Annotated in this window: 63 protein-coding genes; 21 read left to right on the top strand and 42 right to left on the bottom strand. The window is 29.3% G+C overall.

Going from position 1 to position 57,671, the window contains the following annotated elements; translation table 11 throughout:
• Positions 1 to 129 precede the first annotated feature (129 nt).
• On the top strand, positions 130 to 2,751 hold the full coding sequence (locus tag Q0617_RS09690; protein ID WP_298752933.1) for a DUF748 domain-containing protein: 2,622 nt from the start codon (positions 130 to 132) through the stop codon (positions 2,749 to 2,751).
• 8 nt (positions 2,752 to 2,759) lie between these two features.
• Here Q0617_RS09690 and Q0617_RS09685 read toward each other — a convergent pair whose 3' ends face one another.
• The 11 genes from Q0617_RS09685 to Q0617_RS09635 form a co-directional block, all read right to left on the bottom strand.
• Positions 2,760 to 3,578, bottom strand: a complete 819-nt coding sequence (locus tag Q0617_RS09685; RefSeq protein WP_298752930.1) for a mechanosensitive ion channel family protein — start codon at positions 3,576 to 3,578, stop codon at positions 2,760 to 2,762.
• Between the two features lie 14 nt (positions 3,579 to 3,592).
• Complete coding sequence (locus Q0617_RS09680) at positions 3,593 to 5,794, bottom strand: endonuclease MutS2 (protein ID WP_298752927.1); 2,202 nt, start codon at positions 5,792 to 5,794, stop codon at positions 3,593 to 3,595.
• A 3-nt stretch (positions 5,795 to 5,797) separates the two neighbouring features.
• Positions 5,798 to 6,529 carry a DsbC family protein gene (locus Q0617_RS09675; protein ID WP_298752925.1) on the bottom strand — a complete coding sequence of 244 codons (732 nt, stop codon included), beginning with the start codon at positions 6,527 to 6,529 and terminating at the stop codon, positions 5,798 to 5,800.
• Positions 6,530 to 6,581: 52 nt separating this feature from the next.
• On the bottom strand, positions 6,582 to 7,916 hold the full coding sequence (locus tag Q0617_RS09670) for a DASS family sodium-coupled anion symporter (protein WP_298752923.1): 1,335 nt from the start codon (positions 7,914 to 7,916) through the stop codon (positions 6,582 to 6,584).
• 14 nt (positions 7,917 to 7,930) lie between these two features.
• Entirely contained in the window at positions 7,931 to 8,461 is a 531-nt protein-coding gene (gene mog, locus Q0617_RS09665; protein WP_298752921.1) for a molybdopterin adenylyltransferase, read from the bottom strand.
• A gap of 85 nt (positions 8,462 to 8,546) precedes the next feature.
• Complete coding sequence (gene bioV / locus Q0617_RS09660; RefSeq protein ID WP_298752919.1) at positions 8,547 to 9,065, bottom strand: pimelyl-ACP methyl ester esterase BioV; 519 nt, start codon at positions 9,063 to 9,065, stop codon at positions 8,547 to 8,549.
• The gene (locus tag Q0617_RS09655; RefSeq protein ID WP_298752917.1) at positions 9,055 to 10,536 is read right to left on the bottom strand and encodes an AAA family ATPase; all 1,482 of its coding nucleotides are present in this window, start codon (positions 10,534 to 10,536) and stop codon (positions 9,055 to 9,057) included. Before Q0617_RS09655 ends, bioV begins: the two co-directional genes overlap by 11 nt.
• Complete coding sequence (mtaB, locus tag Q0617_RS09650) at positions 10,520 to 11,785, bottom strand: tRNA (N(6)-L-threonylcarbamoyladenosine(37)-C(2))-methylthiotransferase MtaB (RefSeq protein WP_298752915.1); 1,266 nt, start codon at positions 11,783 to 11,785, stop codon at positions 10,520 to 10,522. Before mtaB ends, Q0617_RS09655 begins: the two co-directional genes overlap by 17 nt.
• Before the next feature lie 3 nt (positions 11,786 to 11,788).
• On the bottom strand, positions 11,789 to 13,444 hold the full coding sequence (locus tag Q0617_RS09645) for a mechanosensitive ion channel domain-containing protein (RefSeq protein WP_298752913.1): 1,656 nt from the start codon (positions 13,442 to 13,444) through the stop codon (positions 11,789 to 11,791).
• A complete protein-coding gene (aroB, locus tag Q0617_RS09640) occupies positions 13,445 to 14,479 on the bottom strand; it encodes a 3-dehydroquinate synthase (RefSeq protein WP_298752910.1) in 1,035 nt (344 codons plus the stop codon).
• Positions 14,480 to 14,551: 72 nt separating this feature from the next.
• On the bottom strand, positions 14,552 to 15,190 hold the full coding sequence (locus tag Q0617_RS09635) for a Crp/Fnr family transcriptional regulator (RefSeq protein WP_298752908.1): 639 nt from the start codon (positions 15,188 to 15,190) through the stop codon (positions 14,552 to 14,554).
• Between the two features lie 87 nt (positions 15,191 to 15,277).
• Here Q0617_RS09635 and Q0617_RS09630 point away from each other — a divergent pair, with 87 nt between their 5' ends.
• Genes Q0617_RS09630 through Q0617_RS09620 form a run of 3 tightly spaced genes read left to right on the top strand, consistent with a single transcriptional unit; the run spans position 15,278 to position 17,185 of the window.
• On the top strand, positions 15,278 to 15,721 hold the full coding sequence (locus tag Q0617_RS09630) for a hemerythrin domain-containing protein (RefSeq protein ID WP_298752906.1): 444 nt from the start codon (positions 15,278 to 15,280) through the stop codon (positions 15,719 to 15,721).
• Positions 15,708 to 15,932 carry a hypothetical protein gene (locus Q0617_RS09625; protein WP_298752905.1) on the top strand — a complete coding sequence of 75 codons (225 nt, stop codon included), beginning with the start codon at positions 15,708 to 15,710 and terminating at the stop codon, positions 15,930 to 15,932. Before Q0617_RS09630 ends, Q0617_RS09625 begins: the two co-directional genes overlap by 14 nt.
• 11 nt (positions 15,933 to 15,943) lie before the next feature.
• On the top strand, positions 15,944 to 17,185 hold the full coding sequence (locus Q0617_RS09620; protein ID WP_298752903.1) for a hypothetical protein: 1,242 nt from the start codon (positions 15,944 to 15,946) through the stop codon (positions 17,183 to 17,185).
• Here Q0617_RS09620 and Q0617_RS09615 read toward each other — a convergent pair.
• From Q0617_RS09615 to Q0617_RS09585, 7 genes are all read right to left on the bottom strand, one after another.
• Positions 17,178 to 18,611, bottom strand: a complete 1,434-nt coding sequence (locus Q0617_RS09615) for a mechanosensitive ion channel domain-containing protein (protein WP_298752901.1) — start codon at positions 18,609 to 18,611, stop codon at positions 17,178 to 17,180. The genes Q0617_RS09620 and Q0617_RS09615 overlap by 8 nt on opposite strands.
• Before the next feature lie 38 nt (positions 18,612 to 18,649).
• Complete coding sequence (locus tag Q0617_RS09610; protein ID WP_298752899.1) at positions 18,650 to 19,303, bottom strand: hypothetical protein; 654 nt, start codon at positions 19,301 to 19,303, stop codon at positions 18,650 to 18,652.
• 82 nt (positions 19,304 to 19,385) lie between these two features.
• On the bottom strand, positions 19,386 to 20,330 hold the full coding sequence (gene rlmF / locus Q0617_RS09605) for a 23S rRNA (adenine(1618)-N(6))-methyltransferase RlmF (protein ID WP_298752898.1): 945 nt from the start codon (positions 20,328 to 20,330) through the stop codon (positions 19,386 to 19,388).
• Positions 20,331 to 20,487: 157 nt separating this feature from the next.
• Complete coding sequence (locus Q0617_RS09600) at positions 20,488 to 20,658, bottom strand: DUF1328 family protein (protein ID WP_298752896.1); 171 nt, start codon at positions 20,656 to 20,658, stop codon at positions 20,488 to 20,490.
• A 35-nt stretch (positions 20,659 to 20,693) separates the two neighbouring features.
• Positions 20,694 to 20,948, bottom strand: coding sequence for a hypothetical protein (locus Q0617_RS09595; protein ID WP_298752894.1), 255 nt, complete (start codon positions 20,946 to 20,948; stop codon positions 20,694 to 20,696).
• Complete coding sequence (locus Q0617_RS09590; RefSeq protein ID WP_298752892.1) at positions 20,924 to 21,214, bottom strand: hypothetical protein; 291 nt, start codon at positions 21,212 to 21,214, stop codon at positions 20,924 to 20,926. The genes Q0617_RS09595 and Q0617_RS09590 overlap by 25 nt, the downstream gene beginning before the upstream one ends.
• 1 nt (position 21,215) lies before the next feature.
• Positions 21,216 to 21,518: a DUF883 domain-containing protein gene (locus tag Q0617_RS09585; protein ID WP_298752889.1), complete on the bottom strand. Its 303-nt coding sequence runs from the start codon at positions 21,516 to 21,518 to the stop codon at positions 21,216 to 21,218.
• 465 nt (positions 21,519 to 21,983) lie between these two features.
• Between Q0617_RS09585 and Q0617_RS09580 the strand changes: the two genes are divergently transcribed.
• The 4 genes from Q0617_RS09580 (at position 21,984) to Q0617_RS09565 (ending at position 24,249) form a co-directional block, all read left to right on the top strand.
• Positions 21,984 to 22,271 (top strand): hypothetical protein, encoded by a 288-nt coding sequence (locus tag Q0617_RS09580; protein WP_298752887.1) that lies wholly within the window; start codon positions 21,984 to 21,986, stop codon positions 22,269 to 22,271.
• Between the two features lie 39 nt (positions 22,272 to 22,310).
• Positions 22,311 to 22,769 carry a hypothetical protein gene (locus Q0617_RS09575; protein WP_298752885.1) on the top strand — a complete coding sequence of 153 codons (459 nt, stop codon included), beginning with the start codon at positions 22,311 to 22,313 and terminating at the stop codon, positions 22,767 to 22,769.
• A gap of 109 nt (positions 22,770 to 22,878) precedes the next feature.
• Positions 22,879 to 23,106: a ChaB family protein gene (locus Q0617_RS09570; protein ID WP_298752883.1), complete on the top strand. Its 228-nt coding sequence runs from the start codon at positions 22,879 to 22,881 to the stop codon at positions 23,104 to 23,106.
• A 93-nt stretch (positions 23,107 to 23,199) separates the two neighbouring features.
• On the top strand, positions 23,200 to 24,249 hold the full coding sequence (locus Q0617_RS09565; protein ID WP_298752881.1) for an AI-2E family transporter: 1,050 nt from the start codon (positions 23,200 to 23,202) through the stop codon (positions 24,247 to 24,249).
• A 27-nt stretch (positions 24,250 to 24,276) separates the two neighbouring features.
• Here Q0617_RS09565 and garR read toward each other — a convergent pair whose 3' ends face one another.
• Positions 24,277 to 25,161, bottom strand: coding sequence for a 2-hydroxy-3-oxopropionate reductase (garR, locus tag Q0617_RS09560; protein WP_298752879.1), 885 nt, complete (start codon positions 25,159 to 25,161; stop codon positions 24,277 to 24,279).
• A gap of 195 nt (positions 25,162 to 25,356) precedes the next feature.
• Here garR and Q0617_RS09555 point away from each other — a divergent pair, with 195 nt between their 5' ends.
• From Q0617_RS09555 to Q0617_RS09545, 3 genes are all read left to right on the top strand, one after another.
• Entirely contained in the window at positions 25,357 to 25,797 is a 441-nt protein-coding gene (locus Q0617_RS09555; protein WP_366517902.1) for a tyrosine-type recombinase/integrase, read from the top strand.
• Between the two features lie 170 nt (positions 25,798 to 25,967).
• Positions 25,968 to 27,008: a prephenate dehydratase domain-containing protein gene (locus tag Q0617_RS09550; protein ID WP_298752877.1), complete on the top strand. Its 1,041-nt coding sequence runs from the start codon at positions 25,968 to 25,970 to the stop codon at positions 27,006 to 27,008.
• Positions 27,009 to 27,123: 115 nt separating this feature from the next.
• On the top strand, positions 27,124 to 28,341 hold the full coding sequence (locus Q0617_RS09545) for a hypothetical protein (protein WP_298752875.1): 1,218 nt from the start codon (positions 27,124 to 27,126) through the stop codon (positions 28,339 to 28,341).
• A gap of 294 nt (positions 28,342 to 28,635) precedes the next feature.
• Here the strand turns inward: Q0617_RS09545 and Q0617_RS09540 are convergent, their stop codons facing one another.
• The 14 genes from Q0617_RS09540 to Q0617_RS09475 all read right to left on the bottom strand — a co-directional run bounded on the left by Q0617_RS09540 (position 28,636) and on the right by Q0617_RS09475 (position 40,388).
• Entirely contained in the window at positions 28,636 to 29,466 is an 831-nt protein-coding gene (locus Q0617_RS09540; RefSeq protein WP_298752873.1) for an AEC family transporter, read from the bottom strand.
• Between the two features lie 54 nt (positions 29,467 to 29,520).
• Positions 29,521 to 30,462, bottom strand: coding sequence for a ketopantoate reductase family protein (locus Q0617_RS09535; protein WP_298752871.1), 942 nt, complete (start codon positions 30,460 to 30,462; stop codon positions 29,521 to 29,523).
• Positions 30,463 to 31,287, bottom strand: a complete 825-nt coding sequence (locus Q0617_RS09530) for an alpha/beta hydrolase (protein WP_298752869.1) — start codon at positions 31,285 to 31,287, stop codon at positions 30,463 to 30,465.
• 12 nt (positions 31,288 to 31,299) lie between these two features.
• On the bottom strand, positions 31,300 to 32,313 hold the full coding sequence (locus Q0617_RS09525) for an MsnO8 family LLM class oxidoreductase (protein WP_298752868.1): 1,014 nt from the start codon (positions 32,311 to 32,313) through the stop codon (positions 31,300 to 31,302).
• Positions 32,314 to 32,505 (bottom strand): 2-hydroxymuconate tautomerase, encoded by a 192-nt coding sequence (locus Q0617_RS09520; protein WP_298752866.1) that lies wholly within the window; start codon positions 32,503 to 32,505, stop codon positions 32,314 to 32,316.
• Positions 32,506 to 32,514: 9 nt separating this feature from the next.
• Complete coding sequence (dmpH, locus tag Q0617_RS09515; RefSeq protein WP_298752864.1) at positions 32,515 to 33,303, bottom strand: 2-oxo-3-hexenedioate decarboxylase; 789 nt, start codon at positions 33,301 to 33,303, stop codon at positions 32,515 to 32,517.
• Positions 33,303 to 34,331 (bottom strand): 4-hydroxy-2-oxovalerate aldolase, encoded by a 1,029-nt coding sequence (dmpG, locus tag Q0617_RS09510; RefSeq protein ID WP_298752862.1) that lies wholly within the window; start codon positions 34,329 to 34,331, stop codon positions 33,303 to 33,305. Before dmpG ends, dmpH begins: the two co-directional genes overlap by 1 nt.
• A 1-nt stretch (position 34,332) precedes the next feature.
• Positions 34,333 to 35,217, bottom strand: a complete 885-nt coding sequence (locus Q0617_RS09505) for an acetaldehyde dehydrogenase (acetylating) (protein ID WP_298752860.1) — start codon at positions 35,215 to 35,217, stop codon at positions 34,333 to 34,335.
• Positions 35,218 to 35,336: 119 nt separating this feature from the next.
• Positions 35,337 to 36,125, bottom strand: a complete 789-nt coding sequence (dmpE, locus tag Q0617_RS09500) for a 2-oxopent-4-enoate hydratase (RefSeq protein ID WP_298752858.1) — start codon at positions 36,123 to 36,125, stop codon at positions 35,337 to 35,339.
• An 11-nt stretch (positions 36,126 to 36,136) separates the two neighbouring features.
• The gene (locus Q0617_RS09495; RefSeq protein ID WP_298752856.1) at positions 36,137 to 37,594 is read right to left on the bottom strand and encodes a 2-hydroxymuconic semialdehyde dehydrogenase; all 1,458 of its coding nucleotides are present in this window, start codon (positions 37,592 to 37,594) and stop codon (positions 36,137 to 36,139) included.
• Positions 37,594 to 38,019, bottom strand: a complete 426-nt coding sequence (locus Q0617_RS09490) for a heme-binding protein (protein WP_298752853.1) — start codon at positions 38,017 to 38,019, stop codon at positions 37,594 to 37,596. Before Q0617_RS09490 ends, Q0617_RS09495 begins: the two co-directional genes overlap by 1 nt.
• Before the next feature lie 11 nt (positions 38,020 to 38,030).
• Entirely contained in the window at positions 38,031 to 38,978 is a 948-nt protein-coding gene (locus tag Q0617_RS09485; protein ID WP_298752852.1) for a catechol 2,3-dioxygenase, read from the bottom strand.
• Positions 38,979 to 38,990: 12 nt separating this feature from the next.
• On the bottom strand, positions 38,991 to 39,311 hold the full coding sequence (locus Q0617_RS09480) for a 2Fe-2S iron-sulfur cluster binding domain-containing protein (RefSeq protein ID WP_298752850.1): 321 nt from the start codon (positions 39,309 to 39,311) through the stop codon (positions 38,991 to 38,993).
• Between the two features lie 138 nt (positions 39,312 to 39,449).
• Entirely contained in the window at positions 39,450 to 40,388 is a 939-nt protein-coding gene (locus Q0617_RS09475) for a malate dehydrogenase (RefSeq protein WP_298752848.1), read from the bottom strand.
• Positions 40,389 to 40,503: 115 nt separating this feature from the next.
• On the opposite strand from Q0617_RS09475, the gene Q0617_RS09470 reads away from it, so the two are divergent.
• The 7 genes from Q0617_RS09470 to Q0617_RS09440 all read left to right on the top strand — a co-directional run bounded on the left by Q0617_RS09470 (position 40,504) and on the right by Q0617_RS09440 (position 47,412).
• Complete coding sequence (locus Q0617_RS09470; RefSeq protein ID WP_298752846.1) at positions 40,504 to 41,799, top strand: histidine kinase dimerization/phosphoacceptor domain -containing protein; 1,296 nt, start codon at positions 40,504 to 40,506, stop codon at positions 41,797 to 41,799.
• Positions 41,796 to 42,554 (top strand): response regulator, encoded by a 759-nt coding sequence (locus tag Q0617_RS09465; RefSeq protein WP_298752845.1) that lies wholly within the window; start codon positions 41,796 to 41,798, stop codon positions 42,552 to 42,554. The genes Q0617_RS09470 and Q0617_RS09465 overlap by 4 nt, the downstream gene beginning before the upstream one ends.
• A 175-nt stretch (positions 42,555 to 42,729) precedes the next feature.
• A complete protein-coding gene (locus Q0617_RS09460) occupies positions 42,730 to 44,028 on the top strand; it encodes an ABC transporter substrate-binding protein (RefSeq protein ID WP_298752843.1) in 1,299 nt (432 codons plus the stop codon).
• Positions 44,029 to 44,112: 84 nt separating this feature from the next.
• Positions 44,113 to 44,835 carry an ABC transporter ATP-binding protein gene (locus tag Q0617_RS09455; protein ID WP_298752841.1) on the top strand — a complete coding sequence of 241 codons (723 nt, stop codon included), beginning with the start codon at positions 44,113 to 44,115 and terminating at the stop codon, positions 44,833 to 44,835.
• Positions 44,832 to 45,530 (top strand): ABC transporter ATP-binding protein, encoded by a 699-nt coding sequence (locus tag Q0617_RS09450; protein WP_298752839.1) that lies wholly within the window; start codon positions 44,832 to 44,834, stop codon positions 45,528 to 45,530. The genes Q0617_RS09455 and Q0617_RS09450 overlap by 4 nt, the downstream gene beginning before the upstream one ends.
• A 2-nt stretch (positions 45,531 to 45,532) precedes the next feature.
• Positions 45,533 to 46,405: a branched-chain amino acid ABC transporter permease gene (locus tag Q0617_RS09445; protein ID WP_298752836.1), complete on the top strand. Its 873-nt coding sequence runs from the start codon at positions 45,533 to 45,535 to the stop codon at positions 46,403 to 46,405.
• Positions 46,405 to 47,412 (top strand): branched-chain amino acid ABC transporter permease, encoded by a 1,008-nt coding sequence (locus tag Q0617_RS09440; protein WP_298752834.1) that lies wholly within the window; start codon positions 46,405 to 46,407, stop codon positions 47,410 to 47,412. Before Q0617_RS09445 ends, Q0617_RS09440 begins: the two co-directional genes overlap by 1 nt.
• A 52-nt stretch (positions 47,413 to 47,464) precedes the next feature.
• Here the strand turns inward: Q0617_RS09440 and Q0617_RS09435 are convergent, their stop codons facing one another.
• From Q0617_RS09435 to Q0617_RS09395, 9 genes are all read right to left on the bottom strand, one after another.
• Positions 47,465 to 48,268, bottom strand: a complete 804-nt coding sequence (locus Q0617_RS09435) for a sulfite exporter TauE/SafE family protein (protein ID WP_298752832.1) — start codon at positions 48,266 to 48,268, stop codon at positions 47,465 to 47,467.
• 14 nt (positions 48,269 to 48,282) lie between these two features.
• A complete protein-coding gene (locus Q0617_RS09430; RefSeq protein ID WP_298752830.1) occupies positions 48,283 to 49,056 on the bottom strand; it encodes a class III extradiol ring-cleavage dioxygenase in 774 nt (257 codons plus the stop codon).
• A 58-nt stretch (positions 49,057 to 49,114) separates the two neighbouring features.
• Positions 49,115 to 49,837 (bottom strand): transporter substrate-binding domain-containing protein, encoded by a 723-nt coding sequence (locus tag Q0617_RS09425; RefSeq protein ID WP_298752828.1) that lies wholly within the window; start codon positions 49,835 to 49,837, stop codon positions 49,115 to 49,117.
• An 82-nt stretch (positions 49,838 to 49,919) separates the two neighbouring features.
• On the bottom strand, positions 49,920 to 50,978 hold the full coding sequence (locus tag Q0617_RS09420; RefSeq protein WP_298752826.1) for a 2Fe-2S iron-sulfur cluster binding domain-containing protein: 1,059 nt from the start codon (positions 50,976 to 50,978) through the stop codon (positions 49,920 to 49,922).
• Entirely contained in the window at positions 50,979 to 51,338 is a 360-nt protein-coding gene (locus tag Q0617_RS09415; protein ID WP_298752824.1) for a phenol hydroxylase subunit P4, read from the bottom strand.
• A gap of 12 nt (positions 51,339 to 51,350) precedes the next feature.
• A complete protein-coding gene (locus tag Q0617_RS09410) occupies positions 51,351 to 52,865 on the bottom strand; it encodes a YHS domain-containing protein (protein ID WP_298752821.1) in 1,515 nt (504 codons plus the stop codon).
• A 21-nt stretch (positions 52,866 to 52,886) separates the two neighbouring features.
• On the bottom strand, positions 52,887 to 53,162 hold the full coding sequence (locus Q0617_RS09405) for an MmoB/DmpM family protein (protein ID WP_298752819.1): 276 nt from the start codon (positions 53,160 to 53,162) through the stop codon (positions 52,887 to 52,889).
• Positions 53,163 to 53,192: 30 nt separating this feature from the next.
• Positions 53,193 to 54,185 (bottom strand): hypothetical protein, encoded by a 993-nt coding sequence (locus Q0617_RS09400; RefSeq protein WP_298752817.1) that lies wholly within the window; start codon positions 54,183 to 54,185, stop codon positions 53,193 to 53,195.
• 31 nt (positions 54,186 to 54,216) lie between these two features.
• Positions 54,217 to 54,450 (bottom strand): phenol hydroxylase subunit, encoded by a 234-nt coding sequence (locus Q0617_RS09395; protein ID WP_298752815.1) that lies wholly within the window; start codon positions 54,448 to 54,450, stop codon positions 54,217 to 54,219.
• A gap of 132 nt (positions 54,451 to 54,582) precedes the next feature.
• On the opposite strand from Q0617_RS09395, the gene Q0617_RS09390 reads away from it, so the two are divergent.
• The 3 genes from Q0617_RS09390 (at position 54,583) to Q0617_RS09380 (ending at position 57,603) form a co-directional block, all read left to right on the top strand.
• Positions 54,583 to 55,875, top strand: coding sequence for a histidine kinase dimerization/phosphoacceptor domain -containing protein (locus tag Q0617_RS09390; RefSeq protein WP_298752813.1), 1,293 nt, complete (start codon positions 54,583 to 54,585; stop codon positions 55,873 to 55,875).
• Entirely contained in the window at positions 55,875 to 56,630 is a 756-nt protein-coding gene (locus Q0617_RS09385; protein WP_298752811.1) for a response regulator, read from the top strand. The genes Q0617_RS09390 and Q0617_RS09385 overlap by 1 nt, the downstream gene beginning before the upstream one ends.
• Positions 56,631 to 56,808: 178 nt before the next feature.
• The gene (locus tag Q0617_RS09380; RefSeq protein ID WP_298752809.1) at positions 56,809 to 57,603 is read left to right on the top strand and encodes an SDR family oxidoreductase; all 795 of its coding nucleotides are present in this window, start codon (positions 56,809 to 56,811) and stop codon (positions 57,601 to 57,603) included.
• Positions 57,604 to 57,671: the final 68 nt, after the last annotated feature.

Genomic DNA, 57,671 nt, shown 5'->3' with positions numbered 1-57,671 from the left:
TTCTATATCAAAACAAACAATAGAAGTCTGAGAATAATAATAAAAGGGACACTTGATTAATACCCTAGTCTCATTATGCAATTTATCAAACTTCTGTTATAATAAATTAACTTAAAATAGGAGTCTCCTATGAAAAATAATCTATTTATTAAGATTTCACTTTCTCTATTTATAATTTACTCGTTATTAGGTTTCTTTTTGATTCCTTATATTGCAAAAGACCAAATAATTAAAAATCTTGACAATTTACTTGTTTTTAAAAGTGATTTAAAGAAAGTTTCTTTTAATCCATATACATTAAGTGTACAACTTGAAGAGTTCTCTATTTCAAACAAAGATGAGAAGCTAATAGGCTTTGATGAACTTGAAATTGATTTTGCTCTTTTAAAATCTATACATGAGTCACATATAAGCTTTAAAACCCTAAATATAGTAAAACCATATGTAAATATAATTCAAGATGAAAATGGAAGTATAAATTTAGCCTCTATTTTAAAACCTCAAGAAAAAGAGGTAGAAAAAAGCTCTAGTGAAAAAACAGATATACCAGCATTTAAAATATCAAAGACTCAAATCATAGATGCAAATTTTATTTTTACACAAATTTTTGACTCTAAAAAAACTACAACTGATATAAATAATTTCAACTATACATTTTATGATATAGGGACATTTAAAAACTTCCTTGCCTCTCATAGCCTAGTTACAAATGTAAATAAAGATACAAAACTCTATTTAGATGGTGGATTTAGACTAACTCCTTTTAAGATGTATGGAAAAGTAAAACTTGAAAACCTAAAATCAAAAGAATATCTAGGTTATACAAAAGATTTACTAAACTTTCAAATTGGAGAGCCAACCTTATCTTTATCTTTTGGATATAGAGTTGACACAACTAAAGAACTAGAAGTATATATTGATAATGCAAAGATTAATTTAAATAACTTAAAACTAATAAAAGACAATAAAGAACTTGCAAGTTTGAATAGCTTTAAAGTTAGTGATTTAAACCTAGACTTAGCAAGACAAAAAATATCTGTAAATGATATCTCATTTAACTCTTTATTTGCGAAAATTGTATCAAATAAAAATGAGAAGTTAAATATAGATAATCTAGTAAATATTAAAAATGATACAGCAAGTAAAAAAGAAGTCGATACAAAAGATGAAAAGCCTTGGATTGTTGATTTAAAATCATTTACTATAAACAACTCAAACTTTACATATGATGATTTAAAAAATAGAACTAACATGAAAGCAAATGATATAAATGTACTGCTTGATAGTCTTTCTATTTTAGGTGCTAAAATAAAAGTTGAGAAATCTACAATTGGAACCAAGAGCTTTGAATTAAAAGATAATAAAAATAAAACAGATATTACAGCTCAAAATATAAAATTAAATCTACATAATCTACTAAAAGATAACAAAGGGCTAAAACTATCTAGTGTAGATATGACAAATCCAATTGCCACAATAATATTAGAAGAAAAAGAAGCCAAAAAAGAGACAAAAGCAAAAGAAGTTAAAAAATCATCTACTTCTCAAAACTCTAGTATGATATTAGACATAGGTCCAGTAAAAATAAACAATGCCCAATTGACCTTTCAAGACAAAAATTTAAAAGTTCCTTTTAAAACAAATATTACCAAACTAAATGGTAGTTTTTCTGAACTAAATAGTAAAAGTTCAAAACCAACAAAACTAAAACTTGAGGGTAAAATTGATAGATATGGATATACAAGAATTACAGGCTTTGTTGACCATAAAAATATAAAAAATCTTACAGATGTAACTCTTATATTTAAAAATATAGCAATTAAAAACTTTACACCCTATTCAGCAAAATTTGCAGGTAGAGAACTTGAAAAAGGTAAATTAAATCTAAATCTAAAATATAATATCTCCAAATCAAATCTTAATGCAAAAAATAGCATTATTATCACAGATATTAAACTAGGAAAAGTTGTAGAAAGTCCTGATGCTGCAAGCTTACCCCTTGAACTTGGAATTGCTTTGTTGGAAGACTCAAAAGGTATAATAGATATTGACTTACCTATTACAGGAAATCTTGATAATCCAGAATTCTCAATTGCTCCAACAGTATGGAAAGTATTTACAAACCTTATTATAAAAGCAGTAAGCTCTCCATTTTCATTTTTAGCATCGCTTTTAGGTATTAGTGCAGACGAAATTAAAAGTGTGGAATTTATTTATGGGGAAAGTATACTTATAGATTCAGAAAAAGAAACACTAGATTACATTGCAAAAGCCTTTGCAAAAAGACCAAACCTTGCTTTAAAAATCGAACCATCATATGATATAAATAAAGATAAAAGTGCTCTTCAAGGCTTAAAACTTGAAGATTTACTAATCCTTGATATGAAAAAATTAAAAGATGGAGATAAGTATTTATTAGCATTGGAGAATAGATATAAAGCTAGCAATGAAGAAGTTAGCTTAAAAGAGCTAAAAAAAGAGTTTACAAGTGAAGTAAAAGGTAAAGATTACTTTGATAAAGATTCATACATTGCCAAAATCAAAAATATACTAAAATCAAAAATAGAAGTTACAATACAAGAGATGGAAGCTTTAGCTTTAAAAAGAATAGACTCTATAAAAGCCTATCTACTTAAAAAAGAAGCAATAGGTGAAAAAAGATTATTTATCAATGACAAAATAAAAGTCTTAGATGAAAAAAATGCTAAATATGCTGAGTTTGATTTAGCCATAGATATAAAAAAGAAGTAGTTATCTAACTACTTCTTAATGTTGTATGTAGGGAAAGGAATATTTATATTGTTTTGTTTTAAAGCTTTGTAAATACCAAGATTTACTTTATATTGAGTATCAAAGAATAGTTTTGTATGAGCCCAATATCTCACTTCAATATTAATAGAAAAGTCACCAAACTCTTTTATACCAACTTGAGCTTTAGGCTCTTTTGAAATGATTTCTGCATCAAAGTCATTTACTACTTTAGATATCACAAGAATTGCTTCTTCTGGATTTGATTCATAGTCAATTCCAACTACAGACTCTACAATCCTATATTCAAAAGAGTTAATTAATATCTCACCAATAATGTGTTTATTTGGAATAGTAATTTGCTCACCATCTTCAGTTGATAAAATAGTATGCGCTAATCTTATCTCTTCTACTACACCAAAAACACCATCTACACTGATAGTATTACCTACAATAAAAGGACGACCTATGATTATAGAAAGCCCTGCCCCATAGTTTGAAAGTGTTCCTTGTAATGCTAAACCAGCACCAAGTGAAGCCGCACCAATACCTGCAATAAAAGGAGTTAATGTAATACCAAGTTTTCCAACTGCAACTATTGACACACCAATAATAATTGAAAACTTAATAATATTTACAATAAACTTTGTCAAAGTAACATCAAGCTCATTTTTTTCACAAATACGTCTTACAAACGCAGATACTTTATTTGCGACAAACCAACCTAAAAGAAAAATTATAATCGCACCAATTAATTGGAAACTATAATTAACAAAAAACTCAATTATCACATCATAAAACTTTTGTATGTTTTCTAGCTCTTTATCCATGATTGCTGCCTTTTCTATAATTTTACTACCTTCGCACCAAAGCCACCTTGACTAGGATGAGCATCAGTAAATGACTTAACACTTGGATGCTTTATTAAAAAATCTTTTACTATTTTTGATAATTTTCCAGTACCAATACCGTGATATACTAAAACTTCATCAAAACCAGATATTAAACAATCAGAAATAAACTTATCAAGTTTTTCAACTGCTTCATCACCTCTTAATCCATGCAAGTCAATATTTACATGTCCACCTTGAGGTTTTTCAATTGTTACAGTTGTTTTTTTCTTAACCTTTGGTTTAACTTCATTTCCTGATGGTCTTAACTCATCAACAGTTACATGGAGTCTCATTCCTGCATCTGTTAAGATTAAAGCCTTTTTACCTCTTATTGAGATAATCTCACCCTTTGAGCTTTTATATTTTACCCTATCTTTCTCTTTGAAGTTGTAATTCTCTTCTACTTTTTCTACTTTTATATCTTTTGCTTTTTTATGTGCAATATTAAGATGTTGATGTGACTCTTGGTAGATTTTTGCTTTTATAGCTTTTTTTGCTTCTTCTCTTGCATCACTATACTCTTTATGAAGCTTTGATTTTTCTATATTTATATGGTCATCAAGGTCTTGTTTTGCTTCTTTGAGATTTTTATTTAGTTTTTGATGTGTTTCAATCTCATTATCAAGTTTAGCAATTTTTTGTTTATATTCCATTTCCAAGGCACTACTTCGTTCGATTAGTTCATTTAGCCTATCTTGATCATCACCATAAACATCTTTTGCTTTTTTTACTACATTTACAGGTATACCATATCGTTGTGCCGTTTCAAAAGCATAAGAACGTCCAATAGTACCTTGTAAGAAGTCATAAGTTGGTTTCTGGTTTGCTTCATCATAAATAGCTGCTATTAACTCCACTTTATCATTTGCAGCCATAAGTGCAGCTAATCTTTTGTGGTGAGTTGTAATGATGATTTTAATATTTTTATCAATAAGCTCTTCAATTATTACTTTAAACAAACTAGCAGCTTCATCGGAATCAGTTCCAAGTTCTATCTCATCAACACCAACTATTACATCTTTTTGGGTAAATAGTTTAGAGAACTCTACCATACGACCTGCAAAAGTAGAGATATCATTTTTAACACTTTGAGGGTCATCTAAAACAGCTAAGGCATTTTTAAAGTATCCTATTGAAGACTTTTCATTGGCTTTATATGGGATTAAGTATTTTGATAAAACAACTGCTGAAAGTATAGATTTTAACATCATTGTTTTACCACCAGCATTTACACCTGTTATCATAATAACAGATTTTGAAAAATCTACAGATATAGGTTTTCCACCATGAAGTGCTGGATGAACAAACTCTTTTAAAATATTTTTACCACTTTTTGAAGGAATTATAAAGTTTTTATCTCCATCTTTAGCAAAAAACAATCTTGCTAAATAGTGGTCAATCCTATCAAACTCTTTATTTAAGAACTTTATAAAAAGTAAGTTTTTTTCAAAAGTAGAAGAGATAGATTTACACACCTTTAATAAAACTTCTTCTTGTTTGTTTTTTAAATCAGACTCTTTTTGTTTGAGTTCTGAAATTGAGTGAGGTAAGATATAAAAGAATCCTGAGCTTGATCTATGTATAACAGTAGCTTTTATAATATTATTAAAGCCTCCACGCACAAGTAGCGTCTCTTCTGAGTTTACATAATGAACTTGTGAATCAATTAAATAAGGTCTTAATTTACTATTATTTATAGATTTGTACAAGGCTTGTTTGATTGACTCTTTATTTCTATAAAGGGCAGATTTTATAAGATCTAAGTCTTCATCAATTCCCTCTTTTAGATTTCCTTTTGAATCGAAGAAATCAACTACTCTTTCCATATCAGCTGGTATTATTACTTTTTCTATCCACTCAGCTAATTTACCCTCAAAAGTAAATCTTTTTAAATAAAGAAAATATTTTATAATCTTTATAAACTCATAAACTTCTTCAACTCTTAATATACCTTGCTTTTGAATATGTACTATTTTACCATCAAGGTTTTCAACCTTTTGGGGCTCTTTTAGTTCATATTTTGACAACTCATTTATAAATCTATGATGTAAGTTTATATCACCTTCTAAAACAACTGGTTTTTCTCTTGCAAATAGTTTAGAAAATGATGTTAAATAATCCTCTAAGTCTAACTTTTTAAATATCTCTTGCATATATTATTTAACTTCTACTCCATATCTTTGTAAAACATTAACCCAAGATAGAGCTTTTCCATCTATGTCAAACAATGCAGGAGTTCCCCTTACACCTAACTCTTCACCTAATTTCATATTTGCTTCAATAATCTTATTTAAAGAAGCTTTTCGTTTATCACTATATTTTTTATTTTTAAACTCTTTGCTATCAACAGTAACATTCATCATTGCTTCTACTTTAGCATCATTTGTTTTATTATCTAAAATATATTGTGTTAAAGCTATGGCATTTTTATGAAAACTTAAAGGGAAGAAAAATATTTTAAGTTGTACATCTTTTTTTATATCTTCAAAATATGATTCAAACTTTTTACAATATGGACACTCAGGGTCTGTAAACAAATAATATACATCTTTACCCGTACCATATGTTAAAGCCTCTTTTCCATCTAAAATAGATACATCATTTGGAATACTAAGCTCTTCACCCGATGCAGTATTATAAATTTTACCAGCGATTAAAAAATTTTTATCAGCTGTTAAAACTAACTCTTGAACATTTTCTTGAATATTCACTCTTAATAAATAAAACTGTTCATCTTTATATGCTTTCATAATGTGCATACCAGAACCTGTAAAAATAGGTAACTTCTCTATTTCACTCATCTCTTTTTTATTTAATTCTCCAGATGCAACTGCATTCAGTGAAAATAAAATACCAATCATTAATACTATTTTAAATATCTTTTTCATTTCTTTCTCCTAATTGCTAAATATTAGCAAGTTATTGTTTAGTTTGTATAAATTATAAATAAAACTGCCAATAAAGTATAGCAGTAGTTGTAACTAGAACTATACCTAAAATATTAAACACTAATCCATATTTAGCCATATCTTTTACTTTTACCACACCACTACTCATAGCTATTGCATTTGGTGGGGTTGCTATTGGCAACATAAAAGCATAAGAGGCACAAATTGTTGCAACAAATAAAATCAATGCTACATCTATATTTCCGACATTACCAAGGGAGTAAATAATAGGTAAAACTACTGAAATAAGTGCAGTATTGGAAGTTATTTCTGTAGTAAAAGTAACCAAAGATGCAACTAGTATTATTAGCAATATTATTGGCAAGTCTGTTACTGACAATAGTTGATTTGCAATTACATCAGCTAGTCCTGTTTTTGAAAATGCCATTGCAATGGAAAAACCAGCACCAAATAAAAACATAATCTCATAAGGAATCTTTTTTGTGTCTTCCCAAGTTAAAAAACCAATTTTTGGCATAAACATAAGCAAACCATAACCTAATAATATACCCTTTTCATTTAGTCCAAGTCCCATATAATAAGGTTCTATTTTAGAATTAACGAATAATAAAACTATTAAAGATCCCAAAATATAAAGTAATCTTTTTTGATCCCAATTTAAAGGTTTCAACTCTTTTAAACTTGCATCTATCTCAAAGTTTTTCACCCCTAAAGATAAAATAAAAGGAATAATAATAAGCATTGCAATTGCCAAAGGAGAAGTTAAAGCTATCCATTTTATAAAAGGTATTGCTTCTAAATGATGCTGTTCCATAAACCCTAAAAGAATAAGATTGGGAGGTGTTCCTATTGGAGTTACAATTCCACCTATACTTGCCCCATATGCAATTGCAAGTACAAATCTAAGTCTTATTTTTATATCATCACTTAAATATATGGCAATTGGTATCAATAAAAGAGCTGTTGTTGTATTTGATATAAGTGAACTCAAAAATGCAGAAGTAATAGCCAATGAAAATATTATTCCTCTTGCAGTATTTGGGAAAAGTGTTAATAGCTTATTTGAAATATATTTATGCAACTCAATTTTTTGTGTCGCAATTGCTATCATAAATCCACCTAAAAACAAAAAGATTATTGATTTTGAATAATTAGATACGGTTTCATTTGTACTAATAATATCAAAACTTGGAAAAAGTAAAATTGGTAACAAGGAAACAACCCCTAAAGGTAAGGCCTCATTTGACCACAATACAACAAGAAAAAATATTATTGAAAGTAAAGTAGCATGTTGAGTACTAAAAAAAGAATTCAATAGAAAAAAAAGAATTACTGATAAAATTAAGGTTAATGTGATTTGTTTCAAGATTACTCCTACTTTTATTTCTTTTTTGGTCTAAAAGGTTTTATAACCTCTTCATTACACTCTAAAAAAGGTCCTTCCATCAAGTCAATACAATATGGAATTGCAGGAAAAACTGCATCTAAACACTCCCTTATAGATTTTGGTTTTCCAGGAAGATTTACTATAAGAGAACTTCCTCTAAGTCCTGCTGTTTGTCTTGATAAGATAGCTGTTGGCACAAACTTTAAAGACTCTGCCCTCATAAGTTCACCAAATCCTGGCATCATTCTATCACACACATTTTCAGTAGCTTCTGGAGTAACATCTCTTGCAGCTGGACCAGTTCCCCCTGTAGTAACAACTAAACAACACTTTTCATTATCAATTAAATCTTTTAGTGTATTTTCAATTGTCTCTTGGCTATCTTCAATACATTTGTAAACAGGTTCCCATTTGCTTGTTAGATACTCATTTAATGTATCAATAATTGCTTGTCCAGATAAATCTTCATAAACACCCTTACTTGCTCTATCACTTGCTGTTAGTATTCCAATTCTTATTTTCATAAAATTCCTTTCTTATCAATTCCATATATCGCTTGTGATTTATCTCGCAGAAGCAAAGCGACGAGGACAACTTTTGCTATCATTATTATCCTTTTAAAATATGTCCATAATTTTTCATAAAATATACTGTTGAAAAATCTTTAAAAAACTCACAAGCTTTTGGTGAATCTATAATTTTATCAACACCACCTAAATAGACTTCAATTTTAGTTCCTCTATTTAAAAGAGTATTTAACTTCTCTTCATCCCACTTATATGTAAGTAGAGTTTGAAGCTCTTCAGAAGTTCCCTCTTTAAAGTATGTTGAAACTTCAAAAGAAGAGGGAGAGGATATATTTTTTAAAAAATTCTCATAATAGTTCTTTGAATCTTTTTTAAAAAACATCAATTGCATTCTTACAAATTTTTTATTTTGAGTTTGAAAGAAAGCTGGTGAAAAAAGTTGAAGTAAATCAACTCTCTTTTGAGTATTTAAAGCCTCTTCAAAAGCTTTTATTGCACCATATGAAAAGCCAGAAATAGTAAAATCATTTTCTATTATATACTCACTAAAAAGCTCTTTTTCATTTTCTAGTGAAAATCCTGAAAAATATCTAGAGTTCATTTTTCTCTATTACTTCTTTTTCAATCATAATTTTTGTTAATTTATTTATTTCATCATAGTTTTCATCAAGTTGAGTTTTTAATTCAACTTTTGTTTGCTCTATTAACTCTTTATAATCTTTTGCCATAGCATATTTTTCAACCATATCTTTTGCTAAGTCATCTGCTTTTTTTAAATCCTCTTCAAAAATAGCATACTGTTCATCTTTTAAAACTTCAATACCAATACTACCAGAAAGATATTTTTTAAGCTCTTTTTTTAACTCATTTTTTGAAGGAAATATAGTTTTTAGATTTGTACTATTTTCATCAAATAAAGAGACTCTTTCTTTTGTAATAAAAGCCTTTGAAGCTTGATAGATAGATAATATCTCTTTTTCATTATCTGATAAAACAAAATTCTCTTTTTTTCCAAATTCTAATTTATTTTTAGCAATCTCTATATGTTTATCTTCTAGAACACTATCATTTGACTTTATCATATAAAGCATAGCTTCATTTATAAGAGTTGATATAGAAGCAGATGAAAAACCAGAAAGATTTGTTGAGAGTTTTTTGATATCAAGTGTATGTTTGATTGCTTTTAAATATAGCTCTAAAATCAACTCTCTGTCCTTGATATTAGGAAGTGTTAACCTTACTCTTCTATCAAATCTTCCCGCTCTTAAAAGTGCATCATCAAGAACTTCTATTTTATTTGTTGCGGCAATTACTATTACACCATTTTCACCTTCAAAACCATCCATTTGTGTTAGAAGTTCATTAAGTGTTGATTCTCTTTCATCATTTGATTTGCCGCTTCTTGTTTTTCCAATAGCATCAATTTCATCTATAAATATTATTGAAGGAGCATTTGCTTTAGCTTTTGCAAAAAGTTCACGAACTCTTTTTGCTCCCATTCCCACATATATTTGAACAAAACTTGCACCACTTTGATAAAAAAATGGAACATTTGCTTCTCCAGCAACTGCACGTGCTATCAAAGTTTTACCCACACCTGGAGGTCCATAAAGTAAAACACCCTTTGGTAGTTTTATTCCATATTTATGGTATTTTTTAGGATTATCTAAAAACTCTACTATCTCTTCAAGTTCTTCTTTAACACTTGCTATTCCTGCAATATCTTTAAAAGTTGTATTGGGTTTTATAACTTCTATATGAGAGTTATCTTCTGCTTCTACTTCTTCCTTACTTACTTTTGTTTTTTGAAGCTCTTGTTCAAAAACAGAATCTTTAATTTTGTTTTTATTAATAAACTCTTGAATTTTATCTTTTTTAAGTCTTGCAATAACAGCAAATACCAAAAGGAAAATTATAAAAACTAAACCAAAACTATAAGTACTACTTTGAATATAAGAAGAGCTTTTGTAAATAGTATAAAAGAAAAGCACAATAAGTGCAATTCCAGATAAAAGCATAAGCTTTAAATTCTTATCTTTATTTTTTTTATAATCATCAGAATTTTGCAACATTACCATTTTCCTTTGCTTCATAATTCTTTAAGAAAACCCAATCTCCAACCAAATCAGCACTACTTTCTACCTCTATTTGATTGAAATATTGGTCTAGTCCTATATATTTTCCATTTTTCTCTTGCTCAATTAGCACTTCTAAAGTATTTTTATTGTTTTTTCTAAAATTATAATTTTTCTCATCTATTATTGAAATAAGTTCATTATATCTTATTTTAGCAATGTCACCTTTTACTTGAGGTTTCATAGTAACACTTGGAGTTCCATCTCTTTTTGAATAAGTAAAAGCATGAACATGAGTAAGGGGAAATCTATGTAAGTTCTCAACAGCCTCTTTCCATAACTCATCAGTCTCACCTGGATGTCCTACTATAAAGTCAGTTCCAAGGGCATAACCATTGTCTCTTAAAAACTCAAAAAGCTCTAAGTCTTTTAAGACTTTATTTCTTCTGTTCATTATTTCTAACATTTTTTTAGAAGTGTGTTGAAGAGCTATATGAAGATGTTTTGCCATAAAAGGTTCATTGATGATTTCTCTAAACTCATCATCTATTTGAATAGGTTCAACAGAACCAAGTCTTACTCTTCTAACGCCTTTTATTAAGGATATTTTCTTTAAAAGTTTTGCTAATGAGGTGTGTTGTTTTTTACCGTAAGAGCCAACATTTGTCCCTGTTAAAATAAACTCCCCAAATCCATTTGATGCCAGAGTTGATATTTGTTCTAATATTTTATCTTCACTATAACTTCTAGCATCTCCTCTTACATAAGGAATAATACAATATGAACATCTAAAGTCACAACCCTCTTGGATTTTAATAAATGCCCTACTCTTACCAACAAACTCTTCTACAATAGTCTCATCAATATGTTCCAAATCACCAGCTGTAAAAAATCTCTCATCATTTTTAAGAAGTTCATTGATGTTCTCTTTTTCACTATGTCCAAATAAAGAATCTACCTTCTCTTCTTTAAAGAGGTTTTCACCTTTTGTCCAAACTCCACAACCAGTAAAAATAACTCTTGGTTTTTTAGGAAGTTTATTTAAAGAGTTTATATAACCACGAGCTGTACTATCTGCACTATTTGTAACAGTACAAGAGTTTATAACAACAACATTTGCATCTTTTTCATTTTGTGTAATTTCAAAATCTTTTAGATTGCTCATCATAACTTGAGTATCAAAAACATTTGTTCTACAACCAAAGGTTTTAAAATATACTTTTGGTTTTGTATCTAGAAAATTCATACTTTATGGAACCTCAGGCAAGTCTGCAGGTGGAACTCTGTCAGGCTGATTTGATGTAAAATTAATTTGTTGCGTAGGGTAAGCAATCGTAATATCATCCTCAGCCATAAATGCCTGTAATATCTCTGGAGACATAGTACTTCGTAAAACCAATGCCGCATAAGAGTTTGTAAGATACCAAGAAGAGATAACAATACCATAAGGCTCAACAAAAGTATAAACTCTAGGTTCAACTCCCGTTGCTCTTAGGGCATACTTATTTCTCATTTTAGATAACTGTTTTCTTGTAATATCAGTGTAGCCTTTTGAGTAGTGCTTTAATATCTCTTTTGCTATATGTTGTGCTTTTTTGTAGTTTGAATCAAAGGTAATAGTAATATCAATACCATCCCAAACAGTTCGAAGCCCTGAGTGAGTATAGTTTGCAATCATTTCAGAAAAAACATAGTTATTTGGTATAAAAAAGATTCTTCCTGTTCTTCTATTAACTTTGTATGATGTATAAGTAATATCTTCTCTGATAGTTATTTTAAATAATGAGATATCAAGAACATCACCAACTGCTTCAAGACCACCTCTTGTTACTTTTATTCTATCTCCCACTTGAATAGAACCAGATGTTACAATTACCATCCAACCAAAAATAGACATAAACCAATCTTTTAAAGCAATAGCAATACCAGCTGATGCAAACCCTAAGATTGTAATAACATATGAGACATTGTCAATGTATGAAAAAAGAACTATCATTACAATCAAAAACACTAGGACAAAATTGATAACTTTATTTGCCATATAGAAGTTTTCATTTTGAGAAAAGTATTTTTTAAGAGTTAGTTTTACTAAAAATGAAAATATAAATACAACTGCAATAATTAAGAAGATAATTGAAGTTTTTGAAATCTGATCTGCTATTTGATTATCTGTTTCTAATATCACTTGCTCGATTTTTCTATTATAGACTTCACTAGTAGTTGTTAGAATTTCTAACACCATGTTAAAATCTTTTTTCTCACTATCTAAAAAGTTGATCTTTTTTTCATATTCATCTTTTGGATCTAGATTATATAAATCTAAATATAGTAAGATTTTCTTATCTAAAAGCCCAATCAATCTTGTAACATCTTTTATAATATTTGTAAACTCTTTTTTATGATCTTTCATTTTCTTTTTATATGAAAGAGCATTTATAATACCAAAAGGGTTTGTTATAGCTTCATATTTTTCTATTTCAGGAGGATTTATAAGTTTTCCAATTGGTGAATCTTTATATTCAGAAATTAGTTCTAACTCATTGTTTTTAATTCGAATTTTATTTTCTACTTTATAAAGTAAATCTCTATTTTTTTTGTTTACATCAGATAATTCATTTTTTAATTCATGAAGTTCTTTAGAGATGCTTCTATATGCAATATAATTTGAATATCTTTTTAACAATATATTATCTTCAAGTTGTTCATCTATATTTTCTATTTCTAAAATAAAACTATCAATTTTTGCTTTTATTTCAGGTGTTGGATCTAAAAGAACAACTTTAGGTTCTTCACTCACTTCTGTTTTTTCAACAAAAGATTTTAAATCTTTAGAGTCTTCTATTTGAGCAGCTGTTAAATTCAAAGTTATGAAAACAGTAAAAACTAGAAAAAATATTTTTTTCAATTAAAATCCTTTTAAAACGTCAATAACATCAGTTTTAGATACTTCATCAGTAATTTTACAATCACCAATACCAACAGGCAAGATAAATTTAATTTTATCATCAAGACTTTTTTTGTCTAAAAAGAAGTGCTCATAAAAATCTTCCACATCATTTATTTTGTATGATGTTGGAATATTATATTTCTCTAAAACATTTTTTACTCTTAAAGCATCTTCACTACTCATAAGTCCAATTTTTTTAGAAACTTCATTGGCCATAATCATACCAATACCAACTGCTTCACCATGAAGATATTTTGAATATTTTGTTTCATTTTCTACAACATGTCCAAAAGTATGTCCATAATTTAAAGCTGCTCTTATTCCATTTTCTTTTTCATCTTGAGATACAACCCAAGCTTTTGTTTCAACAGATTTTTTTATGGCAACTTTTATATTCTCTTCATCATATAAATCATGACTCTCAATCCATTCAAAAAACTCTTTGTTAAAAGTTACTGCCATCTTAACAATTTCAGCAATCCCTGCACCAAATTCTCTTTTAGGTAAAGTGCTTAAAAAGTATGGGTCAATATATACAGCTCTTGGTTGATGAAAGGCTCCAATTAAGTTTTTACCAAACTTATTATTAACACCAGTTTTTCCTCCAACACTTGCATCTACTTGAGATAATAGAGTTGTAGGAACTTGTATAAAATCAATACCTCTTTGGTAAATAGATGCACAAAATCCAGTCATATCACCAATTACACCCCCACCAAATGCAACTAGCAATGATTTACGATTTAACCTATTTTCAAAGCAATGTTCAAGAATCATATCAACAGTTTCCATATTTTTATACTCTTCACCATCTGGTATTGTAACAATACTAAGGTTGTTTGATTTGATTTTATTTTTAAAATATTCTAAGTGAAATCCACTAACAGTTGGGTTTGTTACTACTACAACTTTTCTATCAAAAGTTAACTCTTTTAATGTATCAATTGTTATATCATATGAAATATTATTTGGCAGTTTTATATTTACAATCATTTATTAATTTCCAGCTCTATAAAGTATGTAGATTATATCTAAAATAATTTAAGAAAAGATAATAATTTATTATCAAAATTCAAACTGTTCTTTTAACTTTTCATGATTTAATATTTTTATATGACCCTTATCATTTTCTATGATTTTATCTTTTTTCAGTTTTGATATTTTTCTTGATAATGTCTCAGGAGTTATATTTAAAATTGAAGCAATTTTCACTTGTTTTAGACTTGATAATATCTCTTCATTTTCATATATAAATTGTGTTATTTTTATATTTGCATCTGCTGTTATGTTATAGTTTATAAAGTTTTCTAATGCCTTTATCTTTTTTGTAAGTGATTTAATTAGCATCATTGATATCTCTGGTTTAAATAAAAATCTTTTTTTAAATTCATTATATTCTATAACATAAACTTCTGAATCAGTTTCAAATGAACAGTTTGCAGGATAAGGTACCTCTTCATAGTTTGCAATTTCAGCTATAAATGTAGGTGCAGTTAAATTATGTATAATGATTTCATTATCTTTATAATCATGTTTATAAACCTTTACAATGCCACTTACTAAAAGATATAGATATTTTGCTTCATCACCTTTATAAAAAAGTATTTCATCTTTTTTATAATTTTTCTTTCTGCTTATTTTTTCTAACTCTTTTTTCTCTTTTTCATCTAAAGAATCAAAAAAATAGTACTCATGTATATTCATCATTTCACTTTCTATTGATTGGCATCAATTTAATTTATCTGATTTTATGCAAAAATTACAAAATTTAAAATAAAACAGGGGTATAAAATGACTATTAAAGAATATATGTCAAACAATCATAAAGAGTGTGATGAACTACTTGCACTATTAGAAAGTGCAGTTGAAAAGGGAAATTGGGACAATGCAGTTGAGCTAAATGAAAAGTTTAAAAATGAGACTTTAAAACACTTTGAGATGGAAGAGAACTATCTATTTCCAATGTTTGATGAAAAAGCCTCTACTGGTGGTTGTGGTCCAACACAAGTTATGAAAATGGAACATGAACAAGCAAGAACAGTTTTTCCTAAAATTGAAGAATCACTTAAAGAAAAAGATAGTGATAGATTTTTTGGACTAAGTGAATCTATAATGATACTAATCCAACAACATAATTCTAAAGAAGAACAAATGTTATATACAATGATACAAAATCTATTAAATAATGAAAATGATACTATTGTAGATGGTTTAAAAAGCTATGAGCAAAAATAAAACTATTATTTTAGATGTAAGCGAGCTTGAAGCTCCTTACCCTCTTATGCAAGGATTAGAAGCAGTACATAATCTAAAAGAAGATGAAATACTTATTTTTAAACATAGAATGAGTCCTTGCAAGCTTTTTGAAACAATTGAAAAAAATAGTTTAAGATATGAAATTATAAAAGATGAAGAAAACTATTTTGAGATGAAAATACACAAATAAAGGCTTAAAATATGCAAATGCAAGGTTTATCTTTAGATCAAGCACCACCTTATAAAATCCCTATGTTTTATTACATAATTGCTTCTATTTACTTAGTTACTTTTTCTATTTGTATGTTTATTTATGCAAATGGTATTGAAGGTAGATATTACTATGAAGCTATAGCTCTTACACATGTTTTAACCCTTGGTTTTTTCACTCATGTGATGTTTGGTTCACTATTTCAGATGATTCCTGTCATTATTGGAGTTGCATATAAAAAAGTAAATATTCAAGCTAAAATCATACTCTTTTTGCTAAATACTGGAACAATATGTTTTACAACAGGTTTTTTATTAACAAGTAAAATTCTTATGCATATTGCTAGCTTATGTTTACTTCTTGCTATTGTTTATTTTGTAGTAATTACTTTTTTTACTATTTTAAAAACTGAAGATAAAAATCCAACAGTTAAGACATTTTTAACAGCCCTTGGATTTTTAATTTTAGGTTTAGCATTTGGAATACTCTCTTTAATAAATCATAATAGTGGTTTTACATCAAGAAACTTTGCTGATGCACATATTAGTTATATCTTCTTTGGATGGCTTATCATGCTTATTTCAGGAGTTTCATATAAGGTTATTCCTATGTTTTATGTGACTAAAGAGTATCCATTATTTATAAAAAATCATTTTTATTGGATAGTAACTATAATAATACTTTTATTGTCCCTATTTATAATTACTAATTCAGAGTTAGTACCACTATTTAAAACTCTATTGGCTTTATCTTCTCTTATATTTTCACTTACAACAATCTATTTACTAAAAAATAGAAAAAGACCAAGAAGAGACACTACAATTAATCTTTGGTATTTTGCGATGATAAACTTATCAGTTGCTTCTGTTATTTGGATTGTATCAATTTGGGTTAATTTAGATATTAATTTTTTACTTGCAGTCACTTTTGGTCTTGGGTTTGCATACTCTATTATAAATGGAATGTTATATAAAATAGTTCCATTTCTTACCTGGTTTCATCTTAGTTCAAAAATGATTTTTGATGCGGAGATGTCACAAGTAATAAAAAGTAAATATATGAAACTACAATACAACATATATATTGTTTCTTATATTACTTTTTTATTAGCGGTGTTTTTTAAAGCTCTGATTTATCTAGCTAGTTTATTATTTCTTGTTTCAGCTTTAATATTATGTTACAACATTATAAGTGCATTTAGCTATTACAAAAAGTTAAGCCAGCCTATTTAGTATAAAAAGAGATTCCTTCATCTAGTAATCTCTTTACAACTTTTTGACTTAGTTGTGATTTTAATTCCATGATTTGGTGATATGGAGCCACATACCAAATACGAAGAACAAAAAAAGGCTCTTTTGTATCAGGGATAAGGTGAATCCTTGGTCGAAATTCACGTGAACGCATATCATAACGCTTTCTCATACTTTGAAACTGTTTTGAAGCTACTTCCATATATTTTTCTGTCATTTCATATGCCACTTCTGCAGCTATTGTTTCAGCTTTTTGTGTATCTGTAGAAAAAGGAATACATAGCTCTATCATGTCATAAATAGTTTTCATTTTATCATGGGTATAGTTAAATACATAGTTATTTACAAATAGACTATTTGCTATAAAAACAATACGTCCTGCAATCTTTGTTTGAGCAGAAGTAGTATTGTTTATACTTTCATATAGGGTTGTTTTAAATAAAGATATTGCAATAACTTCTCCAATAACTGGATTATTATTTATATTAATTAAGATTCTGTCACCTATTTGTATTTGACCACCAATTACCAACTGAAACCAAGCTGCCATACTTTGTAAATACTCTTTCATAGAGATAGTCATAGCAGCTGCAATAACACCTATTAAGGTAGCAGCATAAATTATGTTACCTATGTTGAAAAAAATCACCACAACAAGTATAATCACAAAAAAAGTGATGTTTAAAGCCTTTCTTATTTTAAAAAGCTTCTCTTCATTGTCAATTTTTTTAGTGATAAAATACTTTGATACATAAAAAAGTATAAAAAGTAAGATAATAATTGATAGATTTAAGATATGCATACGTAGTTGCGTTTGTTCATACTCTTTTAAAGCATTAATATACAAATCTTTTGTACGTTTCAATACCTCTTCTTTACCTTCTATTAGGCCTTTTGCATTGTCAAAATATGTTATTATTTTTTTTAGTTGCTCTTCTTTTTTAAGATTTTTATTTTCTTGTTCAGAAGTTATTTTAAGCTCATTTTCCAAGTACTCAACTGCTTCATCATACTGTTTTCTTAAAAAATTTAATTTCTGAGTTTCAACTGCAAATTTTGTTTTTTGATTTGAAAAGAGATAATCTATTAAATTTATCTCTTTTATATTTGTTCCAATAATTACTTTTTCTAACATATCATCAAATGATTTTGGTAATTCATCAAGAATTTTCTTTTTACTCTCTTGTAGACTTAAAAGTTGTCTCAGTTCTGTTCTTTTTTGTCCACTAGCATTTTTAATATCTTTTTCTAATGCTTTTATTTCATCATCAATAGCTTGAGTTTTTATTAGGTTATTATAAACCTGAATCCAACTATTATTCTCTTTTTCTAAATAGTTTAACTCTTCAGCATTTGATATACCAACAAATAAAAATAAAATAAATACAAAATTTAATAATCTTTTCACAATATCTCCATAAAATTAAAAATCATATTTTAACATATTTATACTCTAAATTTTTCAAACAACTCTTTTTTATCCATTTGAATTTCTATATTATTACTATAGATTCTTTTTTTAAATTTTTTATATAATTTTATTTGAAGAATAATTCCAAACACACCTATAATAGATAAAAATATCAATAAGCCAGTCAAATCTTTATTAAAATAATCATATATCATTGCACTAATACTTCCTGCAACTATTGCCCCAGAAATCATAAAGGACCTAATCATTAAATAATCTTTTAACTCTACTTTTTCATCTTGCATGAAATCAACAGTATGTATTCTTGCTATTTCAAAAGTAATACCTTGAATTGTGAATATTGTTAATATTACATAAGTAAATATTAAAATTGATTGTGAAAACATCATATAAGAAAATATCTGTACAATATCCAAAATAATAGCAAACAAGTAGATATTATAAATCTTTATATGTTTAAAAAGGGGTTGAATAAACCCATCCAAAGCACCAATTAGCATATAAAAACTTATCATAAAAACAGGAAGATAAGTTCCTTCAAGTTTTGTAACAAAAGGAATCAATGTCCAATCAATATATGTGATTAAAAACAGTGTTAGAGATTGTATTTTTAAGAAGTTACTACTTCTTATTTCTTTAAATATAGGGGCATAGTTTCTAAATGCCATGGGTTCGCCTTTGAAAAAAGCGAATTATACTACAGATTTTTGATTTTGAAGCAAAATAAAATATTTATTTTTTATTTATATCTTACCACTTTGATGCCCACAGTTTTTGCTCATCTTTTGTAAGGAATGTCCAGATAACTATTCTACTAACTTTTTGCCCATGTTGCATCTCAATAGTGTCATATTCTGTGGGTTTAACATACTCAATAGTGTCATAGATAAATTGAAGATTGTCTTTTTTTGATACGATAGTACTAAACCAAAAACAGTTTTTTGCATACTTTTTACTCTGTTTAATCATGGCTTTTACAAAGGCTACTTCTCCACCTTTGCACCACAGTTCATTGCTTTTACCACCAAAGTTTAAGCTAGCTTTTTCAACTACTTTTTTAGTAAGATTTTGTACCTTTCTATTACTCCCCGCTTGGGCTTGGGCTTGTGATTTATGAAAAGGAGGATTACATAAGGTAAAATCAAACCTATCATCTTCTTTTATAATGCCTGTAAAAATACTATCAGGATTTAACTGCAACCTACACTCAATATTTCCTATTAAAGAGTCATTTTCTTTTATAATATTCTCAGAGGACTCAAGAGACTCTTTTTCAATATCACTACCTACAAAAGACCAGCCATAAACGCTGTTTCCTATTATTGGATAAATACAGTTTGCCCCAATACCAATATCAAGTCCTTTTATCTTTGCTCCTGTTGGGACTTTACCCCCATGAAACTCTGCAAGTAAATCAGCAATATAATGCAAATAATCAGCCCGTCCAGGAATAGGAGGACATAAATAATCTTCTGGAATATACCAGTTCTTTATATTGTAAAAGTGAGCAAGAAGTGCTTTGTTTAAAGTTAATACAGCTTTTGCATCTGCAAAATCAATAGATAGTTCATCATATTTATTTTTAAAAACGAAATCTGCTAGTTTTGGTAAACTTTTTATGAGTTGTGGAAAATCATATCTTTTATTGTGAGGATTTCTTGGATGTAATCCTTTTTTGTGTTCTTTATGTGCCATTATATTTATCTTATTCTTTTATTTATAGGTATTGTACTATAGTTTATCTATATCTATCTTGCTAGATATCTTTACTATAAGAGAGTGTAGATATTATTAAAAGAGTTTTTAGAGTTTGTAATTGTAAAAAACTCTAAAAACTCTACTTAGCATTAATTTAAGGGCGTCTACCTTTCATTGCATTTGCAACTGCTGACACAATAAGAAGTACTAAGAATACGAAAAATAGCAATTGAGCAATATTTGCTGCTGCACCTGCAATACCTGAAAATCCCAAAACTCCTGCAATTATTGCAAGAACTAAAAAAGTTAATGACCATGATAACATTGTCTCTTCCTCCTAACTTTATTTAATAATTACTTTTAAAACTTAGCTAATAGTTTCACCAAAAAAGGTTTTACATAATTCTGGGATATAAAGGTAGCTATTAACTCTTCTTTTATTCCTGAATTAAAACTTTTTAACGTATCACCTATATCATACCCAGGATCAATTGCTCTTAGTTTTAACTTAGCAATTTTAAGAGAACTGGGTTTTTTAGTAAATATAGAGTCATCTCCCTCTAATTTAGATACTAAATTATTAAGTTTTTCTATCTTTTTTGTTCTATTTTCCATGAGGCGACCTTAGACACTATTAATGCTAATATTAAAACTATCAAAGCTGTTATAAAATAGGCAAAAACCTCACCTAAATAACTTTCAATCCAAACTTTTATTCCCAAAAAGAAAAAAATAGATGCCAAAACAAGTAAAGAAAGTGAAAAAAGTTTTATCATTAAACCCTTTGCACTACTTACAAAAGAAGATTCTACCTCTTTTATTTGAGCTTCTATTAATTCTATAACAGAAATAATAAATTCTGAAATTGTAACTTTTGACATTTTATTTTTTTACTAGCCAAGCTGCTAAAAAACCTAACCCAAATGTTACTGCAACACTTTTGAAAGGATCATTTTTAATTTTAGATTCAACTTCACCAACTTCATCTAAACCTTTACTTTTTAACTCATATAGTTTTGCTTTTAATTCATCAATTGATAAATCTTCAAAAATATCAAGTTTACTTTTACTTTTGTTAACTTTTTCGGCTGTAGCTTCCTTTAAACTAGAAGATAACTCTTTTATATCTGTTTTTAAAAGCTCGATATCTTCTTTTAATTTTGTAACCTCTTGAGTAGTTGCCATTTCTTCTCCTTTAATATTTTTTAATACGACTTCTTGACTTCTTAAATCTATCATAATGAATATTAATCACAAATAAAAATTATTATTTAGCAGTATTATATAAAAAAACAATATATTTATTTTATAAAAGAATTTATTAACAACTATATTACTTGCTTGTAACTATTATTTAAATTTAAGATTACAACAATAAAAAATACAATTAATTAAAAAAATGACCTTTTGTCATAAATTTATCTATATTATTTAAGGAATATTTTATTAGCTTTTGTTATAGTTTAGTATAAATAAGGAGGATTATTATGAAATACAAATCAATAAAACTGCCTTTTACCTATGATACTTTGAAATCTATAGTATCTACAAATGTATTTTATTCTAGAGAATAATTAAAATAAATATCGTAGATATTTAATTAGAACACTAGAAATAAATAAAACGTAAATAATTTTAAAGGAGAAAGTCATGAGTATGAAAAAAGAATATGAAGTAAAATTACAAGCACAGTTAGATGAATGGAGTGCAGAGATAGATAGACTTAAAGCAAAAGCTGAGGCTGAAAAAGCAGATAAAAAAATCCAATATTATGAAGAAATTGATAAACTAAAATCTATGAAAAAAAATGCTGATGAGAAACTCACAGAGCTTAAAAATGCAAGTGATGATGCATGGGAGGACTTAAAGGCAGGAATTGACAGTGCTTGGATTTCTTTTGGTGATGCATTGAAGTCAGCTGGTTCGAGATTTAAGTAAATATCATACTTATTGCAAATATAATTTAGGAGATTACACATGAAACTACATATACATATATTAATGATAATCGGTTTACTTGGTCTTGCAACCTCATTGTCTTATGCTCAAAGTGAAGATACAGATACCTCAATTAAAGAAGTAAAAAAAGAGACCCAAGAGTTATTTAAAACTATTGGAAACTATACTGTAGATAAAAAAGATGAAACACTAAAAAAAGCAAAAGAGAGTTTAGATAAGCTAGATGAACGTGTTGATACTTTAGAGTCAAAGGTTGATAAACAATGGGATAAAATGAACAAAGCTGTTCGTATGGAAACCCGAGAAAATCTTAGAACTCTTCGTAAACAACGTAATCAAGTTGCCCAATGGTATGGTGGTATGAAAAATAGTACTGCTGAGGCATGGGAATACACGAAAAAAGGCTTTTCAGATGCGTATAAAGATTTAGAAAAAGCTTGGGAAAAATCTGAAAAAGAATTTAGCTCAACAAAATAAACTACTTTAGCATACTACAAATAAAGAGTCTGGCACTTATATTATAAAAAGTGTCAGACCAGTTTTATGTTTATTGAAATTAACAAATTAATTTAATTTGGAGGAAAAAATGCCATACAAAAGTATTAATGAGTTACCAAAACAAGCAAAAAACAACCTACCAAAACATGCACAAGAGATTTATAAAGAAGCATATAATAGTGCATGGGAAGAGTACAAAGACCCAAAAGATAGAAAAGATGACAGTTCAAGAGAAGAAGTTGCTCATAAAGTTGCTTGGGCTGCTGTAAAAAATGTATATGAAAAAAATAATAAAGAAAATTGGGTTAAAAAATAAAAATGATACCTTATCAATTTTTATAGAATTTAATTAGAAAATTGGTATAGTTTTCTTTAACTAACAGTTATATAATATCTAAGGAGCTTAATAATGAAAGGAAAAAGACCCAATAAATTTCAACAAGCTTTTATATTAATATTGCTGTTTACAGTACTAATGGGTTTTATTGGAATGATTCAAGAGTTTCTAATAGCTCTAGTGCTTGCTGCAATCTTTGCAGGCTTACTTTATCCTTTCTATCATAAAATTCTTTTATACTTAAAAAACAAATCTGCTTTGGCAGCCTCTATTGTATTGATTATATCAATTTTAGCTGTAGGGTTTCCCTTGGCAGCACTTACTGGTATGGTGACAAATGAAGCAATACAATTCAGCCAAAAAACAACTCCTATAGTAAAAGAGATTTTAAATGATGAATTCTCAATAAGTAAACAACTACCTAGTTGGTTGCCACTGCAAGAGAAGTTTGATTCTATAAATGAAACTCTTCTCAAAAAAGCCTCTGATGCAACAAGTGCAATAGGAAGTTGGTTAGTTTCAAGTTTGTCTAGTGCGACTAAAGGAACTGCTGGATTTCTTATGAGTTTATTTATTATGCTTTATGCTATGTTTTACTTTTTAATAAATGGACAACAGTTACTAGCTTCTCTAGCCTCTTTACTTCCTCTTTCAAAAAAAGATTATAATGAGCTGATGAACCGTGGGCTTATGGTAACTAAAGCATCACTTAAAGGTATAGTTATAATTGGATTTATTCAAGGGCTATTGGTAGGATTATCATTTTGGGCTGTAGGACTTAATGGACCAGTATTTTGGGGAAGTGTTGTTTTTCTTCTTTCTGCTATTCCAGGCTTAGGAGCACCTGTAGTTTGGGTGCCAGCAGTGATATACCTCATACTTACAGGCAGTATTGCATGGGGAATAGCGCTTAGTGTATGGGGAATAATAGTAGTAGGGTTAGTTGATAATCTACTACGCCCATGGATTGTAGGAAATGATGCAAAACTACCTGATCTTGTTATTCTAATATCAATCCTTGGAGGAATAATATCTTTTGGTCCAGTAGGTATTATTATAGGTCCTGTAATTGCAGCTCTTTTAGATACAGTTTTAAATATTTATAAAAAGAGCTTTAAATAACTTTGGGGAAGAACTTCTTAGCTAAAATTATCTTTTTACTTCAACTTTTGCCAACCTTTCATAGTACCTGATTAGTCCACAATGATCTAAATTATCTTCACCTTGAGCTTTCATCGCTTGCATAATTTCCATTATAGCTGCGGTAAGGTGAACAGGAGCACCTATTTCGTGCGCTGTATCTAGTGCATTTTGTAAATCTTTAATATGTAGATTGATTTTAAATCCTGGGTCAAATTTTCTATCCATAACTAAAGGAGCTTTTGCATCTAAGACAGCACTTCCAGCCAGCCCTCCCCTAATCGCTTGATAAACTAACTCAGGTTCAACACCAGCTTTTGTAGCTAAAACTAAAGCTTCACACATGCCAGCAATATTGAGTGCAACAATAATTTGATTTGCCAATTTTGTCGTATTTCCCGCTCCAACTTTTCCAGTATAAACAACAGAACTAGCCATTGACATCATCAGTTCATAAAACTTATCAAATACCTCTTTTTTTCCACCAACCATAACAGATAGTGTTCCCTCTATTGCTTTTGGTTCTCCACCACTTACTGGTGCATCAAGTAATTCAACACCTTTTTTAGCAAGTTGAGCTGAAATCTCTTGTGAAGCTAATGGTGCAATTGAACTCATATCAATAATTACCCCACCCTCTTTAATTCCATCAATAACCCCATCTTCTCCAAGGATAACTTCTTTTACTTGAGGAGAGTTTGGTAACATTGTTATGACAACATCAACTTGTTGGGCAAGCTCTTTAGCACTATTTGCACCTATTGCACCAGCATTTACTAATTCATCAACTGAAGTTTTACTTCTATTTGTAACAACTAATTCGTAACCGGCTTTTAATAAATTTTTTGCCATAGGTTTTCCCATGATTCCAAGTCCTATAAATCCAACTTTCATTTTATCTCCTCATGTATAAATTATAGGAGTCAGCTGATAATCATAACTCTATCAACTATTTCTCCTAATTATCTTATTAACTTCTGGCTGTGATATTCAAATTATTTTAGCAATTACATACTGTGAATAGCCTTGTTCATATGTCTTTAATATATAGTTATTTTTTGTATGTTCATAAATATATAACCTACAAGTATAAATAAGATATTAACACTTAGATGGGAATACATTGATTTTGATAATATGCTATATACTTTACCAAACACTAAAAATGGTAAAAAACAAACATTTATACTACCAGAATCAATTGCCCTACTTTTATTAGCAATGCAAACAAATAAAAAAGATTATGTTTTTGAATCTCCAACTAACAATAAAATATACATACAAAACATTCAAGCTCAAACAAGAAAGTTGAAAAAAGCATTAAATAACCCAAATTTTGGGATTCACTATTTGAGAAATGTTGTTGTATCAGCTATGGCAGAACAAGGGATTAATGCAACTTATTTATCAGGAGCATTAGGTCATTCTGATTTAAATACTATTAAAAAATATTTATCTATACCTTATAAAAAAGGTTCTGAAGTTGCAAATAAAACTATTGAAAATATTACAAGAGAAAATAATATATAAGAATACATGCATTATTTTATTTCATTATTGCATCAGAGTGGTAATGAATACAATTAAATAGACATTCTTTATAAACTTAAATTGAATTTTACCATGCAAATAATCTTTGCAATTAATTTGCGATAAATTTTATATACAATATTAAATAATTTATAATATAGGAAAACTATATGAACAAAAAAATTAATAAAAAAATTAATTTGATTAATGATTTAGATAAAGAAATATTAAAACTTATTAATAAAAGAATATCACTAGTAAAAGATGACGAATATTTAAATTCTTTTGATGTAAACAAGACCCTAATAGAAAAATTGAAAGATATAAATTATGAACACATTACATATAATGATATACAGATATTTTATAATGAAATATTTAATTTAGGAAGAAACCTTATTTCTATTGAAAAAGTTGCATATTTAGGTCCAGAAGGTAGTTATACTCAAGAAGCTGCAGAAAGTAAATTTGGCAAAAACTCTAGCTATTTTTCAGTTAATTCTATTAAAAATATTTTTCTTGAAGTTTCAGAAAATAGAGCAAAATATGGAATTGTTCCAATTGAAAATAGTTCTAATGGAATGGTAGGGGATACAATTAACTCTTTTAATATATTTAATCTAAATATTGTAGGAGAAATTGTTCTTGATATTCATCATACGCTAGTAAGTACATGTAAAAATATTAATGAGATAAATACTATATATTCTAAAGATATTGCATTTGATCAATGTTCTATTTTTCTAGAAAATTATCATTTAAATGAAGCTAAATATATTTATGTAGAATCAACTACTAAAGCTGCAAAGTTGGCATCAAAAACTCCAAACTCTGCAGCTATATGCTCTGAAAATGCTGCAAAAAATAATCACATACCTATTTTATTTAAAAATATTGAAGATAATAAAAATAATAGAACGCGTTTTTTTGTAATCTCTAGTGATGAATCATCTAAAACTAAAAGTGACAAAACAACTATTATTGTTCAATTACCAAATAAGTATGGGAGTTTAATTACATTTCTTAATAGTTTTAAAAAAGCAAAAATCAGTCTGAGTAAAATAAAATCCCATATAGTAAATGGTGTATCAACATTTTTTATAGAATTTGTAGGACATAAAAATGATGATAATATTCAGAAGATTTTAACTAAACACTCAAAATATATAAAAATTTTAGGTTCTTATCCAAAAGAAGTAGAAGACATATAAAAATACACAATAATAAAATCTGCGATAATTTTGCGATTGATTTCATATAAACTTCTTCTTAATAATTTAGATTTGATTTTTTCAAATCTAAAATATATAACTACAAAGGAATAAAATGAAAAGATTTACAAAATTAAGTCTAGCTACAATTGCTACATTATCTACATTTGCAACTATTGCAAATGCAAGTGATAGCATTGCAGCAGCATTCGCAGATTCAAAAGTTAAAGGTGAACTAAAATCAGTTTACGCAAAATCAAACTTTGACCCAGGTACACAAGCTTTACCTGCAACAAAAGATGATAGTATCCTTGCTGTTGGCGGGAGTTTAGGTATCATTACTGATAGTTTTTATGGTATTAAATTAGGAGCAACTTTTCAAGCTTCATCAATTTTATCAGATACTAACAAGAATGCTATATTTGCAAATGATCTGAATGTATCTGGTGCCGTATTATCAGAATCATATGTAGATTATACTATTGCTAATACCAATCTAAAAGCAGGTAGACAATTCATTACAACACCTCTTCTTAGTAGTTCATTAGATGGCAAATCATCAGAATCTCTAATTAAAGATTCATTTGAAGCATATGTATTAACAAATACAGATATTCCAGATACAACATTAGTTGCTGGATATGTAAGTAAATACCAAGGTAAAACTAATGGTACACAAGATGTATCAAAGTTCAATAAGTTTCAAGATGGAGCTTATACAATTTATGCAAAAAATACATCTGTGGAAAATTTAACATTACAAGCTCAATACTTAGATGAAAATGGTGTTACATCTGCTACAGATAAAAATGCTTTATATTTTCAAGCTGACTATGCAATGGGAGCACACATCTTGTCTGCACAATATGTAAGTTCTGAAGATAAAACACAAGCTGCAAATGCCCAAGAGGGGACATTGTATGGATTAAGAGCAATGGGACCAATAGGAATTGATAAACTTGGGTACATTGTTGCATATAATTCAAGTACTGATAGAAATGCTCCTGTATACACAGGTGCTGGTACAGGTACAACGGATACAGCCTTTACCGCTATGCCTGTTAATGGTGGTGGCGTTCCAACAAGAGCAGATACTGATACATTAGTTGGAGGAATAATTGTTCCAATAGCAAATACAACATCAATTCTTTATGCAGGAAAATCAACTTCATCAACTCATGTACTTGGTGATGTTACAGCAATGGGTGCAATATTTATTTATCCAGTAGTTAAAAACTTTACAATTAAAGCAAATTTTGAGCATGTTAAAATTGAAAAACTTGCAACAGAAGATGCTGGTACAGCAAGAGTTTACTTATCATATAAATTTTAATAAAAATAAATATAGATTTATAACTATTAATGGGTGTAGTTATATTTCTTATTTATTTTATGCTTAAATACTATTAAGATGCGCGCCAAATAGTATTGTATATTTTGAATGTAACTTCTATTTTACAGTTACATTCAAGTATTTATTCTCTAAAATAAGTACTTTTTTGATAGATTGTTCTCCTACATCAAAATAGTACTTATTTAAAATTCTTTATAAATATAAACACTTCGACATAAAAAATATGATAAAAATAGAAATCAAGATAAAAATTGGAATATTCATTTTATACTCTTATGCGTATAAAAATAAAAAATAAAATACGATTGGAATAACTATCAAACTAAAAAGATTTCCTACTGCAACAACAGAAGAGACTACACTTGCATCATGTCCATATTTTTCAGCCATAATAGAGTTAATAACTGCGGGAGGGAGTGCTCCAAAAAGTATTATTAAGTTTATTTGTAAAGTTGTATAGTCAAAAAACAAAATAGCAATTAAAGCCATTATAACACCAGACAAAGGACACAAGATAGCACCTATTAAACCTATTCTCCAGTGAGAAAATTCAATAGAAGCTAATCTTACACCCAAAGCAAATAAAATTAGAGGTATGGTAATTTGTGAAAGCATTTTAATTGGTATCAAAAATAATTCTGGTAAATGAAAATTATAATAATTAAATAGAAGTCCCAAAACTGTTGAGATAATTACAGGATTTTTAAGTATGTTAATTACCTTTGCCTCTCCTCCATACATTACTACTGCAATTGTAAACTGTCCAATAACTTGAACTAGTGACAAAGCAATAGCCATTGCCATTGCTTCTTCACCAAATGCAAATAAAGCTAAGGGAAGTCCTAAATTAATTGAGTTATTAAACATCATAGAAGGTAAAAATGTTCGTGGACTTATTCTTAATATTTTTGCTACTGGATATGAAATAAGCCCAGAGCCTAATACCACAATAACAGCCCCAACAGAAAAAGTTCCAAGTAGTGTAATAGAGGGTAATTTTTCACTAATAGCATAAAATACCAAAATTGGAATAAATATATCAAGGTTTATTTTATTAGGGATATCCATACTGATTTTTTCTTTTTTAGAATATAAATATCCCATAAAAGAAATCATCAAAACGGGAAATATAATCTGAAAGATTTTAAGTATCATGAATTAATATTTTTTATTATAAGTAAAGTCTAAAAGAGTAGAAATAGTTCTTGTATATGGTGCATCAAGGTTTTGTTCTTCACAATTTCTAATTACTACATTACAAATCTGATCTAGTTCTATTTCTCTATTATTTTCTAAATCTACAAGCATTGAAGGTTTTATTGAGTCAAAATCTGTGATTAATTTAAACATTTCATCTACTTCTACTTTAGAAATATTTATACCTTTATTTGAAGCAGCTATCGAGGTTTCAGTCATCAATCCATAAACAATCTTTGACAACTTTTTATTATGCATTATTACACCTGTCTTTTTTTTAAGTAAAGCACATATAGCATTAACACCATTATTTATAATTAATTTTTTCCATAACTCTAAATTAATATTTTCTGATATTTCAGTAGGAATATTTGCATTTTTAAAAACTTCTTTTAAGTTGATTAAAAAGATTTTATTCTTATTGGTTTTTTCAATTGCACCTAAAATTGTTTCTGCACATCCTGTAGCTTTAACTACAGCAGGACTTACAATGTGAGCACCAATTTTTCTTGTAAGTCCTGCAATAATATATTTTTTATTTATATAAGATGAAAGGACCTCTTCATTTTCTACACCATTTTGTAGGGAAATTATAAATGGTATATTTTTATCATCAGCAAACCACTCTTTTAAATGATTTGCTAAATTTAGGGTTGAAGTTGATTTAGTGGTAATTAATACAGCATCAAACAAGGAGAAGTCAAACTTTTTTATTTCACAAATTTGGGAGGAGGGAATCTGTTTATGAAATGAAAATTCTGGGTGCTGCAACTTCAAACCATTTTGCTGTAAGGCTAATAGGTGCTCACCTCTTGCTACAAAGGTTACTTGATTTCCTGCATCTAGTAATCTTGCACCAAAATAAGAGCCTATACCACCAGCCCCCAGAATCAAAAAATTCATTTATTTTTCCGAAAAAAAGTTTAATAATAAATCATTAAATCTTTGATTATGTTCAATTTGAGTCCAATGTCCACATTCACCAAAAATATGAAGTTGTGATTTTTGTATTAATTGATTTAATCTAATTGAATTTTGTACTGGAATTACTTTATCTTCTCTTCCATGTATAATTAAAACATCTTTTTCTATTTTTTTTATGTCATTTTCATCACTTTCCATTGAATCAACACCGTTTTGTCTAGGTGCAGGGAACATTGAAGAAAATGATTCTTGAAAACCAGGTCTTATACTAGCTTCATATCTCATCTTTGCTAAATCATCAGTTACAATACTTCTATCATAAGCAAATATATCTAATAATTCTTTCATATTTTCAATACTTGGAGTATATCCCCAGGCTTTGTCTAATCCATATGTTAAATCAAAATAAACTCCTACTGCACCCATTAGTACAATTTTATTAAATCTTTCTGGATATTTAATAGTGAGTGCTAATGCTAATGCTCCACCAAAGGAATTTCCAACAAGATTTGTTTTTTCTATTCCTAAAGCATCCATTAAATCTATTGTTTGCTTAACCCATGTATCCATATCATATGATATATCTTTAGGTCTATCAGAATAGCCAAATCCCACCATATCAGGTGCAATTACTCTAAACTTTTCTGATATAACTGGCATACACAATCGCCAATTTGCAAATGCTGAAACGCCTGGACCAGAGCCATGAATAAACATTATGGGATCCCCTTTTCCTAAATCATGGTAGTTTGTATTAAAACTTCCAGTTTTTATACTATTTGCTATTTCTGGATTTTGTGACATTTATTCTCCTTTTTACTTTTTTAAATCAAATTCTTTTGCCAATAATTCATAAGATCTTTTTCTATCTTCAAATGAATAAGTAACGTTAACAACAACAATTTCATCAACATCATACTCTTGTGCTAATTTTTCTATTTTTTCTTTACACTCTTTTGGTGTTCCTAAAATCATAGAGTCTAATGTTTCATGATAATAAACTTTATCTTCTAAACTTAATTCTTCATATAACTCTTCAACTCTTTTTGGACTTTGCAAAGGATCTCTTTGAATATGTCTAAAAGCTTGAACTTTCCAATATGTATGTGTGCTTGCAATTTTTTCTGCTTCTACTTTAGAACCAGCACATATACATGCAACAGCTAACATAGCTTTTGGCTTTTTAAAATTTAAAGAAGGTCTAAAGTTTTTCTTATAGTCTTCAATAATTTTAGTTGGTCTATCATGAGTACCTATAAATAATGCTAAACAAAATCCTGCACCTAGCTTTCCAGCTAAAGAACTACTACCCTCACTTGAACCCAATAGATAAACTGGCGTTGAATCAACACCTTTCGGAGATAAACTAACCCCATGTAAATAACCATTTTCTGGTATCTTATTATCCAAATAGTTTATAAGCTCATATGCTTTTTGAACGTAATCATCACCTTGAGAATTATGCAAAGCACGTGCAGCCAAAAAATTAGCTCCACTTGCTCTTCCAATTCCTAAATCTATTCTATTATGATGTAAGGCACTTAAACTGTTAAAAGTCTCTGCAACTTTAAATGAACTATAGTGATTTAGCATAACTCCGCCACTTCCAATTCTAATACTAGAAGTTGCATTTGCAACTTGACTTACCATTATTTCAGGACACGAACTTGCATACCCTGGCGTATCATGATGTTCAGAACACCAATATCTATAATAACCCAAGTTTTCGCAATGCTTTGCTAATTCTATTGTGTCAAATAGTCCACTTTTAGGTTCTTTATCTTCATGAATAGGAGACTGGTCTAAAACACTAAGTTTAATTCTTTGCATTTATTTGCCTAGTTTTTTAGCACTTTTTCCTGCAATACCATAATGCTGTTTTGGCATTTCATTTATTATTACTCTTACTGTTTCAATAGGAGCACCTAGCGATTCATGAATTGCTAGAGTTACCTTTTCAATAAGAGCCTCTTTTTTTGCGTCATCTCGACCTTCAATAATATTTATTGTAGCAATTGGCATGTTACCTCCTTAAATAAATTTAAATGAAACAGAACCTAAATCCTGAAACTTCACATTTACATTATCACCTTTTTTTACAGAAACTGCAGCAGTAATTGCACCGGATAAAATGTATTCACCTTTTTTGAGTGTTTCTCCACGTTCTGCCATCATATTTGCAAGCATTGCAATTGAAGTTGCAGGATGTCCAAGAACAGCTGCACCAGCTCCTAGTTGAACAACTTCTCCATTTATTTCCATAACTACACCTAAAGTTTTAAGATCTAAATCTTTTATATCTCTAGCTTGTCCACCTGTCACATATCTAGAAGATGAAGAATTATCTGCAATAACTGATTTTAAATCAAATTTAAAATCTTTATATCTCGAATCAATCACTTCAACAGCAGGCATTACAAAATCAGTTGCAGCTAAAACATCACCAATATGACAACCGGGTCCTGTTAAATCCTCTTTTAAAACAAAAGCAATCTCGGCTTCAACCTTTGGATGGATAAGTTCATCAATTTTGATTTCAGCTCCATCACCAAAAGCAAAATAATCAGCAAGATAGCCATAACAAGGGTTTTCAACACCCATTTGTTTCATTTTTGCTTGAGATGTAAGCCCCATTTTCATACCAACTATTTTTGTCCCTCTTGCTTCTTTATTTTTTCTTGCTGTCCATTGAATATCAAAGGCATCTTCATAGGTCATTTCAGGATAATCATCTGTAATCTTAGTAATTTCTACTGCATTTAGTTCAGCATCCTCACAATGCTTTGCTAACTTCTCTATTGTTGCTTTATCTAATGCCATTATATAAGTCCTTTTTCTTTTGCCATATCTAATGCTAAATCTTCAATCATATCTTCTTGACCACCAACAGTACCTCTTTTTCCTAATTCAATAAGAATAGCTCTTGCATCAACACCATATTTTACTTCTGCACGTCTTGCAAATAATAGAAAAGAAGAATAAACACCTGCATAACCTAATGTTAAAGAATCTCTAGAAATTCTTGTAGGTTTTCCCATAATTGGCAATGCAATATCTTCTGCAGCATCTTCAATTTTATTTAGGTCAATTCCTGTTTCAACACCCATTCTATTTAATACTGCAACTAAAACTTCAGTTGCAGTATTTCCAGAACCAGCTCCAAAACCTGCAAGTGATGCATCTATTCTTGTAGCACCGGCTTCAATTGCAGCCAAAGAATTTGCAACACCCATAGACATATTATTATGTCCATGAAATCCAATTTCTATTTCATTTCCAAACTCTTTCTTAAGAGCCCCTATTCTTGCACTTATATCATCAGGAAGCATAAATCCTGCAGAATCAGTAGCATAAATGCAATTTGCACCATATGAAACCATTTTTCTTGCTTCTTCAACTAATCTTTTTGGTTCAACCATATGTGCCATCATTAAAAAACCAACAGTATCTAATCCCATACCAACTGCTGCTTTTATATGTTGAGCTGAGACATCAGCTTCTGTACAATGAGTTGCAACCCTTACAGTAGAAATACCTTTTTCAAGTGCTTTTTCTAAATCTTTAACAATTCCAATTCCAGGAAGTAAAAGAGCTGAAATTTTTGCATTTTTCATATTTGGAACAACAGCATCTAGCCACTCTTCATCACTATGAAGACCAAATCCATAATTTAATGATGAACCACCAAGTCCATCTCCATGAGTTACTTCAATCAATGGAACACCAGCCTCATCCATAGCAATAGACATAGCTTTCATCTGTTCTAAAGTAAATTGATGTCTTACAGAGTGCATACCATCTCTTAAAGACATATCATGTATTTTAATTTTTTTACCTCTTAAATCCATTTTATGCTCCTGCTTTTATTTTTTCTGCCATTTGTTCTGCAATATTTGTTGCAGCTGCAGTTATAATGTCAAGATTTCCAGCATATTTAGGTAAATAGTCTCCTAAACCCTCTACCTCTAAAAATATTGAAACTTTTTTACCATCAAAAACAGGACCATTTTTTAATTTATATCCAGGTACAAATTTTTGAATCTCTTTTACCATTTCTTTTACAGATTTTGTTATAGCTTCAATATTTGGCTCATCTTTAGTTAAACAATGAACAGTATCTCTCATCATAAGAGGTGGTTCAGCTGGATTCAAAATAATTATTGCTTTTCCAATTTTTGCTTTTCCAACTTTCTCAATACCTAACTTAGTAGTTTCTGTAAATTCGTCAATATTTGCTCTTGTTCCTGGACCTGCAGATTTTGAGGCAACTGTTGCAATAATTTCTGCATAATCAACCTCTTGTACATTTGATACAGCTGCAACCATTGGGATTGTTGCTTGTCCACCACAAGTAACCATATTTACATTTTGAGTATTTTGAGATAATAATTCTTTCATATTTACTGAAGGTACACAGAATGGCCCTATTGCAGCAGGTGTCAAGTCTATAACCATAACACCTAGCTCTGCAAGTTTTCTATTATTTTCTCCATGTACATATGCTGATGTTGCATCAAATGCAATTTTTACACCATCTTCTTTAATAAAGGGTAATAGCCCATCTACACCTTCATGAGTTATTTTCATTCCAGCTTCTTTTGCTTTTTTTAATCCATCAGAATCTGGATCTATTCCTACCATCCATAAAGGATTTAATATTTCACTTCTTTGAAGTTTGTACATTAAATCTGTACCAATATTACCAGATCCAATTAATGCGCAATTTATTTTCATTCTATTTCCTTAAAAATAGTCCCTATTTTGAAAGGACCTTTTATTTTATAACTTCTCTTATCAGTAAAAATGAATTTTACTTTAAGAGGCAAATTTTAAAGAGAGTAAAGAGTTACTCTCTATATAAATCTGCATGTTGCAGAGCCAATTCCACCAATGTTAATTGTCATATTATCACCAGGCTCAATAGTTACCATAGCACACAAGGCACCTGACAAAATAACTTCACCAGCTTTTAAACCAACACCAAACTCACCTAAAGTATTTGCAAGCCATGCTACTGCATTGACTGGACTCCCAAGTGCTGCTGCTCCTGCTCCTGTATGTAGGAGCTCTCCATTTCTTTCTAATGTAATTCCACAAGTAGTTAAATCTATATCTCTTGGATCAACACTTTTACCACCAAAAACTATATATCCACAAGAGGCATTATCTGCAACTGTATCTTGGATTTTAATTTTCCAATCTTTAATTCTAGAATCAACAATTTCAAAGCAAGGCATAACAAATTTTGTTGCTCTTAGTACATCAGCTGTTGTAACACCTGGTCCCATTAAATCTTCTTTTAAAACAAAAGCTATTTCACCTTCAGCTTTAGGTTGAATCATTTTATTAGTTACATCAATTTCATCACCATCAGAATAAATCATATCAGATAATAAATATCCAAAATCAGGTTGATTTACACCTAGCATATCCATAACAACTTTTGAGGTTACACCAATTTTTTTACCAATAATTTTTGAACCATCTTCTTTAATTCTCTTTTTAATTAATACATCTTGAATTGCATATGCATCTTCAATTGTAATATCAGTTTCTCTTGATGTAAGTGGTTCAATAACATTACAAGACTTTAAAGAGTCATATAATTCATTTCCATATTTTACAATTTTTGACTGTTCCATTTTTCTCAACCTTACATTTTTATACATACATTTTTAAGTTCTGTATAGAATTCTAATGAGTGATGTCCACCTTCTCTTCCAATACCAGAACCTTTCATTCCACCAAATGGTGTTCTTAAGTCTCTTAAAAACCATGAGTTAATCCATACAATCCCAGTATCTAATTGAGAAGCAACTCTATGAGCTTTATCTAAATTCTCAGTGAAAATTGTTGATGCTAATCCATATGGAGAATTATTCGCCATTTTTATAGCTTCTTCTTCTGTATCAAAAGGTTGAACATGACAACAAGGTCCAAAGACTTCTTCTTGAACAACAGTTGCTTCTTCACTTAAACCTGTCCAGATTGTTGGTTCAACCCAATATCCATCTTTCATTTTTCCAGGCATTACTGGTGCTTTACCACCTAAGACAACATTAGCACCCTCTGCAACTGCTTTTTCATAATAATCTAATACTTTATCTCTATGAGAAGAACTTACTAATGGACCAATATCAGTTGACTCATCATGTTGAATTCCAAGCTTTAATTTAGAAGCAGATTCTTTTAATCTAGAAACAAACTCATCAAAAATGGTTCTTTGTACATAAACTCTTTCTGTTCCTAAACATACTTGACCAGAATTAGCAAAACATGATCTTGTAGTTTCAGTAATTGCTTTATCCATATCACAATCTGCAAATACTACAGCAGGGTTTTTACCACCTAATTCAAGAGATACATCCCTAACCCCAACAGAACAAGCTTTCATAATCATCTCGCCAGTTACTGTTTCACCTGTAAAAGTAATAGCATCTAAGTCTTTATGTGCTGTTAAAAGATTTCCAGTAATTGAACCCTTTCCTTGAACAACATTATAAGCCCCTGCTGGAACTCCAACTTTAGACATAACTTCACCTAAAAGTGATGTAGTAGTTGGCGTTACTTGAGATGGTTTAACAACAACTGTATTACCACAAGCCATAGCAGGGCCTACTTTCCAAGTCATAAGAAGAAGAGGAAGGTTCCATGGAGAGATAACTCCAATAACACCTTTTGGTTTTCTCATAGAATAATTCATTGCCATTTTTCCATCAGGAGTGTCCATTCTATATGCTTCATCAGCAACTGATTTCATAGTGTCAGCAAATACTTTAAAGTTTGCCGCACCTCTAGGAATATCAATATGTCTCGCTATTGAATATGGTTTACCTGTATCCAAAGTTTCAGCTTCTAAAAAATCATCAAATCTTCTATCAATTTCATTAGCAATTTCATACATTAAAGCTATTCTGTCATTTAGCTTCATTTGACCCCACTCACCAGTTAGTGCAGCTCTTGCTGCTGCAACTGCTGCATTTACTTCAGATTCTCTTCCTAAAGCAACTTTTGCTATTAATTCATTTGTTGATGGGTTAAAGTTATCAAAAAACTCACCACATTGTGAGTCCATAAATTTTCCGTTAATATAGTGTTGTACTTTTTTCATTATTCTAATCCTATTTTTTCAATTGCATATTTTGCACATATAATATCTTCTTCTTCTGTTCCACCTGAAACACCAATTGCTCCAACCTTAATACCCTTTTCAAAAATCGGCATCCCTCCTCCAAAAGGAATTAATCGTTCCCTATTTGAAAACCCATGTTCCAAATGAGGCATACTTTTGAAAATTGTAGTCCACTGCTCTGTAGGGAAACCAAAACTTGCACTTGTATATGCTTTATCTTTTGCAATACCAATAGAATGGATAAATGAATCCTCCATTCTTAAAAATGCCATTTCTAAACCTTTGTTATCTACTACAGATACATTTATTTTGATTCCTATTTCTTCAGCTTTTTGAACTGAGAAAAGACAAGCTTCCATTGAAGCTTGTCTTGAAATAGTTATTTCTTTTTTAGTAATATTCATTTTATTACCAATTATTTATATGCCGATAATGTATAGGCTGTTGTAAATGCACCATTTTCTATACCCGTATGGTAGAAAATTCCTCTCCATAACTCATCTTCTGTCCAAGTTACAGTTGGCATATCTGGTTGCATTAAGTAGCCAAGTCCTGCAAAAGTTTCTAATCTATGCCCTGATGGATCAAAGAAATAAATTGTTTCACCTCTTGTAATACCATGTCTTTGTGGGGTTACATCAATTTTTACATCATGCATTGCCATAACATCTGCTGCTCTTAAAATATCATTCCAACCATCTAAGAAAAATGCAAAGTGGTGCATACCTGTTTCAGGACCGGCAACAAATGCCAAATCATGTGGTGTTGATGTTCTTGAAAGCCAAGTTGCAGCTTGTAAAGAACCTTCTGGTCCCACACATACTTGCTCTGCTAAATTAAACTCTAATACTTCTTGGAAAAACTTTGTCGATGCCATAACATTTTCAGGCCCCTCACACATCAATAAAATATGATCTATCCAATGGGCTTTTATACCTCTTCCTTCAAATGGCCAAGGTCTTGGGTTTGTATCACCAACTACTTTTCCTACAAATGTTTTTTCAGCATATAAGTTAAATTCATGTCCACTTGGAGCATTAAATTTTAATACTCTTCCACACTCTACAACAGTTCCTGCAGGCAAAATTTCTGTTGAAATACCATAAGCTTCAATTTTAGATTTTAAATCATCAATGTCAGAGTCTTTTTCAACTTTATATCCAACTCTATTATAAGTAGCCTCATCACTAGGTCTTAAAACTAAACTATATTTGTCCCATTCATCCCAGCACTTTAAATATAAAGTTCCATCTTCATCTTCTCTAGTTACATCCATACCCATAATATTTACATAGTACTCTCTTGATAAATCAACATCTAAAACATTTATGTCAACATGACCTATTCTCATAATTCCACTCATTTTATCTCCTTGTTATTTGCCAAATACAAATGCATCTTTTTCTACATTTGTTTTAGTTCTTGGTATAAATTCTATTTCCATGTCACTTTTAGGAAAAACTCTACAGGCTAAGACTGTATTTTCATTTTCCTCAACTTCGCTTATGTGTTTACGATTCATTTTTAATTTTTCATAATCTCCATTATGAATAATTACTTTACAAACACCACAACAGCCATTATGGCAACCCTTAGGGGCTAAATCAGATTGTTTGGATAAAGAATCCATTAAATTCTTATTTTCAAAACATTCTCGATTTTTATTCTTATCTCTAACTAAGATATTATGTTTCAAAAATATCCTTTTTTAAAAATTCTAATACCAAAAATTTCTTTTAAATATTAGCTTTAAGTAAAAGTTACCTTTTAACTATTTGTACTATACTTTAAATAATTCGCATAAAAATCGCAATTTAAAATATAGATAAAAAAATTAATTATTTGAGTTTAAAGTCTCTATTAAGTTTCTTACTGTCGCTACAGAGTTCATAAAATCGAATTTTTGAGACTCGTCTAAATTTAATTCAATAATTCCTTCAACACCATTTTTACCTAAAATAACAGGTACTCCAGCTACAATATCATTAAATCCATATTCACCACTTAGCATAACTGCACAAGGATGAATCTCTTTTTTGTCATTTAATATTGCATCAATGATTATTGCTGTTGAACTAGCTGGTGCAAAATAAGCTGAACCTGTTCCTAACAATTCAACAATTTGTGCTCCTGCATGTTTTGTCTTATTTACTATCTCATCAATATCTTTATCATTTAAGACTTCTTGTAAGTTTTTATCTTTTACTTTAGATAAAGAGGTTAATGGAACCATGTCATTACCATGACCTCCCATTACCTGAGCATCAATCTCCCCTATTCCATAAGACAATTTTTCTTCTATAAAATGACTCATTCTTGCACTATCTAGTATCCCTGCCATTCCTATAACTCTATTATTAGACAAATTAGAGACTTTTAAAGCTTGATAAACCATTACATCTAAAGGATTAGAAACAATTATTAATATTGCAGTGGGATTATGTTGTATAATATCTTCAACAACATTTTTCATAATCTTTGCATTTGTAAATAATAAGTCATCCCTACTCATTCCAGGCTTTCTTGCAATTCCTGCAGTTATTACAACAATATCACAATCATGGAAATCTTTATTATCCTTAATCGCTATTATTTTTGTTGCTAACTTTAAAGCATGAGTGGCTTGTGAGATATCCAACGCCATTGCTTGTGATAAATCATCTCTAATATCTTTTAATAAAATTGTTGAACAAATATTTTTTATTGCTAAAGTAAAAGCTAAAGTTGCTCCTACATTTCCAGTACCAATAATCCCAATTTTTCTATTCTTCACAGGCTTCCTTTATCTTAATTTTTTGAATTATATTTAAAGGCAATCGCTTTTTAATCGCATCAGTTTTTTATAAAATTTATTTATGATATACTTTTTAAAAACATAAAGTTGGATTATGATTAACTACTTAAAAAGACAAAATATTGTGGATAATGGTATTGCAAAAAAGTTCTCTATTATATTTATATTAATTGGAGTATTAGGTTTAATTTTTTTAAATAAGTTAATAAGTATATTTTTTATAAATAATGATATTTCAAAAGAAGGACCTTTAACTTTTGGCATATTATTTGTGATATCCACAGGAGTTATTCTTTATTTTATGATAAATCATATGGAAAGAGTTATACAAAGAATAGACAAATCTTACAATGATTTAAAAAGAAAAGACCAAATAAGAATAGCACCATATGAGTTCTCTTTAGATAAGTCTGTTGATTCAATACATTGGCTTAGTCTAGATGGAAAATTTTTATATGTAAATGAATCAACTTGTAAAATGGAAGGTTATACAAAAGAAGAGTTTAAATCCATGTATATAGAAGATATTGACCCATCTTTTAATAGAGAGACTGCAAAAGAATGTATGTTAGAGATTAAAAATACTGAAAATTGGAGGTTAGAAACTAGACATAAAAGAAAAGATGGAACAATATATCCAGTTGAAGTATCAGGACATGCTTTTATTTTTGATAATCAAGAGTATATATGTGCATTTGCAAGAGATATATCACAAAGACTAGAAGATAAAGAAAGTATTACCAAAATCAATCAGCAATTACAAAAATCACTAGATGAAAAAGAGATATTATTAAAAGAAATTCATCATAGAGTAAAAAATAATATGGAGATAATTTCATCTTTACTAAATATGCAAGCAAGAAGAAGTGAGGATGAAAAGTTCAAAGATGCAATGAAACAAAGTAGAAGTAGGATTCATACAATGGCATTGGTTCATGAGTTTTTATATTTAGGTGAAAATTTAGCTTCAATCAACGTACATGATTACATAAAGAAACTAGTACAAGATATAAAAGAGTTGTACATTTCTCAAAATACTAAACTTGATGTAGACTTAGATGTAGATAATCTCATTTTTTCTGCAAATAGATGTATTCAAGTAGGTATGATTTTACACGAACTATGTGTCAATTCATTAAAATATGCTTTTGAAGAAAATAGAAAAAACTTACTTTGTATACATATAAACAAAATAGATTCATCTATTAATATAAGAATAAGAGATAATGGTGATAAAGATATTGATGTGAATTCTTTAGAAAGAAGAGATTCAATAGGACTACAACTGATACATTCAATTGTAGATTTTCAATTACATGGAGAAATTGACTTTAAAATTAATAAAGGACTAGAATGTAATATTACATTCCCACAAAAGGAAGAGCTGTGAAAAAATATAAAATATTAATTGTTGAAGATGAACCAATAATTGCATTAAATTTACAAGAAATTCTTTTTGAATTAGGTTATGAACCTTGTGGAATAGCAAATAATAGATGTAAAACCCTTGCCATATTAGCAAAAAATATAAAACCTGATTTAATACTTATGGATATCTACTTACAAGGTCCTACAACAGGTATTGAACTAGCTAAAGAATTAAAAAAGACTTTACCAAATGTTCCTGTAATCTTTTTAACTGCTAATTCAGAGTTAGCAACGATAAGAGAAGCTTCTGAAACTTTTGCGTATGGATATTTAGTTAAACCATATAAAAAAAATACTCTATTTGCAACAATTGAATTAGCATTAAAAAAAGCAAGTGAAGATTTGCAAAAAAATTTAGATTTTGAATCTGTACAAAATATAAATAAAACCTTAGAACACAAATTCTCACTAGAAGTAGAGGCAAAATCTAGAACTATTAAATTAAAGTATGGATATTTATTTGATAAAGAAAAAGATGTATTATATTATGGTAATGAAGTTGTAAAACTTACAAATAAAGAAACAGAGATAATAAAAGCTCTATGTAAAACACCAGGGCAAAAAATATCACAAGAACAATTGGAATATGCAATATGGCAGGATGAACCTGCTGGTTATGCTGCATTTAGGTCCGTCTTATTTAGATTAAGAAATAAAATACATAAAGACTTAATTACTAACCAAAATAACACTGGATATAGAATAGAATTACTTTAATTCTATTCTATACATCTAAAAATACACTAAAATATCAATTAGACACACTCCACACATACAAAAATTCATTTAAAATAAATAAATCAAAACTTAATTACGTTGCGATAAAAAAGCGATTGCATTTCGGAATAATCTTCCTGTGAATAATAAAATATCAAAAAAGAAAGGAAGAGTCATGAATAAAACAGATTTTAAAATTAATCGACGTGAAGCTTTAAAAAAAATAAGTGGAGCTGCATTGAGTGGAATTGCAATGTTAAATACAACTACTGTATTTGCTACTGGAAATACAAAGTTAGGTAAACCTTTTAAAATTGGTTATGTTAGCCCTCAAACAGGTCCTTTAGCAATTTTTGCAGAGCCAGATACGTTTACTCTAGCACAAGTAAAAGAGGCTGTAAAAGACGGTATTACAATAAATGGTATAACACATCCTGTAGAAATTATCTATAAAGATAGTCAATCTAACTCAAACATAGCTTCTGAAGTTGCTTCACAGTTAATTTTAAAAGATGAAGTTGATCTTCTAATTGCAGCAAGTACACCTGCAACAACAAATCCAGTTGCAGATCAATGTGAATTAAATGGTGTACCTTGTTTAACAACTGATACACCATGGCAACCACATTTCTTTGGTAGAGGTGGAGACCCTAAAAATGGTTTTGAGTGGACATATCACTTTTTCTGGGGATTAGAAGATATTATTGGATCATATACAAACCTATGGGAACAAATTCCAACAAACAAAGTAGTAGGTGTTCTTTTTCCAAATGATTCAGATGGTAATGCTTGGGGTGATGCACAAAGAGGCTTCCCACCAGTATTAAAAGAAAAAGGTTTCAAAGTTGTTGATTTAGGAAGATATCAATCACCTTCTAGTGATTTTTCATCTTATATTTATGAGTTCAAAAAACAAGGTGTTGAAATCGTAGTTGGAGTTATTCCACCTCCAGATTTTGCAAATTTTTGGAATCAAGCAGGACAACAAGGATTTAATCCAAAAATTGTAACTGTTGCAAAAGCTAGTGAATTTCCTATGGCAATTGCTCCTTTTGGAGAAAGAGCAAATAATCTAAGTGTTGAAGTATGGTGGTCTCCCACACATCCTTATACATCAGGATTAACAGGACAGTCTTCACAACAATTAGCTGATGCATATACAAAAGTAAGTGGCAAACAATGGACAATGCCATTAGGGTTTAAACATGCATTATTTGAAGTTGCAATTGATGTATTAAAAAGATCAGAAGGTCCAGGAAATGCTGAATCAATCAGAGATGCAATTGCATCAACAGATTATTCATCTATTGTAGGTCCTGTAAACTTTAAAACTGGTCCTGTTCCAAATATTAGTAAAACTCCTTTAGTGTCAGGCCAATGGAGAAAAAATGATAAAAAATTAGATCTTGTTATTGTAGAAAATTCTCAAGCAATGGGAATTAAAACACAAGATAAATTAAGACCTATTAAATAAGACAATTTTATAGAACTATACAAAAGTTCGCAATATAAATTTATATATTGTGGACTTTAAATTTACAAATTAATAGGAGTTTTTTTGAGTTTATTATCCGTAAAAAATATTTCCAAAAATTTTGGAGCCTTAAAAGTTACAAATGACTTATCCTTTAACTTAAAAGAGGGAGAAGCAATTGGTGTACTAGGACCAAATGGAGCAGGAAAAACAACACTTTTTAACCTTATTTCAGGGGATTTAAAACCAGATAGTGGAGACATTTTATTAAATGGAAACAGTATATTATCTTTAGGTGCCGCTGATAGATGTCTAGAAGGTTTTGGAAGAACATATCAAGTTCCACATCCATTTGAAGGTATGAGTGTATTTGAAAATGTATTTGTGGGTGCTGTTTATGGCAATAACCATTCAGAAAAAGAAGCAGAAGAACTAGCACTTAATGTTCTAGAACAAACAGGACTAATAAATAAAGCAGAAGCCTTAGCAGGAAGTTTATCCCTACTAGAGAGAAAAAGATTAGAGCTTGCAAAAGCATTGTCAACACAACCAAAAATTTTACTTCTAGATGAAATTGCAGGGGGATTAACAGAACATGAAGTCCATGACTTAATAGAACTTATCCAAAATATTAGAAAAAATGGTGTTTCTATTATCTGGATTGAACATATTGTTCATGCATTACTATCTGTTGTTGACCGAATTATTGCAATCAATTTTGGGGAAATGCTTATTCAAGGTGATCCTCAAATTGTTATGAATAGTCCTGAAGTAAAAGAAGTATATATGGGGATAGAAATAGAATGAGTATTTTAAAATGTAACAACCTTGTAGCAAGATATGGTGATTTTCAAGCACTATTTGGTATTGATTTTCGTCTAGAAGAAGGAGAAACTGTTGCAATCATTGGTTCAAATGGTGCAGGAAAATCTACTTTTTTAAAATCAATAACAGGACTTATTAGTGTAGAGAATAATTCTATTGAGTTATATAATAATAATATTGGTGGATTAGAAGCAGATGCTATAAATAAACTGGGTATTGCTCTAGTTCCAGAAGGAAGAAAACTTTTTCCTAGTTTAACTGTTGAAGAAAATCTTCTAATTGGTAAAGAATCGAAGCGTGAAGGAGAATGGAATCTAGAAAAGATTTATGAGCTTTTTCCTATTTTAAAAGAGCGTCGATTATCTCCAGGAACTGCACTATCTGGTGGACAACAACAAATGGTAGCAATTGGAAGAGGCCTAATGTCAAATCCGAAAGTATTACTTTGTGATGAGATATCTTTAGGACTAGCACCCGTTATTGTAAAAGATATTTATGCAATATTTCCACAGATAAAAAAACAAGGTATATCTATTGTTATTGTTGAACAAGATATAAATCAAGCGTTAAAAGTTTCAGATCGTGTTTATTGTTTTCAAGAGGGACGTGTCTCTTTACAAGGAAACCCTAATGAACTATCACATGATGAAATATCGCAAGCTTATTTTGGAGTGTAAAGATGATTGAATGGATTAACGTAATTGTTCAAGGGGTATTGCTTGGTGGGCTGTATGCACTTTTTGCTACAGGACTCTCTTTATCTTTTGGCGTAATGCGACTTATTAATATGGCTCATGGAGATTTTATCATTTTATCAGCATATTTAGCATTTGCTGTTGTTCAACCCTTGGATATAAATCCTTTATATATGATACTCCTTATTGTTCCACTAATGGCTGTTTTTGGATATGTATTACAAAGATTAGTACTCAATAAAACTTTAGGAAATGATATTTTAGCACCCTTATTAGTTACTTTTGGTATGTCTATTATTGTACAAAACTTACTACTAGAGATATTCTCTGCAGACTTTAGAGGTCTTAATGCAGGAGCTGTTGAAATTGCAAGCATCTCCTTGAGTAATAATATTGCCATTGGTGTATTTCCTTTGATTACAATTATTACAGCTATTGCGGTTATTGTTGTATTGCAATATATATTCTATCGTACAAAGTTAGGTATGTGTTTTCGTGCAACATCTGATGACCATATCACTTCTCAACTCATGGGTATAAAAACAAAACATATCTATGGTATGGCTATGGGATTAGCACTTGGGGTTACAGCTATTGCTGGTGTTTTATTAGCTATTCGTACAAACTTTGACCCTGCAGCTGGTCCTTTACAACTATTATATGCTTTTGAAGTTGTAATTATTGGAGGCCTTGGCTCATTTTGGGGAACTTTAGTTGGTGGAATTATATTAGGTGTTGCACAAACAATTGGTTCTAATATAGATCCTGGTTGGGGTATTTTAACTGGACATATTGTCTTTATAATAATTTTAATGTTTAAACCTAATGGTTTATTTCCAAAGACAAAAGGAAAATAATGGAATCTTTATTAAATAAATATGAGATAACAAGAGGTAATAAGCTAACTAAAGGTTTCTCAATCTTTACTGTATTTTTTATAATATTTTTGATAAGTACGCCTTGGTGGTTAGGTAGAGCTGATATACGAAAAATCACTGAGTTTTTATATATACTCTCTATAGCACAAATGTGGAACTTATTAGCTGGATATGGGGGACTACTATCGGTTGGACAACAACTTTTTGTAGGAATTGGTGCTTATTGTTTAGTTATTTTTGCTTATAAACTTGGGATGGATCCATTTATGGTTATACCACTTGCTGGCCTAGTTTCACTTATGGTTGCATTTTTAGTATCAAAAGTTGCATTTAGACTAAAAGGTGCTTACTTTGCAGTAGGTACTTGGGTTTTAGCAGAAACTTTTAGACTACTTTTTTCAAATATGACATGGTTAGGTGGAGGTTCTGGATTATCAATTACTAATACAATGAGAGGTATTCCTACTTGGTGGAGAGAGTCTTTAACTTTATGGATTGCTATTGCACTTGGAATTGGCTCAGTTTTACTTGTCACTTATATTCTTCGTTCAAAATATGGTACTGCACTAACTGCGGTAAGAGATAGTGAAGTAGCATCTGAGAGTTTAGGTATCAATGTTTATAAAGTTAAACTAAGAGTATATCTAATTGCAGCCTTTGTTACGGGAATGGCTGGAGCATTGATTTTTATCACAAAATTAAGGGTATCACCAGAGGCAGCATTTTCTATTGAATGGACAGCAATGATGTTTTTTATTGTTGTAATTGGTGGAATTGGTACTATTGAAGGTCCTATTATTGGAACATTGATTTACATTACTATGAGAGAGACGATGAGTGGACTAGGTACTTGGTATTTAGTTATCTTAGGGGTATTTACAATTATTATTATGATAAAAGCTCCTAAAGGTTTATGGGGATTGATTAAAGAACGCTTTAATATACATCTATTTGCAGTCAAACGTCACGCAAAAAAGAAAGAATAACATTTTAAGAGCCATGAATAGATATTATTCATGGCTTTTTTAATAATAGCTCTTAAAGTAAAGAATAAATCATTCGAATACTTAAAACAAAAGGTATAACAGAAAACAACTTTTTCATAATATCTACATTAATTTTATGTACCAACATAACTCCAATTGGTGCAGTTGAAAAACTAGCAATTGCCACACAAGAAAATGCAATAATATTTACATATCCAAGAGTAAGTGTATCCCATGACGTATTACTCCAACCATTTACAATATAACCTAAAGTTCCAGATACAGCAATAGGAAAACCAATAGCAGATGATGTTGCAATTGCTTTTTTTATATTTATATTTTGTGCAACTAAATATGGAACACTTAAAATTCCTCCACCAATAGATACCAGTGACGATAGACCACCTATAATTCCACCTGCTGTAAAATGTGTTTTATTTGAAAAAGCCTTTGATTCTGCTTTTGGTTTTTTACCTATGAACATATGAATTGAAGTAAAGAACATAAAAATACTAAAAATTATTGAAAGATAGAAAGAGTCTAATTTTGAAGCAATAAAAGTAACTAAAAAAGTCCCAACCAATATTCCTGGTGCCATTAGCTTAACAATATTCCACTCAATTGCTCTCTTTTTTTGTTGAGCTATAATACTTGATACTGATGTAACTATAATAATTGCCATAGATGTACCTAATGCCATATGAACAACAATTTTGTCATCTAACCCATGTGAAAGAAAAATAGTAGTTAAAATTGGCACAATGATTCCACCTCCTCCTATCCCAAAAAGTCCAGAAATAACACCTACAAATGAGCCTAATAACACAAAATAAATTATTGTTTCAATATCTAACATTTATTTTACCTTTTCTATTTTTCAAATATTATGCAATCCATTGCTTGATTGCCGTACATAAAAACATTATTCAACGCTTTTCCTTTTTTATTTATTGATGCCCCTAGTGTAATAAAAAGAGGCAATAAATGTTCCAATGTTGGATGATTATTAGTTAACCTAGGGGCTAATAATAAAAATTCACAAAGTGATTCAATATCAGCACATTCAAGTTTAGACACTATCCAATCTCTAAATTCTTGTGCATAATCTTTTATATCAGCATTTATATCCCAATTTGAATCTCTTAAATTATGAGTTAATGTTCCACTGCCAATTATCAATGCCTCATTTCTAAAACTTTGTAAAATCTCACCAATTCCAATAAGTTCAGTTGCACTATAATAAATAGGCAATGATATTTGAATAACAGGGATATCTGCTTTTGGGTACATTAAAGATAATGGTGCCCAAACACCGTGATCATAACCTTCATGATTGTCATCTCTTGATATACTGATATTTTTTTCATTAAATTTTTGTATTATTTCATCAACTTTTATAAGATGGTTTTTTATAGGGTATTTTTTTTCATATAACTCTTTAGGAAATCCATAGAAATCATAAATTATATTCGGTGTTGGATTTGACAAAATTTTTATATTTTTTGTTATCCAATGGGCTGAAATTATTATTATATATTTTGGTTTTTTAAATGAAGAGGGTAATTTTTTTAAAAATTTAGCTGATTGATACTGAGTAATACATAGTTGTGGTGAGCCATGTGATATAAATATAGAAGGAAACATTTTCATCCTTTTTATGAAAAGATGAAAATCTATTTTATAAGATTTTCATCATTATTTATTATGGTTGCCAATTGTTATATGGTAAATCAATTTTATCCATTATCTTTTGAAACTTTCCACTTGCTTTTAATTTTGCAGTAGCATTTGTTATCATTAAATCAGCTGCTTTACCTTTTTCATTTTTTGCAAGAATTATTTTTGAATCAAATCTTTTATATAATTCTCTTTTTATATTTTTATACCCTTCTTTTTTTACAAAAGGATCAGTTGCAAAATCAGCAAAAATAAATGCATCTATTTCTCTATTTTCAACTTTTTTTAAACTTCTTTCAATTGAATTTGATGGAATGGTTTTAAATGGAAAATATTCTACATGTGCTCTGTCTGTTTCAATATTATATTTTGACAAATTACTTAAGTCTAGATTTGTATCTTTTTTTGAATAAATCACAAAGTTAACATGAAACTGTGTCTCTTTTGAATAATAAAAAGGTAATTTATTCTCATCAACCAAATCATTTTTAATAAGTGGTAAATGAAAATCTCTCATCTGTTTTTTAACCAAATATACAGAACTTGCAAATGGCAATACTTTTATATTAAATTTATCACCAGTCTCTTCTGCCATTGCATTAACTAAATCAATAAGCACACCTTCTTTTTCTGAAACTGCATATACAGGCATTTGCCCCAACGATATATTATATTCTTCAGAAAACATAATTACAGGACTTAATACTAATAATACTAGCAATAGTATTTTTTGACTAAATTTATTCATTTTTTTCCTTTTGGTTTTATACTCTAGAAATTATTCCTACTTTCTATCGCAAAATTATCGCAAAACAACTAGACTCTAAAATTTATATAGATTTAAATAGAGGACTCTTTACCTCATTACTATATAAATCAGCCTTTGAAAAAAACTTTTCAGTATGAATATCTTTTTCAAATAACCTACCCTGCATTAGAGCTGTTATACAAGCATCACTCATCATTGGTGGACCACAAAGATAGGCTTTATTTCCTGAAAATAAATTGTCATACATTTTTTTAGCCACATCATTTGTAAAACCAACTTCGCCTGTCCAATTATCATTGGTATTATCTGATAATACAGGTACATATTTAAAGTTTTCATATCTTGTTTCTAAGTCTCTAAATAATTGCGCATAATACAATTCTTCTTCATTTCTTGCACCATGAAATAAAGTAATTGGCAAAATACACCCATTTTCTAATTCATCTAAAATCATTGATTTTGGTGATGATAAACCTGAACCACCTGCAAAAAATATCATTGGTTTTTGGGCACTTCTTTTTACGAAAAATCTCCCAAATGGTCCAGTAATCTTTCTTCTATCACCAATTTTCACATTATTATGTATCCAAGGCGTTGCTTCACCATCTGGAATAATACCTATATTTAATTCTATTATTTTTCCAGTGCTTGGTTGATTTGCAAGAGAAAATGCACGTGGTTCATCAAAACCTGGAACATGATAGTTTATATACTGCCCTGCTTGAAAATCTAACTCCTCATCAAGTTCTATCCAAAGACCTAAAATTCTAGGAGTTAGTAATTCTCTTTTTATAACTGTTCCCATAACATCTTTTACAGGGATAGATCTTGCATCAATATCAATATCAATATCTGCTTCTACTACTACATCATCAACAACAGTAGCAGTACAAGCTAAGCAATACCCATCATCTCTTTCACTTTCCATTAAAGCAAATGGTGAAGCGTCACCCAAATCAACTTCACCTTCTAAAACTTCAACTTTACATGTTCCACAGAGTCCATGGTTACAAGCATGTGGTAAATAGACACCTTGCCGTAATGCAGCATCAAGAAGGGTTTGCCCTTCTTGAACATCTACAATATCCCCTGTTGGTTCTATTTCTAATTTACAAGCCATTTATGCACCTACTTTACCTGTTAAAGATGGCGTAATAAATGTAATAAATGATTTATGTCCAACACCATTCTCTTTTAAACTTTTTGAAAAATCTGGAGTTACAATATTTCCATCAATTTCCCAAATAACTTCTGTTTTTGCGAAATCTAAATTTTCAAAATCAGGTTCAATTTTGTAAGTCAAAGGAATAATATCTGATATTAATGCTTCAAAAGGCATTTCAGGTGGTAAGGGAAATGCTCTAGGAGAGCAAACTACCCTATGTCCATGCCAGTAAATAAACACTAATTGATTCCCATGAAATTTTTCTAAACTATCTTTCATTATGATTGGATATTTTCCAATTGATTGAGTTGCCATTTTTTTTCCTTATTATTTATTTTTTAATTTGTTCCACATAACTTCATCAGGTGAGCCAACATAATCCATATTATCAACACCTTGTTCTATTTTGTACCACTTTAAAACCTCAGGAATAGTTGCCCCTCCACAGTTTCCTTGGAAAATTTGATGTGGTGGTAACCAAGCTTGAATATATTTTTCAGGTTGTTCATCAAATATATGTTTACAAGCATCTGAACACGTATGAAATTTTTCTCCATTATACTCAGATGTTTTGTGTGAATAAACATGAGGATTACCATCTTCAATATCTGTAAATCCTAATGGAATTTGACAAGTTTGACATACTAATGGTAGAACTTCTGAATAAAATCTTTCACCTTTTTTCTCTAATTGTGTATATCTTTCAAACATCGGTCTATAATATTTATCAAAAGTATCTGGATATTTTTCACTTAGCCAATTCATTTTTTTCTCATCAGGCATCCATGTATGAAATGCTGCTGCATTGGAATGGTTATAAAAAATATTCCACACTTGATGAGATAAATGTCCTTTTTCTGCAACAATTGTATTAACTAGTTTTTCTGGAACTTTAATTCCATATTTTTCTAAATCTTTATAAAGAGCCATACAATTTTGCTCAATGTATAATTCAACTGCTTCTCCCCATGATGTAGGAGAATTAGGTAACATGTAGTCCATCATCATTGCTACAAGACCAAGCATCCTATAACCTCTCCATAACCATTTATCCATCCACTTTTGAACTATTGCTACATTACCAGCATCTTGTTCTAACATAAATTTGATTGCAGAAAGTCCAAGTGTCATGTGTCTTGACTCATCACTTTGTGCAGAAAAACCAAATGTCACGGTAGCCATGTCACCATTATAAGCAGCTCCACTCATAAATGGAACAAATAATAAACTTGTCAATACAAACTCAAAAGAAAATGATATTGCTGTTAAATATTCAAAAGGTCCAGCTGTGCTTGCATCATCACCAAAAGATTTAGGAACAGAAAGATACCAAACCCTATCATGCATAGTGCTATAATCATGAAAACCATCAAAATACTTATTATAATGACTCATTGTATGAACTTGAGTTTGAAAATGTCTTAATTCATCAATCGCTTGCATTTGACAAGCTATTGAAGCACCTTCTCCTTTAAAAGCTCTAGCTGCATGAGAAAATCCCTGTACAACTTTATATTCTAAAGGTGTAACCCCTGTTAGAAATAGTTTCAAGGCATTTACATATCGTGCATCACTAATATTCTTTTGTGCATTATTTTGAGCAAAAGCATCAATGATTGAATAAAGTTTTTTATCTTTTTCCGCTTGTAGTTTCCAATAAGAATCCATAGTCATTCTAAATGGATCTTCCCAAGCCTCCCAATCATGGATTTTTATACCTTCCATTTTTAAATATGGAAATACATCTTCTTCTTTTTGATAAGTTGTATCCCAACCAAGTCTTGTCATATATTTGTATGCATCTTTTTTATTTAATCTTTTTTTTCTAGGTTCTACACTCATAATATCTCCTTTATTTTTATATTAGTTATTCCAGTAAACAATAAATTCGTCATCTGTTTCATCAACTTGACCACCCAACGAAATAAGTACCAACTGCAACTCTTCTGGTTCCCAAGTTCGTCCTAAAGATTCAGATACTGTTTCTGCTTTTACTGTGATTCTTCCTTCTCTTTCAATTTGAATCATTGCAGGTTTATTTGTAATAACAACACCTTCATTATCTGTTCTAATTGCTTCTGCAATTGCTCTTCCGTCTTCTGTAGCTTGAAGACATAATAACGCTATACTTCCAGACATATAATCTACCTTTATTTTAATTTTTAAGTTTTATAAACTTAATCCACATTTATTTAGTCTTTCAACTAATTCATCTTTTACCCCAGCAATTAATCCACTTGAATTATCTGAAAAGACTACCAATGATGACATACTATTTTCCATTATTTGAATATCTTCTAAAACCCATGATGTTAATAATTCTTTATTTTCAGTAGACTCATTAGCCATAGTTTTTACAACACTTTCAATCCATTTCATAGTCTCTTCATACCAAGAAACAACAAATTCTGTCAACATAGGAATAGTCATTTCTTCATTTTCTGAAAGTTCTTTTGAAAACTCTTTAATCATCAAAGGAATAACAAATCCATCAAAAACTACATTTTGTTTTATAAAAAGTCTTATTGGATCTTTTTCTATGAAAGAATCCTCTATTGCCTTTCTTAATCCTTGCCATTTTTTATCATTTATCCAAGCATCTTTTCCTGCATCTAATTTTGATACATCGTTATTACCAAGAAGTAAGATTGTTTTTGTAATGTGTTGAGCCATACCTATTCTATCTTCAGCATGAAATAAACATGATGACATCATTGCAGTACCATAAACTCTATCAACTATAGAAAGATTATTCATATTTGCACCATATTCATAATGTCTTAAAGGTGTAAGAAAATCAAAAACTTTTTTTAAGTTTTCTTTTTTAATAAAATCACCTAAACTTCTTTTCTCAAAGAAATCAAAACTTTGTTCGTTTGCACTATTTTGAGAAGCACGAGTAGAAACATATGTCATATAATGAAATTTTCTAGGATCTAGTAAATCATACCAATCATTCATTTTGATTTTTGTTCTTGCTTTATCATAAATCTCAAATTCTGGTTCCCATTGTGGTCTATAATGAAAATTTTCTGTTGCTTGTGCATCATACACTGCTTCTTCATATCTAGAAGCTGGCCTGTCTTCCCCAAATCTTTCAATGATATGCCCAAAAGTATGTCTTTTAGGTTCTATCTCAACACTTGCTATATTTAATTCCATATTTTCTCCTTTGTTTTATTAAACATCAAATTTATTTAGTTCCGTATTTCCATAACAAATTATCTTCACTCACCAAATGTTCTTGTTCTTCTGTAAAAAAAGAAACTTTATTATTTTGGCAAAATTCAATAAACTCTTTAAATGGTAACCTTAACTCTACATTTGTTGTAGCATCACTAATTGCAAAATAAAAGTCTACAAACCCACTACAATCTATATTTATAATTTGTATGAATTTTTTTTCATTTGGCATTAATTCGTTCATGATACCTCCCTTATAAATTTGTTATTTTATTTTATAACACAGGAATGCTATGTGAAAAAAATCGCATTTTATTCGCATAAAAAACTTTAGTTCAAAAAATTTGATAAAATACAACTACAATAAAGGAAAAACATGAGTTCAATGAAAAAACATTTTTTTAATAATAAATCTATTCCTACAAAGTTTTCTATATTTTATTTGATAGTGAGTGTATTAGCCATAGTCTTTATTAATAAGGGGATTGATATATTTTTCACATATAATCCATCTAATGATCAAGAACAATTAACATTTAATTTTATTTTTCTTTTTTTTAGTGTAATAATTTTATATCTTATATTAAATCATATGCAAAAGGTAATTAATAGAATCGATAGCTCTTATCAAGACTTTAAGAATAAAGATAGAGAAAGACTTATCCCCTATGAATTTGCCTTAAATAATTCAGTAGATGCCATTTATTGGTTTACTCTAGATGCAAAGTTTGTTTATGTAAATGATGCAACATGCAGTATGTTAGGATATGAAAAAGAAGAATTAATAGGTAAATATTTAGAAATAATGGATCCTAATTTTACAAGAGAAACGGCAAAGGAATGTATGCTAGATATAAAAACAACAAAAAACTGGCGACTAGAAACAACTCAAGTAAAAAAGTCTGGAGAAATATTTCCAGTAGAAGTTTCAGGCCATGGCTTTATACATGGAGGACAAGAATATATATGTGCATTTGGAAGAGATATAACCCAAAATATACAATATAAAAATAAGATTATAAATATAAATTATCAACTAAAAAAATCACTGGATGAGAAAGAGATACTACTTAAAGAGATACATCATAGAGTTAAGAATAATATGGAAATTATCTCATCTTTACTTGCCATGCAATTTAGAAGAGCAAAGGATGAAGAAGTAAAATACATTTTAAAACAAAGTAGGAGTAGAATAAACACAATGGCCTTGGTGCATGAGTTTTTATATCTAGGTGAAAACTTAGCATATATAAATGTACAAGATTATATAAAGAAGCTAGTAGAAGATATAAAAGAGTTGTATATTTCTAATAATACAAAGCTTAATGTAGAATTACATATTGATAAACTAATATTTTCAACAAATAGGTGTATTCAAATTGGTATGGTTTTACATGAATTGTGTGTAAATTCATTAAAATATGCATTTAAAGAAGATAGAGAAAACCTTCTATGTATCCATATGAATAAAATTGGTGATAAAATTCATGTTAAAATTAGAGATAACGGTGAGGGTATTGAAGATATAACCCATTTATATAAAAGTGAATCAATAGGTATGCAGCTTATACATACTATAGTTGAGGATCAACTTGATGCAACAATAGAATTTAAAAATAATTCAGGATTAGAATGCAATATTAAATTTCCAAATAAGGAAGAGGAATAATGGATAAAATAAAAATATTAATAGTTGAAGATGAATCAATCATTGCTTTAAACTTAAAAGAAACATTGATTGAACTTGGTTATGAACCTTGTGGAGTTTCTCCAAATAAATGTAAGGCATTAAAGATTTTAGACAAGATTACGCCTGATTTAATTTTAATGGATATTTATTTAAAAGGTCCAACTACTGGGATTGAATTTGCGAATGAACTTAAAATAACTTTGCCAGATGTTCCAGTAATATTTTTAACAGCAAATTCTGAACTTTCAACTATAAAAAAAGCTTCTGAAACATTTGCATATGGATATATACTAAAACCTTATAAAAAATCTAATCTTCATGCAACAATAGAAGTTGCATTAAGTAAAGCACAAGATGATAATACAAAAAATAAAAAATTAAATGCAATTGAAAATGTCAACAAAACACTTATGCACAAAATGAATTTGACAACGGAAGGAAAGTCAAGAACTGTCCAATTAAAATATGGGTATTTATTTGATAAAGAAAATGAAATCTTATATTATGGTGATGAACCTGTAAAATTAACTTCTAAAGAGATTAAAATTATAAAATTATTATGTAGTAGTCCAGGTTATAATATTTCACAAGAACAACTAGAATATGCAATTTGGCAAGATGAACCAGCTGGATATGGTGCATTTAGATCTGTATTGTTTAGACTTAGAAATAAAATTCATAAAGACTTAATCACTAACCAAAATAATACAGGCTATAAAATAGAATTATTTTAAAATGGATAAATTTTTTATTCATTTTAATATAAAAATCAACTCTTTCGATCAACTTTATAATAATATATCTTCAATTATTTTATTTGCTTTATATTCAAAGTTTTGCAAGTTTTAAAATGCGATTTTAATACGATTTATTTTCACTAATATAAATAATAAAAATATTAGAGGTTATAAAATGGATTTAAAAATAAAGAATAAAACTGCATTAATTACAGGCTCAACGCAAGGGATAGGTTTTGCTACAGCACTAAAACTTTGTGAAGAAGATGTAAATGTTATTATTAATGGAAAAGATCATAAAAAATTAAGTACAGCTCTTCAATTATTAAGAGATAAATTCCCTAGTCTTACTATTGAAGGATACGTAGCTGATTTAAAGGATAATGAAGGCTGTAATTATTTAATATCTCAAATACCCCATTTAGACATATTAATAAATAATCTTGGAATATTTGAGCCAAAAAATTTTGAAGATATTTCTGAAAAAGAATGGCTTCATATGTTTAATGTAAATGTAATGAGTGGAGTAAGATTATCTCAACATTATTTATCAAATATGATTGAACAAAATTGGGGAAGAATAATATTTATATCAAGTGAATCTGCTATTCAAATACCAAAAGAAATGATTCATTATGGCATGACAAAAACTGCACAGATTTCAGTTTCTAGAGGAATTGCAGAATTAACCAAAGGAACAAATGTTACATCTAATTCAATAATTGTAGGTCCCTCAAAATCTGAAGGAGTTATGAAGTTTATGGGTGAATTAGGAAAACAAACAAATCAGTCAGCAGGCGAAATAGAAAAAGAGTTTTTTAAAAATGTCCGACCGTCATCATTAATTAAAAGATTTGCAGAAGTTGAAGAAAGTGCAAATATGATTGTCTACACAGCAAGTAGCCTGTCTAGTGCAACAAATGGTGCACTATTAAGAGTTGATGGTGGCGTTGTTCAATCAGCATTTTAATAAAGTAAAGGTAAATAATGAAGACATATAATATTTCAGTAATAAAAGGTGACGGAATTGGACCAGAA

Source organism: uncultured Arcobacter sp., from assembly GCF_937982575.1.
Lineage (GTDB): Bacteria > Campylobacterota > Campylobacteria > Campylobacterales > Arcobacteraceae > Arcobacter.
Note: the sequence above shows the minus strand (reverse complement) of the source record. Positions and strands in the feature narration are given on the sequence as shown.

What these genes read in the sequence shown, in the direction of transcription:
- Q0617_RS09690 (WP_298752933.1), top strand. Translation starts at nt 130, where the DNA reads ATGAAAAATAATCTATTTATTAAGATTTCACTTTCTCTATTTATAATT.
- Q0617_RS09685 (WP_298752930.1), bottom strand. Translation starts at nt 3,578, where the DNA reads ATGGATAAAGAGCTAGAAAACATACAAAAGTTTTATGATGTGATAATT.
- Q0617_RS09680 (WP_298752927.1), bottom strand. Translation starts at nt 5,794, where the DNA reads ATGCAAGAGATATTTAAAAAGTTAGACTTAGAGGATTATTTAACATCA.
- Q0617_RS09675 (WP_298752925.1), bottom strand. Translation starts at nt 6,529, where the DNA reads ATGAAAAAGATATTTAAAATAGTATTAATGATTGGTATTTTATTTTCA.
- mog (WP_298752921.1), bottom strand. Translation starts at nt 8,461, where the DNA reads ATGAAAATAAGAATTGGAATACTAACAGCAAGTGATAGAGCAAGTAAG.
- bioV (WP_298752919.1), bottom strand. Translation starts at nt 9,065, where the DNA reads ATGAACTCTAGATATTTTTCAGGATTTTCACTAGAAAATGAAAAAGAG.
- Q0617_RS09655 (WP_298752917.1), bottom strand. Translation starts at nt 10,536, where the DNA reads ATGTTGCAAAATTCTGATGATTATAAAAAAAATAAAGATAAGAATTTA.
- mtaB (WP_298752915.1), bottom strand. Translation starts at nt 11,785, where the DNA reads ATGAATTTTCTAGATACAAAACCAAAAGTATATTTTAAAACCTTTGGT.
- aroB (WP_298752910.1), bottom strand. Translation starts at nt 14,479, where the DNA reads ATGATTGTAAATATAAAACTGCCAAATAATATTTCATATGATATAACA.
- Q0617_RS09635 (WP_298752908.1), bottom strand. Translation starts at nt 15,190, where the DNA reads ATGAATATACATGAGTACTATTTTTTTGATTCTTTAGATGAAAAAGAG.
- Q0617_RS09630 (WP_298752906.1), top strand. Translation starts at nt 15,278, where the DNA reads ATGACTATTAAAGAATATATGTCAAACAATCATAAAGAGTGTGATGAA.
- Q0617_RS09625 (WP_298752905.1), top strand. Translation starts at nt 15,708, where the DNA reads ATGAGCAAAAATAAAACTATTATTTTAGATGTAAGCGAGCTTGAAGCT.
- Q0617_RS09620 (WP_298752903.1), top strand. Translation starts at nt 15,944, where the DNA reads ATGCAAATGCAAGGTTTATCTTTAGATCAAGCACCACCTTATAAAATC.
- Q0617_RS09610 (WP_298752899.1), bottom strand. Translation starts at nt 19,303, where the DNA reads ATGGCATTTAGAAACTATGCCCCTATATTTAAAGAAATAAGAAGTAGT.
- rlmF (WP_298752898.1), bottom strand. Translation starts at nt 20,330, where the DNA reads ATGGCACATAAAGAACACAAAAAAGGATTACATCCAAGAAATCCTCAC.
- Q0617_RS09600 (WP_298752896.1), bottom strand. Translation starts at nt 20,658, where the DNA reads ATGTTATCATGGTCATTAACTTTTTTAGTTCTTGCAATAATTGCAGGA.
- Q0617_RS09595 (WP_298752894.1), bottom strand. Translation starts at nt 20,948, where the DNA reads ATGGAAAATAGAACAAAAAAGATAGAAAAACTTAATAATTTAGTATCT.
- Q0617_RS09590 (WP_298752892.1), bottom strand. Translation starts at nt 21,214, where the DNA reads ATGTCAAAAGTTACAATTTCAGAATTTATTATTTCTGTTATAGAATTA.
- Q0617_RS09585 (WP_298752889.1), bottom strand. Translation starts at nt 21,518, where the DNA reads ATGGCAACTACTCAAGAGGTTACAAAATTAAAAGAAGATATCGAGCTT.
- Q0617_RS09580 (WP_298752887.1), top strand. Translation starts at nt 21,984, where the DNA reads ATGAGTATGAAAAAAGAATATGAAGTAAAATTACAAGCACAGTTAGAT.
- Q0617_RS09575 (WP_298752885.1), top strand. Translation starts at nt 22,311, where the DNA reads ATGAAACTACATATACATATATTAATGATAATCGGTTTACTTGGTCTT.
- Q0617_RS09570 (WP_298752883.1), top strand. Translation starts at nt 22,879, where the DNA reads ATGCCATACAAAAGTATTAATGAGTTACCAAAACAAGCAAAAAACAAC.
- Q0617_RS09565 (WP_298752881.1), top strand. Translation starts at nt 23,200, where the DNA reads ATGAAAGGAAAAAGACCCAATAAATTTCAACAAGCTTTTATATTAATA.
- garR (WP_298752879.1), bottom strand. Translation starts at nt 25,161, where the DNA reads ATGAAAGTTGGATTTATAGGACTTGGAATCATGGGAAAACCTATGGCA.
- Q0617_RS09550 (WP_298752877.1), top strand. Translation starts at nt 25,968, where the DNA reads ATGAACAAAAAAATTAATAAAAAAATTAATTTGATTAATGATTTAGAT.
- Q0617_RS09545 (WP_298752875.1), top strand. Translation starts at nt 27,124, where the DNA reads ATGAAAAGATTTACAAAATTAAGTCTAGCTACAATTGCTACATTATCT.
- Q0617_RS09540 (WP_298752873.1), bottom strand. Translation starts at nt 29,466, where the DNA reads ATGGGATATTTATATTCTAAAAAAGAAAAAATCAGTATGGATATCCCT.
- Q0617_RS09535 (WP_298752871.1), bottom strand. Translation starts at nt 30,462, where the DNA reads ATGAATTTTTTGATTCTGGGGGCTGGTGGTATAGGCTCTTATTTTGGT.
- Q0617_RS09530 (WP_298752869.1), bottom strand. Translation starts at nt 31,287, where the DNA reads ATGTCACAAAATCCAGAAATAGCAAATAGTATAAAAACTGGAAGTTTT.
- Q0617_RS09525 (WP_298752868.1), bottom strand. Translation starts at nt 32,313, where the DNA reads ATGCAAAGAATTAAACTTAGTGTTTTAGACCAGTCTCCTATTCATGAA.
- Q0617_RS09520 (WP_298752866.1), bottom strand. Translation starts at nt 32,505, where the DNA reads ATGCCAATTGCTACAATAAATATTATTGAAGGTCGAGATGACGCAAAA.
- dmpH (WP_298752864.1), bottom strand. Translation starts at nt 33,303, where the DNA reads ATGGCATTAGATAAAGCAACAATAGAGAAGTTAGCAAAGCATTGTGAG.
- dmpG (WP_298752862.1), bottom strand. Translation starts at nt 34,331, where the DNA reads ATGGATTTAAGAGGTAAAAAAATTAAAATACATGATATGTCTTTAAGA.
- Q0617_RS09505 (WP_298752860.1), bottom strand. Translation starts at nt 35,217, where the DNA reads ATGAAAATAAATTGCGCATTAATTGGATCTGGTAATATTGGTACAGAT.
- dmpE (WP_298752858.1), bottom strand. Translation starts at nt 36,125, where the DNA reads ATGGAACAGTCAAAAATTGTAAAATATGGAAATGAATTATATGACTCT.
- Q0617_RS09495 (WP_298752856.1), bottom strand. Translation starts at nt 37,594, where the DNA reads ATGAAAAAAGTACAACACTATATTAACGGAAAATTTATGGACTCACAA.
- Q0617_RS09490 (WP_298752853.1), bottom strand. Translation starts at nt 38,019, where the DNA reads ATGAATATTACTAAAAAAGAAATAACTATTTCAAGACAAGCTTCAATG.
- Q0617_RS09485 (WP_298752852.1), bottom strand. Translation starts at nt 38,978, where the DNA reads ATGAGTGGAATTATGAGAATAGGTCATGTTGACATAAATGTTTTAGAT.
- Q0617_RS09470 (WP_298752846.1), top strand. Translation starts at nt 40,504, where the DNA reads ATGATTAACTACTTAAAAAGACAAAATATTGTGGATAATGGTATTGCA.
- Q0617_RS09460 (WP_298752843.1), top strand. Translation starts at nt 42,730, where the DNA reads ATGAATAAAACAGATTTTAAAATTAATCGACGTGAAGCTTTAAAAAAA.
- Q0617_RS09450 (WP_298752839.1), top strand. Translation starts at nt 44,832, where the DNA reads ATGAGTATTTTAAAATGTAACAACCTTGTAGCAAGATATGGTGATTTT.
- Q0617_RS09445 (WP_298752836.1), top strand. Translation starts at nt 45,533, where the DNA reads ATGATTGAATGGATTAACGTAATTGTTCAAGGGGTATTGCTTGGTGGG.
- Q0617_RS09440 (WP_298752834.1), top strand. Translation starts at nt 46,405, where the DNA reads ATGGAATCTTTATTAAATAAATATGAGATAACAAGAGGTAATAAGCTA.
- Q0617_RS09435 (WP_298752832.1), bottom strand. Translation starts at nt 48,268, where the DNA reads ATGTTAGATATTGAAACAATAATTTATTTTGTGTTATTAGGCTCATTT.
- Q0617_RS09430 (WP_298752830.1), bottom strand. Translation starts at nt 49,056, where the DNA reads ATGTTTCCTTCTATATTTATATCACATGGCTCACCACAACTATGTATT.
- Q0617_RS09425 (WP_298752828.1), bottom strand. Translation starts at nt 49,837, where the DNA reads ATGAATAAATTTAGTCAAAAAATACTATTGCTAGTATTATTAGTATTA.
- Q0617_RS09420 (WP_298752826.1), bottom strand. Translation starts at nt 50,978, where the DNA reads ATGGCTTGTAAATTAGAAATAGAACCAACAGGGGATATTGTAGATGTT.
- Q0617_RS09415 (WP_298752824.1), bottom strand. Translation starts at nt 51,338, where the DNA reads ATGGCAACTCAATCAATTGGAAAATATCCAATCATAATGAAAGATAGT.
- Q0617_RS09410 (WP_298752821.1), bottom strand. Translation starts at nt 52,865, where the DNA reads ATGAGTGTAGAACCTAGAAAAAAAAGATTAAATAAAAAAGATGCATAC.
- Q0617_RS09405 (WP_298752819.1), bottom strand. Translation starts at nt 53,162, where the DNA reads ATGTCTGGAAGTATAGCGTTATTATGTCTTCAAGCTACAGAAGACGGA.
- Q0617_RS09400 (WP_298752817.1), bottom strand. Translation starts at nt 54,185, where the DNA reads ATGGAATTAAATATAGCAAGTGTTGAGATAGAACCTAAAAGACATACT.
- Q0617_RS09395 (WP_298752815.1), bottom strand. Translation starts at nt 54,450, where the DNA reads ATGAACGAATTAATGCCAAATGAAAAAAAATTCATACAAATTATAAAT.
- Q0617_RS09390 (WP_298752813.1), top strand. Translation starts at nt 54,583, where the DNA reads ATGAGTTCAATGAAAAAACATTTTTTTAATAATAAATCTATTCCTACA.
- Q0617_RS09385 (WP_298752811.1), top strand. Translation starts at nt 55,875, where the DNA reads ATGGATAAAATAAAAATATTAATAGTTGAAGATGAATCAATCATTGCT.
- Q0617_RS09380 (WP_298752809.1), top strand. Translation starts at nt 56,809, where the DNA reads ATGGATTTAAAAATAAAGAATAAAACTGCATTAATTACAGGCTCAACG.